Genomic DNA, 55,441 nt, shown 5'->3' with positions numbered 1-55,441 from the left:
CGGGCATGACCGTCCTCGAGCGGAACTGGCGGTGTCGCGGCGGGGAGATCGACATCGTCGCGCAGGACCCGCCGGAGCGCGGGGGCGCGCTGGCGGTGTGCGAGGTGAAGACCCGGCGGGGAGGCGCGTTCCAGCATCCGATGGCGGCGGTGACGCCCGACAAGATCGCGCGGCTGCGGAGGCTGGCGGACTGGTGGTTGAGCGAGCGGTGGCTCGCGGTCCACGGGGAGCCGCCGCCCGGCGGGGTGCGGATCGACATGGTGGGGGTGCTGCTGCCGGAGCGGGGCGGGCCCGAGGTCGAGCATGTGAGGGGGGTGGCGTGATGGCGTTCGCCCGCACGTGCGCGGTGGCCCTGGTCGGCGTCGAGGGGGTGGTGGTCGAGGTCCAGGCCGATCTGGAGCCCGGCGTCGCGACCTTCTCGCTCGTGGGGCTCGTGGACAAGTCCCTGAGCGAGAGCAGGGACCGGGTCAGGGCCGCGGTGATCAACTCCGGGGCCCAGTGGCCGCAGAAGAAGCTGACCGTCGGGCTGAGCCCGGCGGCGGTGCCCAAGACGGGCAGCGGGTTCGACCTGGCGGTGGCGTGCAGCGTGCTGGCCGCCGCCGAGCGGATCGACCCCCGGGTCATCGAGGACGTGATGATGATCGGCGAGTTGGGCCTTGACGGGCGGGTCCGCCCGGTCCGGGGCGTGCTGCCCGCGGTGCTGACCGCGGCCGAGGCCGGGTACCGCCAGGTGGTGGTGCCCGAGCAGACGGCGGCCGAGGCGGCGCTCGTTCCCGATGTGGCGGTCCTCGGGGTGCGCAGCCTGCGGCAGTTGATCGCCGTGCTCGCCGACGAGCCGGTGCCCGACGAGCCCGCGCCCGAGGAAGGGCCAGGGGCGCTCCCGCCCCTCGGCGCGGGCTGGGGGCACCCGCCGCCCGGCGGGCTCTACACGCCGCCAGGCGGGGAGCGGCCGCCCGACCTCGCGGAGGTCTCGGGGCAGCGGCTCGCCCGCCGCGCCCTCGAGGTGGCCGCGGCGGGGCGCCACCATCTGCTGCTCAAGGGGGCGCCGGGGGCGGGGAAGACGATGCTGGCCGAGCGGCTCCCCGGGCTGCTGCCGCCGCTGACGCGGCAGGAGTCGCTCGAGGTCACCGCGGTGCACTCGGTGGGCGGCTCCCTGACGCACGGGCGGCCGCTGATCGACCGCCCGCCGTACTGCGCGCCCCACCACTCGGCCTCGATGGCCGCGTTGGTGGGCGGCGGCACGGGGGTGCCGAGACCAGGGGCGGTGTCGCTGGCGCACCATGGCGTCCTGTTCCTTGACGAGGCCGCCGAGATGAGCGGCCAGGCGCTCGACGCGCTGCGCCAGCCGCTGGAGTCGGGGCAGGTCGTGGTGGCCCGGTCGGCGGGCGTGGTGCGGATGCCCGCCCGGGTGCTGCTCGTCCTCGCGACGAACCCCTGCCCGTGCGGCCGCCACGGCTCCCCGCACGGGGACTGCGACTGCCTGCCGAGCACGGTCCGGCGATACCGCGCCCGGCTCTCCGGGCCGCTGCTCGACCGCGTGGACCTGCGGGTGCCGGTGGATCCGGTGAGCCGGGCCGAGTTGATCTCGATGGCGGGCGGGGAGCCGACGGCCGTGGTGGCGGCCCGGGTGCTCCAGGCGCGGCAGCGGGCCGCCGCGCGCTTCGCCGGGGCTCCCTGGACGACGAACGCCGAGGTGCCGGGCCACGAGTTGCGCACCCGCTGGTCACCGCTGCCCGGCGCGCTGGCCCGGGCCGAGCAGGACATGGACCGCGGGCTGCTCACCGCGCGAGGGCTCGACCGGGTGCTGCGGGTGGCCTGGACGGTGGCGGATCTGGCGGGGCACGACCGGCCCACGTCCGAGGACGTCGACGCCGCCCTGGAGTTGCGCACGGGGGTGCGGCGCGGGGCCGGGGTGGCGGGGAGCCTGCCATGACGGCTTCCCCGGGGCGGGAGAGCGAGACGAGTCGGCTGGCGCGGGCGGCGCTGGCGCGGATCGTCGAGCCAGGGGACGGGCTGACGGGGCGCTGGCTGGCCGAGTCGGGCCCCGAGGAGGTGTGGCGCACGCTGCGCGAGGGCGGGCCCCGGCCGCCCGGGCTGTCGCCCGCGCGCTGGGATGGGCTGCTGGTGCGCACCGAGCGGGCGGCACCGGAGCGCGACCTGGCGTGGATCGCCCGGCTCGGCGGGCGCTTCGTGTGCCCGGGCGACCGTGAGTGGCCGTCCCAGCTGAACGACCTGGGCCACGCGCGCCCTCTGGGCCTCTGGGTGCGGGGAGGATGTTCGCTGCGGCTCGTGGCGGTGCGGTCGGTGGCGCTGGTGGGCGCGCGGAAGTGCACGGACTACGGCAGGCTCGTGGCACTCGAGTTGGGCGCGACTCTCGCGGGCCGCGGGTGGACGGTGGTGTCGGGCGGCGCGGAAGGGGTCGACGGCGCGGCCCACCAGGGCGCCCTGCACGTCGGGGGCGCGACGGTAGGCGTGCTGGCCTGTGGGGTGGATGTGAGCTACCCGGCGTTCCACCACGAGCTGTTGCGGGCGATCGCCGAGCGGGGGCTGCTGGTGGCCGAGCTGCCGCCGGGCGACCACCCCACCCGCGGCCGCTTCGTCCAACGGAATCGCGTGATCGCCGCCCTCACCCGCGGCACCGTGGTGGTCGAGGCGGCCCAGCGCAGCGGCTCGCTGATCACCGCGCGGCACGCCCGACGGCTGGGGCGCCATCTGATGGCCGTGCCGGGCCCGGTGACCTCGGGGCTCTCGGCGGGGACGCACCGGCTGATCCGCGAGGAGGCGACGCCGGTCGGCGACGCGGGCGAAATCGTCGAGTTGGTCGGGGAGATGGGGGAGCTGGCCGCCGAGGGGGGCGGCCCCGCGGTGCCGCGGGACCTGCTGGCCCCGCAGACGGCGCGGGTGCTCGACGCGCTGCCCGCGACGAGCGCGGTCGGCGCGGCGGCGGTGGCCGGGGAGGCGGGGATGGGGGTGGCCGCCGTGGAGGCGCGGCTTCGGGAGCTGAGCACCCTCGGCTTCGTCGAACGGGCGGGCGGGCGTTGGCAGTTGCGCAGGAGGCGGCCCACCGAGGCGAAGCGGCCCCGGCGCCGGGACAGCGCCCGCGCGTAACCCCACGGTGCGCGCAGCGGAACGTATCTGCGCATAGCCGCCGACCTCGACGTGCGCAATGCTACGCCGTGCTCACGCTACGCTCACAGAGTCCCCGTCGCGTTACCCCCCACCCCCACCCGTAATCCCGCAGATCGGCTCAACACAACGCATGCCACAGCACTCCTTGGGGCCTCGGCACGCGGCTCCGGCAGCGCCGGCCGCGGCGGAGGGCGCCACCCCCTCCGCCCCGTCCACCGCGCTCGACGAGCTGTGGCACGCCTACAAGGCCACCGGCGACGAGCGGCTGCGGGAGCAGCTGATCCTCCACTACTCGCCGCTGGTGAAGTATGTGGCGGGCCGGGTGAGCGTGGGGCTGCCGCCCAATGTGGAGCAGGCCGACTTCGTGTCCTCAGGGGTGTTCGGACTGATCGACGCCATCGAGAAGTTCGACCCGGACCGTTCCATCAAGTTCGAGACGTACGCCATCACGCGGATCAGGGGCGCGATGATCGACGAGCTGCGGGCGCTCGACTGGATCCCCCGCTCGGTGCGGCAGAAGGCGCGGGCGATCGAGCGGGCCTACGCCACCCTCGAGGCGTCCCTGCGCCGCACCCCCTCCGAGCCGGAGGTGGCCGCGGAGATGGGGGTGTCCCTGGACGAACTGCACGCGGTCTTCAGTCAGTTGTCGCTGGCGAACGTCGTGGCCCTCGAGGAGCTGCTGCACGCGGGAGGCGAGGGCGGTGACCGGCTGAGCCTGATGGACACCCTGGAGGACACCGCCGCGGACAATCCCGTCGAGGTGGCCGAGGACCGCGAGCTGCGCCGCCTGCTGGCCCGCGCGGTCAACACCCTGCCGGAGCGCGAGAAGACCGTGGTGACCCTCTACTACTACGAGGGGCTGACGCTCGCGGAGATCGGCGAGGTGCTGGGCGTGACGGAGAGCCGGGTGAGCCAGATCCACACCAAGTCGGTGCTCCAGCTGAGGGCCAAGCTCGCCGATGTGACCGGCTGACGCGGCGGCCGGGGACCCCGGTCGGGTCACCGCGCGGGTCACCTTCCGTGGACGGCGGGGCGCACATCCGGGTGAACCGCCCGGCGGCCCGGCCCCCGCGCCCTAAAGTGAGGGCGTGTCCAGGATCCCCACGGCCGAGGCGGCCGAGCGCCGCAGAAAGCGGCACGCCGCCCTGCTGGACGCGGCCGGATCGCTGCTGGCGGAGGGCGGCCCCCGGGCGCTGACCTTTCCCGCGCTCGCCGAGCGCACCGGGCTGGCCGCCTCCGCGGTCCATGAGCACTTCCCCTCGCGCGCGGCCCTGGTCGAGGAGCTGTGCGCGCGGGACCTCCCCCGGGGGCCGCCCGGGTGGCGGCCGCGATGGACGCGGCGCCCACGCCCCGCGCCAAGGCGGAGTCCTTTGTGCGGGTCCAGCTGGCCCTCGCGGTGGACGAGCGGCACCGAGCCGTACTGGCCTGCGCCGCGCGCGAGCTGGACGAGGCGGCCGCGGAGCGCGCCCATGCGGCGCGGGGCGGGCTGCTCGGCATGCTCGTCGACGTGCTCGGACGACTCGGCCACGAGGAGCCGCGCCTGGTCGCGGCGCTGCTCCAGGGCGTGGTCGACGCGGCGGTGCGCCACCTCGGCCGCCCCGGGTCGCCGACCCCCGAGGTGATCGCCGACCTCGCCGTCCGGGTTGCCCTCGACGGGGTCTCCTGCCTCCCCGGGGACGGGCACGCCGGTGGTCGGCAGCAGCCGGGAGGGGCCCCGGCGTAGCAGCCGCTCCGGGAGGAGCGAGAGTGGGTCTCGATAGGTCTCGCCCACCCGCAGCCCCCAGTGCAGACAGGGCTCGGCGCAGTGGAACGGGCCCTCGGCCAGCCTGCCGACGACGTCCCCCGCCGCGACCTCGTCGCCCACGGCGACCGACGCCCGCACCGGCTCGTAGGTGACGCGGGGCGCGGGTCCTCCCTCGGGCCCCGTGGGCAGCTCGATGCTGATCACCCCCCGCCCGGCCACCGACCCGGCGAAGACCACGCGGCCCGCGACGGCCGCGCGGACCTCGGCTCCCGCGCGGGTGATCAGATCGACCCCGCGGTGGCCCGCCGACCAAGGCTGGGGCGGCGGCTCGAAGCCTCGGGCGATCAGGGGGCGGGAGGCGCCCGAGGCGCCGGGGACCGGCCAGGCGGCGGCCTCGGGGGAGACGCCGAACAGGAACGTGCTGAGCAGCGTGGCGACGAGTGTCATGACCCCAGGATGCCTGGCCGTGACCCTCCGTGACGGGCCGCTCGCGAATCTGTGGACAACGCGGGATCTGTGGAAAACCCTGTCCCCCGATCGAGTGACGCCGGTCGATCAGGCGTTCCGGCCGCCGCCGAAGCCCGAGTCCTCGGGAAGGTCCAACTCGCTGCGGTTCAGCTCCTCAATGTTCACGTCCTTGAACGTCAACACCCGCACCTGCTTGACGAACCTCGCCGGTCTGTACATGTCCCAGACCCAGGCATCCGCCATCGAGACCTCGAAGAACACCTCTCCCTGGACCGAGTGAACCTGCATCTCGTAGTCATTGGTGAGGTAGAAGCGCCGCTCGGTCTCGATCACATATGTGAAGAGGCCGACCACATCCCGGTACTCCCGGTAGAGCTTGAGCTCCATCTCGGTCTCGTACTTTTCGAGGTCCTCGGCACTCATGGCGTTACCCCTTCAGCCGTGCGTCCCCTCATTGTGCGTCACCTGAGACATCCGCACGCCGTGGCGGTCCTGACCGGGACCTCAGGCGGGCCACCGTGGGATGGACGGCCCCGACGACGATCAGCACCGCACCCGCGCAGATCACCTGGAACAGCGGCCGGAGCGGCCCCGCGGCCGAGATCCCGCCGGGCTGTTCCGCGAAGCCCGTGGCCCGCCCCAGCTGGCCGAACCGTTCAAGCGGCCACACCACGGCCTCGACCCGCCCCGAGACCGCGTCGGCGGGCACGGTGCCGCCACCCGCCTCGGTCAGCAGGCTGCGGGAGTCGAGCGAGTCCGCCCGGTCGTCCCCCAGCAGGAACAGCTCCCCCTCGGGCACCTCGGTGTCGAAGCCGGTGCTCGACGCGGGGTTCTCGGTGTCCGCCAGATAGGGCTCGTCCACCGGCTCGCCGTTCACCGTGAGCCGGCCGTTCTCGTCGCAGCACGCGACGACGTCGCCCCCCATCCCCACCACGCGCTTGATCATCAGGGACTCGCCCCATGTGGCGTCCTTGAAGACGACCACATCGCCCCTGTGGACCTCGCCGCCGTCGATGCGCTGCGCCAGCACCCGGTCCCCCGCGACCACGGCGGGCGCCATCGAGTCCGTGGGCACGGCATACGGCTGGTACAGGATCGCGGCCAGCACGAAGCCGCCGAGCAGCAGGACACAGCCGACCCCCACCGCGGCTCCGGACAGCACGCGGCCCACTCGCCCCCGCCCCCGTATGGATCCGCTCATCAGGCCCCCCTCCGATCAATGGTCGGAAGGCGACCCTATCCACCCCGGGTGACGGGGTCAGCGCTGCGGGGTCTCCCCCATCTCGGGCCTCGCCTCTGGCCCGGCCTCCGGCGCGCGCCCCGCGGCCCAGGGCGCGGGCTCACCGGCCACGGGCGCGGCCTCCGCCGCCTTCCTCAGCAGCCGCCTGCGGCGCATCAGCACGAGCGGCACCGCCCCGGCCACGCCGAGCGCCGCGGGCGTGGCGGCCATCGCCGCGGCGCCCACCGAGCCGTAGCTGTCGGGGACGGGCAGCGTTCCCCAGCGGTCGATCGGCCACGCGATGACGATGGCGCGCCCGACCACGTCGTCCTCCGAGACGGTGCCGCCGCCCTCGAGGTTCTGGTGGTACCGGGAGTCGAGCGAGTCCTGGCGGTGGTCGCCCATCACCCACAGCCGCCCCTCGGGGATCTCGATGGGGCCGAACGGCCGGTCGCCACAAGGGGTGTTCCCGGGGAAGAGGTACTCGCTCTCGTCCAGCGGCTCGCCGTTGACCTGGACCTCGCCGCCCTCCTCGCACGCGACGGTGTCACCGCCGACGGCGATCACGCGCTTGATCAGGTCCTGGTCCTCGGCCGATGGCATCAGCCCGATGAAGCTCAACGCGCTCTGCACGGCGCCGCCGAGCCCGCCGCCCCCCTCCGGCGCCTCCCCGAGCCAGCCGCCCGGGTCGTGGAAGACCACCACCTCACCGCGCTCGGGCTCGCTGCCGAACCAGGGCGTGAGCTTGTCCACGAGCACGCGGTCACCCTCCTGGAGGGTGTTCTGCATGGAGTTGGAGGGGATGGAGAACGCCTGCATCAGGAACGTCTTGATCACCAGCGCCAGCACGATGGCGATGCCGATCAGGATGGGCAGCTCCTTCCAGAAGGAGCGCTGCTTCACCTCGCGCTTGAGGCGCCTGCCCCGGCGCCCACCCCGGGCGTCCGCGGCGAGCTCCGCCCCGTCGTCGGACGCGGCGTCGGACGGCTCGGGGCCCGGGCCCGCGCGGTCATCGGGGTCGCGGCCCGGGTCGCCCTCCGCCTCGCGGGCGGCGGCGTCACCCGGGATCGGGCCGCCCTCCCGGGGCGCGCGCCCCAGGTCGGCGCCGCGGGGTTCTTCGCCGGGTGCGCCTCCAGGGCCGGGATTCACCGGACGGTCCTCCGGGTCTTCCGCGCCGGACCGGGCACCCACCGCTACGTCCCCCACATTCGCTCCTCACGCTCCGCTCCGGGCCGTCGAGCCTGTCCCGACGTCGCAACAGGCCCACCACTCCCATAACGAGCGGGAGTTCCGCAGGGATCGGGAGTCGCGCCAATTCGTTCTCTTCGCGGGGGCCATTCTCCCCCTGGTACGCCCGGGCGTCGACGGCGCCCTCCGTCGGCGCGGCGTCGGGCACGGAGGAGAACGCGTCCGTGCCGTCCAGCCCTTTCCAGTGCCCGAACGGCCAGGCGATCACCATCGCGCGCCCGACGACCAGGTCCTCGGGGACGGTCCCATGTCCGTCCTCGTCCAGGTGATAACGGGAATCGGCCGAGTTCGACCGGTGATCGCCCATGACGAAGATCCGCCCCTCCGGGACCGTCACGTCGAACTCGATCTGGGACGGCGGATCGCCGGGGTAGAGGTACGGCTCCTCCAGCGGGACGCCGTTCACCATGACCCGGCCCTCCGGGTCGCAGCAGACCACCGTGTCACCGCCGACTCCGATGACCCGCTTGATCAGATCCTGATCGTCCGCGCTCGGCAGCAGACCGATCCAGGTCAGTGCCGATCGGATGTGCCGGATCCCAAAGGGGCCTTGATCGGTGCTCTCCTCCGTGCCGGAGGTCTCGAGCCAGCCGCCCGGGTCCTTGAAGACCACCACCTCGCCGCGCGAGGGCTCCCAGCCGAACCACGGCGTCAGCTTGTCCACGAGCACGCGGTCGTCCACGCGAATCGTTTCCTCCATCGATCCGGAGGGGATGACGAACGCCTGGACCAGAAAGGTCTTGAGCACCAGCGCGATGAGCAGCGCGGTGCCTATGAGGATCGGTATCTCCCTGGTGGTCCTCAGCCGCCTGCGGCGCTTGATCCGCTTGGCCGCCCGCCGTCGGTCGGCGCGCCCCTCCCCCGGGCCGCGCAGCGTCGGGTGCGGCTCGCCCGGATCCGACGGCCCGGCGGCGAGGTCGTCGGGTGGCGAGGGCTCCGGCGCGCGGCGGCGGGACGCCCGCGGCTTGCCGCGCTCACCCATGGGCCGACCGCAGCCAGCCCCAGCGGTCCACCGGCCACCCGATCAACTCGACCCGGCCGATCACCCGGTCCACGGGAACGGTGCCGCCCCCCGGGGAGCCGAGGTACTCCCTGGAGTCCGCCGAGTCGGAACGGTGGTCACCCATCACCCACAACCGTCCCTCGGGCACTCGGATATCAAACGTGACATTCGAAGGCTTGTCCCCTGGATAGAGATACGGCTCGTCCAGCGGCTCGCCGTTGACCTCGATCCGCCCCTGGCTGTCGCAGCAGCGCACGCGGTCCCCGCCGACGCCGATGACCCGCTTCACATAGTCGGTGTCCGAGGACGGGGACAGCCCCACCGCGGCGCCCGCCGTGCGCAGCAGCCCGCCGAGCAGCCCCGGATCCGACTGCTCCGCGGTGAACGATCCGGCTCCGTCGAAGACGATGACGTCCCCCCGCTCGATCTCACCGCCGAAGCGGTACGCCAGCTTGTTGACGACCACGCGGTCGCCGACCTGGAGGGTGCCCTCCATCGATCCGCTGGGGATCAGGAAGGGCTGCATCACAAAGGCGTTGGTGAGCATGGTGAGCACCACCGTGCTCAGCGCCACCACCACCCACAGACGCACCGAGCGCGACCACCGCCGCCACCCCTTCTGGGGTCTTGCGGGGCGATCGCGCTCCTGAGGTTGTGCGTCGGATTCGGTCACGCCGTGATGGTAACCGGGAGACGGGACCGCTCAGTTCTCCCGCTTCTCCTTGATCTTGGCGGCCTTGCCACGGAGGTTCCGCAGGTAGTACAGCTTCGCGCGGCGGACGGCGCCGCGGGTCACGACCTCGATCTTCTCCACCACGGGGGTGTGCACGGGGAACGTGCGCTCCACGCCGACGCCGAAGCTCACCTTGCGCACGGTGAAGGTCTCCCGGATCCCGGAGCCCTGGCGGCGGATCACCACGCCCTTGAACTGCTGCACACGGGAGCGGTTGCCCTCGATGACGCGGACGTGGACGTTGACCGTGTCCCCGGGCCTGAAGGCCGGGATGTTGTCCCGCAGGGAGGCGGAGTCGACACTGTCCAGGAGGTTCATGGCCTGCTGCTCTCCTCGCCGATGCCACAGGTCATCGACGGAAACGATCGTGATACGTGAATGGGACGGAAGCGGCCCGGTCGCACCGGCGGGCGGCGATCCCCCTGTGGCAGGGTCACGCGCCGGACGAGGGCCAGCGCCCTATTGTTCCACGCGGTCCGACGCGCGCCCAAATCGCCCGTCGTCCCCCGGCACCCAGCCCAGCTCCACGAGGGCCGCGCGGTCGTGCTTGTCCAGGGACGCGGGGTCGCAGCGTTCGATCAGATCGGGTCGGTTGTCGCTGGTGCGGCGCAGCGCCTCGTCCCGCCGCCAGCGGGCGATCCGCCCGTGGTGGCCGCTGATCAGCACCTCGGGGACGGCCCGCCCGCGCCACTCCGGCGGCTTGGTGTAGACCGGGCCCTCGAGCAGCCCGGCCATGGCGCCCGGCGCGAACGAGTCGTCGCGGTGCGAGTCGGCGTTCCCCAGCACGCCGGGCAGCAGCCGGGCCACGGCCTCGACCATCACCAGCACCGGGGCCTCGCCCCCGGCCAGCACATAGTCGCCGATGGAGACCTCGCGCACGTCGAACCGGGCGCCGTACTCCTCGATCACGCGCCGGTCGATGCCCTCGTAGCGGGCGGGGGTGAAGATCAGCCACTCCTCCCCCGCGAGCCGCTGCGCGAGATCCTGGGTGAACGGTCGGCCGCTGGGCGTCGGCACGACGATCACCGGCTTCGCGGGGGCGCCCGAGGCCAGCACCGTGTCCAGCGCCTCGCCCCAGGGCTCGGGCTTCATGACCATGCCGGGGCCGCCGCCGTACGGGGTGTCGTCCACCGTGTGGTGCCGGTCATGGGTGAAACGCCGCAGGTCGTGCACGCGCACGTCGAGCAGCCCCGCCGCGCGCGCCTTGCCGACCAGCGAGACGTCGAGCGGCTCCAGGTACTCGGGGAAGATCGTGACGACGTCGAGCCTCATGCGGCGCCGCCGTCCGCGGCACCACCGCCGAGCAGCCCCGGCGGGGGGTTCACCACGAGGCGGCCGCCCGCGAGATCGATCTCGGGGACGATCTCCCCGACGAACGGGATGAGCGCCTCCTCGCCGTCGGGCCGCTCGACCACCAGGAGGTCATGGCCCGGCAGGTGCGCGACGTCGGTGACGGTGCCGACGGCCGCGCCGTCCCCGGTGACCGCGTCGAGCCCGATCAGCTGGTGGTCGTAGAACTCCTCGGGGTCGTCGGGGAGTTCCTCCGGGTCGACGTCGGCGATCAGCAGGGTGTTGCGCAGCGCCTCCGCGGCGGTGCGGTCGCCCACCCCGGCGAAGCGCAGCAGGAGCCGACCGCTGTGCACGCGGCCGCTCTCGATGGTCAACGGGCCCACCGTGGCCGGGTCCGTGGCCAGGACGGCGCCGGGCGCGAGGCGCGTCTCCGGCTCGTCGGTGCGGAGTTCGACGCTGACCTCGCCCTTGATGCCGTGGGCGCGGCCGATGCGGGCGACGACGAGTTCCACTGTGATGGGGTCCTACCGCTCTCGGAGTTCTGCTTCGGGAATTCTGCTCTCGGCACTCTCGGGCGGGCCGACGCGTCGAGGGCCGGGGGCGATGTGCCGCCCCCGGCCCTCGACCGAATGCCGGTGTCGCCTCAGCGAACCTCGTCCGCGTCGACCAGGTCGACGCGGACGCCCTTGCCGCCGAGCGCGCCCACGATCGTGCGCAGCGAGCGCGCGGTGCGGCCGTTGCGGCCGATGACCTTGCCGAGGTCATCGGGGTGGACCCGGACCTCGAGCACCCGACCGCGACGCAGGGTGCGCTGGGCGACCTCCACGTCGTCGGGGTGATCGACGATGCCCTTGACCAGGTGCTCCAGGGCCTCTTCGAGCATTCTCAGCCCTCGGCCGACGCGGCCTGCGGCTCAGCGTCGGTCTTCTTCTCGGCCTTCTTCTTCGGGGTGATGGCCTCACCCCGAGGCTCGCCACCGGACTCCTTGGCCGCGGCCTCGAAGAGCGCGCGCCTGTCCGGCTTGGGCTCGGCCACCTTCATGGGCGGCGGCGCGGGCAGCCCCTTGAACTTCTGCCAGTCACCGGTCACCTTGAGGATGGCCATGACGGGCTCCGTCGGCTGCGCGCCGACGCCGAGCCAGTACTGCACGCGCTCGGAGTCGACCTCGATGCGCGAGGGGTTCTGCACCGGGTGGTACAGCCCCAGCTCCTCGATGGCCCTGCCGTCCCTGCGGGTGCGGGAGTCGGCGACGACGATGCGGTAGTGCGGCGAACGGATCTTGCCCAGTCGCTTCAGCTTGATCTTGACTGCCACGGGTGTGGTGTCTCCTGCGTGTTGACGTGGTGGGCCACGGCGGGGATCCGCGTGGGGCTGCGGTCCCGGGGGGCCCGGTGGACGCGTCAGTCGGAGGAGAGAGGGATCCTGTGCGACTGTCGAGTTCGACTGGCCATTCTGCCATAGGCCGTCAGGAGGACGCCGCCACGGTCAACGTCTCGGCGATCTCGAACGGCTTCTTGCACGCGCCGCAGACAATCGGCGCCTGCGCAAGGACAGATGGGACCACCCGGACATTCCGCCCGCACTCGCAGACCGCCTTCACCCGGACCCCGCCACCGGATGAGCCGTGCCGGGCCGCCGGACCGCGGAAGCTCCGCTTGGTGTCCGTCGCCGCGGCCGCGAGATGCGCCTTGAGCGCCCGCTGGAGCCGCTCGGCCGTGGGCCGGTACCGCCTCCGGGTCTCCGGGCTCATCGTGACCAGCGAGAAGCCACTGCTCGGGTGCGGATCCTCGGCGTGGTCGAGGCCCAACTCCTCGGCGATCGCGAGAAAGCGTCTGTTGTGGTAACGCCCGGCCCGGGAGGTGTCGCGGACACCCCGGGCGGCGGCGATGCCGTGGACGGCCTCGTGCAGCAGCCGTTCGAAGGAGAGCTCGGAGCCGCAGGCGGACGATGACTCCCCGATCAGGGACTCTGGCGTGGCCAAGTCCGGCAGCTCCGAGTGGTGCCGTTGAATGTCGGCCCACGCGTGTGCCAGCTCGGCGGCGAGAACTGGAACTGGTTGTGTCGTGCTCACGTCGTAGCTAACGAGCGAGGCCCCGCAGGTGTTCCGATTCCGGGGCAAGTCCGTGAATTTGCACCTACCCGTCAGTTCGCGGCCATTGGCCCGGGCGAACCACCCGGCGGGAACCCGGCCGATTCGGGCCGAAACCGGCCCGAATCCGGCCGGGACCATCCCTCGATCAGTAGGCGCGGCCCACGATCGCGATCGTGCCGGGGGCGTCGTCCGTCTCAGGCACCGAGCCGTCGTCGGCGACCAGACAGCGCACCGAGACCGCGTCCTGCGCCAGCCTCGCCTCGCCCTCGGCGCCGAGCTCCGCCCACGGCAGTCGCGCCCAGCCGCCCGCCGCCGCGGCCTCGATGGCCTCATCGATGGTCCGCACGTCCGAGGTCCGCTCCTCGCGGCGCTCCCGGGACTGGCGCAGCAGCAGCGCCTGGTCCTCCTCGAGCAGCGCGGGCAGCCGCGCGGCCAGCGCGTCGATCGCGATCGGCTCCTTGCCGCCGGGGATGCGGCGCGCCAGCATCGCGGTGCCATCGGCCAGATCGCGGGGGCCGACCTCGACGCGGACCGGGACGCCCTTGAGCTCCCAGTCCACCGCCCTGCGCCCGAACGGCGTGTCCGTGCGGTCGTCCACCTCGACCCTGATCCCGGCGTCGCGCAGCGCGGCGCCGATCTCGTGGACCTTGGCGAGGACCGCCTCGTCCTCCTTGATGGCCAGCACGACCACCTGCACCGCGGCGAGCCGCGGCGGGACGCGCAGGCCGTTGTCGTCGCCGTGCGACATGATCAGCCCGCCGACCATGCGCGTCGACGAGCCCCATGAGGTCTGCCAGACCAGCTCCCTGCCGCCGTCCTTGGACAGGTAGCGGGTGTCGAATGCCTTGGCGAAGTTCTGGCCGAGCTCGTGGCTCGTGCCCATCTGGAGCGCCTTGCCGTCGCGCATCATCCCCTCGAGCGTGAGGGTGTTGATCGCGCCGGCGAACCGCTCGGCGGGGGACTTGCGCCCGAGCACCACGTCGATGGCCAGGGTGTTGACCATGAAGTCCGCGTACACGTCGCGGTGGATGCGGGCGGCGTAGTCCCGCGCCTCCTCGTACGTGGCGTGGGCGGTGTGGCCCTCCTGCCACAGGAACTCGGTGGTGCGCAGGAAGACGCGGGGGCGCATCTCCCAGCGGACCACGTTCGCCCACTGGTTGATCAGCAGCGGCAGGTCGCGGTAGCTCTGGATCCACTTCGCGAACGAGGCGTTGATGATCATCTCCGAGGTGGGCCGCACCACGGCGGGCTCCTCGAGCTGCTTGCCGCCGCCGTGGGTGACCACCGCGAGCTCGGGGGCGAAGCCCTCGACGTGCTCGGCCTCCTTGGCCAGGTAGGACTGGGGGATGAACAGCGGGAAGTAGGCGTTCCGCGCGCCCGCGGCCTTGATGCGGGCGTCCATCTCCTCCTGCATCCGCTCCCACAGCCCGTACCCGTACGGTCGGATGACCATGGTGCCGCGCACCGGGCCGTTGTCGGCCAGCTCGGCCTTGCTGATCACGTCCTGGTACCAGCGCGGGAAGTCCTCCGCCTGGGAGGTGAGTACGGGAGTCTTGGCCATGGCCGGAATGGTACGGGGCGCGGGCCCCGGAGCGTGAATCGGTATCGCACCGGGGCACTTGGGCCCCGGTGCGCGCCGTCACTTCGGGGGCAGCATGTCCTTGAACTCCTTCGGCAGCTCGAAGTCCGCCGGGTCCTGGCCGTCGAACGCGCCGCCCTCGCCCTGCCGCTGGGCCGCCGCGCGCTCCTCGGCCTGGCGCTTCATCGGGTTCCCTGAACGGCGGGCGCCCTTGGCCTTCTTCTGCTGCTTGCCCTTGCGCCGAGGGCCACCACCCATCCCTGGCATCCCCGGCATGCCCGGCATCCCGGGCATGCCGCCGCCCTGGGCCATGCGGGACATCATCTTGCGGGCCTCGAAGAAGCGCTCCACCAGACCCTTGACCGCGCTGACGTCCACGCCGGAGCCGCGCGCGATGCGGGCGCGCCGCGAGCCGTTGATGATCTTGGGGTCGGCGCGCTCGCCCGGCGTCATGGACTTGATGATGGCCGCGGTGCGGTCCACCTCGCGCTCGTCCAGGTTGTTGATCTGCTCGCGCATCTGCCCCATGCCGGGCATCATCCCGAGCAGCTTGGAGATGGAGCCCATCTTGCGGACCTGCTCCATCTGGGCCAGGAAGTCGTCGAGCGTGAACTCCTTGGGCCCCTTGGCCAGCTTGCTGGCGAGCTTCTCCGCCTCCTGCTGGCTGAACGTCCGCTCCGCCTGCTCGATCAGCGTGAGCACGTCGCCCATGCCGAGGATGCGCGAGGCCATGCGGTCGGGGTGGAACGCGTCGAAGTCGTCGAGCTTCTCGCCGTTGGACGCGAACATGATCTGGCGCCCGGTGACCTGCGCGATCGAGAGCGCCGCGCCGCCGCGGGCGTCGCCGTCGAGCTTGGAGAGCACCACGCCGTCGAAGCCGACGCCGTCGCGGAACGCCTCGGCCGTGGTGACCGCGTCCTGGCCGATCATGGCGTCGACGACGAAGAGGACCTCGTCGGGGCTGACCGCGTCCCTGATGTCGGCGGCCTGGCGCATCATCTCCTCGTCGATGCCCAGGCGTCCCGCGGTGTCGACGATGACGACGTCGTACTGCTTGTCCCTGGCGTGCGCCAGGGAGTCCTCCGCGACCTTGACCGGGTCGCCCACGCCGTTCCCCGGCTCGGGGGCGAAGACGCTGACCCCGGCGCGCTCGCCGACGACCTGGAGCTGGTTGACCGCGTTGGGGCGCTGGAGGTCGCACGCGACGAGGAGCGGGGTGTGGCCCTGCTGCCCCAGCCAGCGGCCGAGCTTGCCCGCGAGGGTCGTCTTGCCCGCGCCCTGGAGTCCGGCGAGCATCACGACGGTCGGCGGCGTCTTGGCGAACCGCAGCCGCCTGGTCTCGCCGCCGAGGATGGCGACGAGCTCCTCGTTGACGATCTTGATGACCTGCTGCGAGGGGTTGAGGGCCTTCGACACCTCGGCGCCGGCGGCCCGTTCCTTCACGCGGGCGATGAACGCGCGGACAACGGGCAGCGCGACGTCCGCCTCGAGCAGGGCGACGCGGATCTCACGCGCCGTGGCGTCGATGTCCGCCTCGCTGAGACGGCCCTTGCCCCTGAGGTTCTTGAACGTCGCCGCAAGGCGGTCGGAGAGAGTGTCGAACACGGCGCTGGCGGTTCCTTACACATCGGGGGTCGGGTCGGCGGTGCCCTCCAGCGTATCCGCCCCGCGCCGCCGCGGTCAGCCCGCGGTGGCGGGGGCCGGTGGGGCACCGGGCGCGAGGGCCGCCTCGATGTCGCGCACGAGCCCGGCCGCCTCCTCCGGCGGGAGGGGGGCGTCGTCGGTGCCGGTGACGTAGAACGCGTCGACCGCGTTGGCGCCCAGGGTGCTGACGTGCGCGCTGCGCACATGGACGCCCGCGGCGTCGAGTGCCCTGCCGATGCGGTGCAGCAGCCCGGGGGCGTCCTGGGCGCGCACCTCGATGACGGTGGCCCGCCGCGAGCCACCGGCGGCGACGGTGACGCGGGGCGGGGGCGCGTTGAGCCTGCGGCGGGGGCGCCGGTAGGCGGCCTCGCGCTCGGCGAGCCTGGTGGCGATGTCGAGGGAGCCTTCCAGGGCGCGGACGAGGTCGGCGCGAAGGCGTTCGGCCTGCGGGAGCGAGCCGTACTCGGCGGCGACCCGCCACTGGAGCAGCAGCACGGGGCCCTGGCCCGCCGGGTCGGCGGTGCGCAGCTCGGCGGAACGCACGGTGAGGCGGTGCAGGGCGAGCACACCCGCGACGGCGGGCAGCACACCGGGGCGCTCGGGGATGGCGACGAACAGCTCGACGCCGACAGGGCGCGGCTCGTCCGACGCGTCGGCGGCGTCGGCGTCCTCGTCGGCCGCGCCCTCCCCGGGGCCGGGGCGCAGGGTGACCACGGGGGCGCCGGTGCGCAGGGCGTCGAGGGCGAGGCGTTCCGCGGTGGCGGCGGAGCGCCCGCGCGGGGCGGGCCTGACCGGCTCGGCGCCGTCGCCGAGGCGGGCCGCGACCCGTTTGACCAGGTCGGCAAGGAGCGAGGCGCGCCAGCTCGACCAGGCGGCGGGACCGGTGGCGAGCGCGTCGGCCTCGGTGAGCGCGTGCAGCAGCTCGAGCGTGCCCGCGCCGCCGACCGCCTCGCTGACCTGGGCGACGGTGGCGGGGTCGTCGAGGTCGCGGCGGGTGGCGGTCTCGATCAGCAGCAGGTGCTGGCGGACCAGGGTGGCCAGCACGTCGACGTCCGTGGGGCCGAAGCCGATCCGGGCGGCCATGTCGCGGGCGATGGTCTCCCCCGCGACGCTGTGGTCGCCGGGCCAGCCCTTGCCGATGTCGTGCAGCAGCGCGGCGACAAGCAGCAGGTCGGGGCGGCCGACGCGGCGGGTGAGGGCGGAGGCGCGCACCGCGGTCTCCACGAGGTGCCGGTCGACGGTCCACCGGTGAACGGCGTTGCGCTGGGGCCGGCAGCGGACCCGTTCCCAGTCGGGCAGCAGCCGCGTGACGAGCCCGGCGGCCTCGAGCGCCTCCCAGACCGGGACGGTGTCGGGCCCGGCGCCGAGCAGGGTGATGAACTGCTCGCGCGCCTCCGCGGGCCACGGCACCGGGAGCCGGACGTCGGCCGCCGCCATCGCGTGCACGGCGGGCAGCGCGAGGGGCAGCCCGTGCTGGGCGGCCGCCGCGGCGGCGCGCAGCGGCAGCACCGGGTCGCGGTCGGGCCTGGCGGAACGGGCGAGCACGACCTCGCCCTCCTGCTCGACGACGCCGTCGGCGAGCGGGGCGCGCTCCTCGGCGGGCGCGCGCCTGATCCCGCGGCTGCCGCCGATGAGCCCGCGCAGCCCGCGGCGGGCGGAGCGGGCGCGCAGCACGCGGCCGACCTCGCGCCAGGTGACGTCGGACGCGTACGAGATGGTGCGGGCCGCCTCGTAGACGCGGCGCAGCAGGGTGTCGGCGTCGAGCAGCCCGAGGGCGCGGGCGACCTGGTCCTGGTCCTCGAGGGCGAGCCGGTCGGTGGCGCGCCCCGTGACCAGGTGGAGGGCGTCGCGCACGTCGAGGAGGACGTTGCGCGCGGCGTCGAGACCCTGGCGCGGGGCGTCGGCGACCCAGGAGGCGGCGACGGCGCGCAGCGCGGTGGCGTCGCGCAGGCCGCCGCGGGCCTCCTTGAGGTCGGGTTCGAGGAGGAACGGCAGCTCGCCGTGGCGCTCGGCCCGTTCCTGGCCGAGCGCGCGCAGCTCGGGGAGGCGGGTGGCGGCGCGGGAGCGCCAGCGGGCGAGCAGCCCGGTGCGCAGCTCCGCGGTGAGGGCCGCGTCGCCCGCGAGGTGCCGGGCGTCGAGGAGGCCGAGGTGGACCTTGAGGTCGTCGGCCGCGGTCTCGTGCGCCTCGGCGAGGCTGCGCACGGAGTGGTCGAGGGCGATGCCGAGGTCCCAGACCGGGTACCAGAGCCGGTCGGCGACGGCGGCGATCTCGGCGCGCGGGGCGCCCCCGTCGTGCAGGAGCAGCAGGTCGAGGTCGCTGCGGGGCGACAGCTCGCCGCGGCCGTAGCCACCGACCGCGACCAGGGCCACCCTGGCGGGCCTGGCGGGGCGCGGGCCGCTGTCGAGCAGGTCGGCGAGCCAGGCGTCGGTCAACCGCGCGAGCTGCGCACGCCGCGGCGGCCCGGTCTGCTCCCCCCGCGTGAGGAGGTGCAGCCGGGCCGCGGCGTAACCACCGCTGGGGCCCGTCGTGTCGCCGGTGGTCGGTGTGGTCTCCGCCGTCATGCGGCCCCAACTCCTGTGGTTGACCAGGGGATCGGACAGGCCCTTCGTTCGCCTTCGCCCCCTACAGGGCGTCGGGGCCGCGCTCGCCGGTACGGACGCGGACGGCCGTCTCGACGGGCAGGCTCCAGACCTTTCCATCGCCGATCTTGCCCGTCCTGGCCGCCTTGACGACGACCTCGATGAGCTGCTCGGCGTCCGAGTCCTCCGCCAGGAGCTCGATGCGGATCTTCGGGACCAGGTCCACGGTGTACTCCGCGCCCCGGTAGACCTCGGTGTGGCCGCGCTGGCGGCCGTAGCCACTGGCCTCCGTGACGGTCAGGCCGTTCACCCCGAACGCCTGGAGGGCGTCCTTCACCTCGTCCAGCCGGTGCGGCTTGATCACCGCGGTGATGAGCTTCATGCGTCCACCTTCTTCTCGCCGGCCGCCGCACCAGCGGGCGCCGACACACTGTTGACGGGCACGGAACCGGTGCCGGTCTGGGTGAAGTCGTACCCGGTCTCGGCGTGGTAAGCCAGGTCGAGCCCGGCGACTTCCTCCTCCTCGGAGGCACGGAAGCCGATGGTGCGCTGGAGCAGCTGGGCGAGGATGTAGGTGACCACGAAGGAGTAGGCGAGCACGGAGAACGCGCCGAGCGCCTGCTTGCCGAACTGCTCCACGCCGCCGATGCCGTCGGTGGCCAGGAAGCCGACGAGCAGCGTGCCGACGAGGCCGCCGACGAGGTGGACGCCGACGACGTCGAGGGAGTCGTCGTAGCCCAGCTTGTACTTGAGGCTGACGGCCCAGGCGCACAGGACGCCGGCGACGACGCCGATGAGCACGGCGCCGAGCGGGGTGACGTGCGCGCCGGAGGGCGTGATGGCGACGAGGCCCGCGATGGCGCCGGACGCGGCGCCCAGGGTGGTGAACGTGCCGTGGCGGACGCGCTCGTAGGCGAGCCAGCCGAGGACGGCGGCGGCCGTGGCGACCTGGGTGTTGAGGGCCATCAGGGCGGCGGTGCCGTTGGGGGACAGCGCGGAGCCGGCGTTGAAGCCGAACCAGCCGAACCACAGCAGGGCGGCGCCCAGCAGGACCATCGGGAGGTTGTGCGGGCGCATCGGCTCCTTCTTGAAGCCCACGCGCTTTCCGATCACCAGGACGGCGGCCAGCGCCCCCGCTCCGGCGTTGATGTGCACCGCGGTGCCGCCGGCGAAGTCGATGACCTCCTGGCCGAACAGCCAGCCGTCGGCGGCCCACACCCAGTGCGCGACCGGGAAGTAGACGACGGTCACCCACAGCGTGATGAACAGCGCCCAGCTGGTGAACTTGACGCGATCGGCGAGCGCGCCGCTCATCAGGGCGGGCGTCAGCACGGCGAACATCAGCTGGAAGACGGCGAAGGCGAGGATGTCCCCGTTCTCCGCGGTGATGTCCTGGAACCCGGCGAAGTCGAGGTTGCCGATGATGCCGCCGTCATCGGCGTCGCTGTAGTTGCTGCCGAAGGCGAGGGTGAACCCGTAGAGCACCCAGAGCACGCTGATGATGCCCAGGGAGATGAAGGACATCATCAACATGTTGAGCGCGCTCTTGACCCGGACCATGCCGCCGTAGAAGAAGGCGAGCCCGGGCGTCATCAACATGACCATTGCGGCACTGATCAGCACAAAAGCGATATCAGCTGCTTCCAACGTGAACGTCTCCTCGGTGTTACGACCCGTGCGGGCAGGATCTTGGGCGGGTCAGGATGCGCCACAGGCTCTCCGAGGGCCGTTTCGGTCGATGGAGTCAATTGTTTCGCGGGGGTGACGATGGCGCACGGAGTGTTACGCCGCAATGAAATCGATCACGCACGGCACGCATCGGCGTTACCGTGTCCGGCACCGTCGCACACGCTCGCGCACCGTCGCGCGCCACCGCGGAACCGGCCGCGGCGACCGCCCGGGGTGACCTGGCGGGGGGAGCCGAGTCGGGCTGTCCGGGGCGGCCGACGCGGCCGGCGTCTGGGGTGTGACGAGGCGGGGGCGAGGGCTTCAGACGGCCCTCCTCGCCTCACTTTCCGGGAGTTCCGCGCTGAGCCGGTGGCTGAGGTCGACCACCTCGGGCACCCGGGCGAAGTCGCGCCGCGCGGTCGTCCAGGTCTTCCGCAGGCGGTTGTTCACCCGTTCGGAGCGGAGCCTCTTGGCGAGGGTCATCGCCTCGCCCGCGCTCGCGGCGCACGCCTCGGCGTCGCGCCCGAGGAGGTGAACGGTGGCCATGCCGATGAGGTTCAGTGCATACGAACGCTGGTGTCCGCCGAAGGGGTCGGCCGCGCACTCGTCGGCGAAGAGGCGCACCGCGCGCTCCATCAACGGCCTGGCCCTGGACAGGTACGTCGGGCTGCGGCCCGCCACATAGGCGAGATCGCGGTAGGAGTGGGCGTTCTCCGCGTGCAGCTCGGCCTCGGAGAAGAAGCGGATCCAGTCCGGCTCCGGCTCCCCCGGCCTGATCTCGGCGAACGTGTCCTCCGCCATCCGCACCGCGCGGTGGCACTTGGGCGGCTGGCCCAGGGTGGCATAGGCCCTGGCCTCGAGCGCGTACAGCATGGCCTGTGTGCGGGCGGTGGCGCGCTCCCTGCTGCCGTACTGCGCCAGGTGGATCAGCTCGAGGGCGTCCTCGCCGCGGCCGAGGTGGATCATCTGGCGGCTCATCTGGGAGAGCACATACGCGCCCAGCGCCCGGTCCTCGGCCTCCTTGGCGGCGTGCAGGGCGAGCACGAAGTACTTCTGCGCGGTGGGCTGGAGGCCGATGTCGTAGCTCATCCAGCCCGCCAGCTCCGACAGCTCGGCGGTGACCCCGAACAGCCGCCTGCGGACCGGCTCGGGCTGGCTCTCCTGGAGCAGGTCCGTCACCTCGTGCAGCTGGCCGACCACGGCCTTGCGCCGCAGCCCGCCCCCGCACTGGGCGTCCCAGCCGCGGAACCGCGCGGTGGTCTCGGCGAGCTGGGCGAGCTCGGGCCCCGAGAGGCCGGTGAGCCTGCGGCCCTCGCGCCCCTGCGGCGGCAGGGCGGCGAGCCGGGCGCCGGGGGCGGCCTCGCTCGCGGGGGTGGGGACCAGCCAGCGCTGCATGGGCTCTATCAGGGCGGGCCCCGCGGACATGGTCAACGAGGTGCCGAGGAAGCCGCGGCGGCCGAGCATCAGGTCGCTGCGGGAGAACTCGCTGATCAGCGAGACCGTCTGCGGCCCGGCCCAGGGCAGGTCGATCCCGGAGACGGCGGCGGAGTGCGGCAGCGAGCGCAGGCCGAGGTCCTCGACGCTGACGACGCAGCCGAAGCGCTCCGAGAACAGCTCGGACAGGATGCGCGGGATCGGCTCACGCGGCTGCTCCCCGTCAAGCCAGCGCCGCACCCGCGAGGTGTCGGTGCTGATGTGGTGCGCCCCGAGATGACGGGCCCGCCGGTTGACCTGCCGGGCCAGCTCGCCCTTGGACCAGCCGCTCCGCCGGAACCACGACCCGAGCCGCTCGTTCGGCTCCCTGGCGGAGGTAGCGCTGCCGCCCACGTTGACGCCCCCAATCACGGTATCCGCGCGCGGCGGCCGGCGAGCGGCTGCTGACACGACGTCTACGAATGCACCGAAAGTAATCCTACGATCACCGGGGTGGCGAGAGGGGGCTCTCAATCGCCACCATTCGCCACCCCCTGACTGCCCACTGATGCCCGCCCCACCGGCTTGACTTGTACGCGCGTGGCACACGATCGGTAGGCCCGAAGCACAAAGGGGGCGCACGATGCCCGTCGCGCTCCCCCGGCGTACGAGGGGCGCCACGTAACCATCGGCCGAGCGCACCCGTTGGAGTGGTATGGGCTTCGGAATCGCGGGAATGCGAGAGCTCCGGCGGCCCGGCCGCACGGGGCGGGCCCTCCTCCCCATCGCCCTGGCGGAGTACACCGGGCTGTGGGGCTGGGACGTTCTGCCGGGGGCGCGGGTGGGGCGCGCGGCCGACGGGCGGACCGCCTGCTCGTGCGGCAGCGCCCGCTGCCCATCGCCCGGCGCCCATCCGCTGGCCCCGGGCCGCCCCATCCCCGGGGGCACCGCGTGGGAGCAGGTGCTGCACCGCTGGGACCGCACGCCCGACGCCACCGTGCTGCTGCCCACCGGGGGCAGCTTCGACGTCCTCGACGTCCCGGCCACGGCCGGGCGAGGGGCGCTGCTCAGGCTGGAGCGCCTCGGCGTCCCGGTGGGCCCTGTCGCGCTGGCGCCGCACGGGCGGGCGTGGTTCCTGGTGGCGCCGGGGGCCGCCGCCGAGCTGCCCGAGCTGCTCTACCGCACGGGCTGGGACGGCGCCCTGCTCGACCTGCGCGCGCTGGGCGCCGGGCACCACATCACCGCGCCCCCGTGCGACCACGGCGGCAGGGGCGCGGTGCGCTGGCTGCGCGCGCCGAGCCTGGAGACGGCCGCGGCGCCCCCGCGCGCCCGGCTGCTCCTGGGCACGCTGGCGTACGCGTGCCATCGCGCCTGGCTCAGCTGAGCAGCGCGTCCACGAAGGTCTCGGGCTCGAACGGCGCGAGGTCGTCGGAGCCCTCGCCCAGGCCCACCAGCTTGACGGGAACGCCGAGCTCGCGCTGGACCGCGACGACGATGCCGCCCTTGGCTGTGCCGTCCAGCTTGGTGAGCGCGATGCCGGTGATGTCCACGACCTCGGCGAACACCCTGGCCTGCACGAGCCCGTTCTGTCCGGTGGTGGCGTCGAGGACGAGCAGCACCTCGTTGACCGGGCCGTGCTTCTCGACCACGCGCTTGACCTTGCCGAGCTCGTCCATGAGCCCGGTCTTGGTGTGCAGCCGACCCGCGGTGTCGATCAGGACCACGTCGGCGCCCGCGGTGATGCCCTCCTTGACGGCGTCGAACGCGACCGACGCGGGGTCGCCGCCCTCGGGGCCCCGCACGGTCCGCGCGCCGACCCGTTGGCCCCACGTCTGGAGCTGGTCCGCGGCGGCGGCGCGGAAGGTGTCGGCGGCGCCGAGCACCACCGAGTGCCCCTCGGCGACCAGGACGCGGGCCAGCTTGCCCGTGGTGGTGGTCTTGCCCGTGCCGTTGACGCCCACGACCATCACGACGGCGGGGCGCTCCTCGCCGTCGGCCGAGACGCCGCCCTCGGTGCGCAGCGCGCGGTCCATGTCGGTGCCGATCTGCGCGAGCAGCTCCTCGCGCAGCAGCTCCCTCAGCCCGTCGGCGTCGCGCGTGCCGAGCACCTGGACCCGCTCGCGCAGCCGCTCGACCAGCTCGGTCGTGGGCCGTGGGCCGACGTCCGCGGTCAGCAGCGTGCTCTCGACCTCCTCCCAGGTCTCCTCGTCGAGCCGCTCCCTGGCCAGCAGGGTGAGCAGGCCCCGGCCGAGCGAGGTCTGGGAACGGGCCAGCCGCGCGCGGAGCCTGACCATCCGCCCCGCCGCGGGCTCCGGGACCTCGAGCTCGGGCGCCTCGGGCTCCGCCGCGGCCGGGGGCAGGGTGACGTCCTCGATGACCCGGCGTTCGCCCTCGGGCGGCGCCGCGGTCTCCGCCTCCTCGCCGACCCGCGGCTCGGCGGGAGGCGCGGTGCGCGTGGTCTCCCGGCCAGAGGGCGGCGCCTGCGTGCGGCGGCCGGTGACGACGAACGCGGCGATCGCGACGATGGCGACCACGGCGATGATGACGGCGAGGATGAGGATGTCCATCGGTTCCCTTGGTGGGCCTGGTGGTGGGGCAACGGGTCCTAACGTACCGCCGCCCTCTCGGCGAAGGGGGCCCCGAGCGCGACGGGGGCGCGGGCCCCGGCCGTGTCATCCCGTCTCCTCGAGGGACTTGCCCCTGGTCTCGGGCACGAGGACCGGCACGAACGGGATCGACAGCAGGGCGAAGCACGTGTGAAGCGCACAGGCGCCCGGACGTTCGGGTGGGAGGGGCTCGGAAAGCTCTGACACCTCAGGCGCGGGGGGCCTCAGGCGGAGAGGCGCTGGCTGATCACCTTGGAGACGCCGTCGCCCTGCATGGACACGCCGTAGAGCGCGTCGGCGACCTCCATGGTCCGCTTCTGGTGCGTGATCACGATCAGCTGGGAGCTGTCCTTGAGCTCCTCCATGATCCGGATCAGCCGCTGGAGGTTGGTGTCGTCGAGCGCGGCCTCGACCTCGTCCATCACATAGAACGGGCTCGGTCTCGCCTTGAAGATCGACACCAGCAGCGCCACGGCCGTCAGCGACCGCTCGCCGCCGGACAGGAGCGAGAGCCGCTTGACCTTCTTGCCCGGCGGCCTGGCCTCCACGTCCACACCCGTGGTGAGCATGTCGTCGGGGTCGGTCAGCATCAGGCGCCCCTCGCCGCCGGGGAAGAGGCGGGAGAAGACGCCCTCGAACTCGCGCGCGGTGTCGTGGTAGGCGGCGGTGAAGACCTCCTCGACCCGGACGTCCACCTCCTTGACGACCTGGAGCAGGTCGGCCCTGGTCTTCTTGAGGTCCTCCAACTGCTCGCTGAGGAACTGGTGCCGCTCCTCGAGGGCCGCGAACTCCTCGAGCGCCAGGGGGTTCACCTTGCCGAGCTGCTTGTACGCGCGCTCCGCCGCCCGCAGCCGCTTCTCCTGCTCGGACCTGACGAAGCACCGGGGCTGGTTGCGCGGGTGGTCGGGGTCGTCGGGAAGCTCCTCGCCCTCGGCGGGCGGCGAGGGCGGCACGGGCTGGTCGGGCCCGTACTCGGTGACCAGGACCTCGGGCTCGACGCCCAGCTCCTCCAGGGCGCGGCCCTCCAACTGCTCGATCCGCAGCCGCTTCTCGGCGCCGAGCACCTCGCCCCTGTGGACCGAGTCGGTGAGCTTGTCCAGCTCCTCCTTGAGCGCGCGCCCGGCGTTCCGCTCGGCGGTCAGGGCCTGTTCGCGCTCGGCCTTGGCGCGTTCGGCCGCCTCCCGCTCGGCCACGGCGCGGGCCAGCGACTCCTCCACATGGGCGAGCAGCTGCCGGGCGCCCGAGGCCACGGCGGAGGCGACCTCCGCCTCGTGGCGCATCCTGGCGCGCCTGCGTTCGGCGCGCGCCTGCGTCTCGCGCTCCGCGCGCGCCGCCCGGTCGAGGCCGTCCGCCCGCCCCGACAGGCCCCTGACCCGCTCCTCGTGGGTGCGGACCTGGAGCCTGGCCTCCATCTCGGTCTGCCGGGCGTTGGCCCCGTCGGCGGCGAGCCGGTCGCGGACGGCGGTGTCGGGCTCCTCCTCGCCGTCGGCCGCCTCCTCGGCGACCGCGAGCCGCTCGGCCAACTCCTCGGCCTTGGCCTGGGCCTGCTCCAGCTCGTCGGCGGCGCGCGCCACGGCGGTCTCGGCGCGCTCGGCCTCTCCGGCGGCGGCGCGGGCCTGGCCCGCCAGGCGCCCGAGGTCCTGCGCCACGCGGGACTTGGCGCGCTCGGCCGCGGTGCGCTTGCGGGCGAGCTCCTCCACCTCGGCGGCGCGCGCCGCGCGCTCCTCGGCGGCGGCCCGCTGGGCGGCGGCCAGCGCGCCGCACCGCTCGGTCAGCTCGGTCAGCTCGGCCGCGGCCTCGTCCACCGACGCCCGCACCTCGAGCAGGCTGGGCGCGCCGGCCGAGCCGCCCTGCGCGAGGTGGGCGGAGAGCAGGTCGCCCTCGGCGGTCACGGCGGTCAGCTCGGGGCGGGTGGCGAGCAGCTCCTGGGCGTCATCGAGCGTGCCGACGACCACGACGCTCCGCAGCAGGCGGCGCACGGCGGGCAGCAGGCTCTCGGGGCCGCTCACCAGCTCGGCGGCGGGGCGCGGCCCGTCGTCCGGGGCGAACTCCTGGCGCGGCGCGGGCCCGTCCGGCGCGCCCCCGAGGAGCAGCGCCGCGCGGCCCGCGTCGTCCTTGCGCAGCAGCCGCAGCGCCTCGGCGGCAGCGGCGGGCCCCTCCACGGCGACGGCGTCGGCCGCCGCGCCGAGCGCCGCGGCCACCGGCACCTCGAACCCCGGGGTGACGGTGAGCAGCTCGGCGGCGGGGCCGAGCACGCCCGAGAGCCGGTCGGCGGCCGCGAGCAGCGCGCCCGTGCCGTCCTTGCGCCGCAGCCCGAGGGCGAGCGCGTCGTGCCGCGCCGAGACGGCGGCCCGCTCCCGCTCGGCGGCCGTGGCGGCCTCGCGGGCGGCGGAGTGCGCCGACCCGGCGGCGGCGAGCGCCGCCTTGGCCGCCTCGTGCTCCTCGCCCAACTCGCTGTCGCCCGCGTCGAGTCCCTCGACCTCGGCGCGCAGCTCCTCGTACTCCGCCTGGGCCGTTGCGGCGCGCTCGCGGGCCTCGTCGCGGGTGTCGGCCAGCCGGTCGATCTGGCTCTGGGCGGAAGCGGCCCTGCTGCGGGCCGCGTTGGCCTGGCCGTGCAGCCTGGCCAGGCCCTCGCGCCGGTCGGCCAGGGCGCGCGCGACGTCCTTGAGGCGGCGCTCCTCCTCGGCCAGCCGCCGCTCCAGCTCGGCGCGGTGCTCGACGGTGTCGTCGAGGGCGCGGCTCGCGGCCTCGAGAGCCGCCGTCAGCTCGGCCTCCTGCTCCCTGATCCGCGCGGCCTCGCGCTCCATGTCCTCGGGGTCGCGCCCGCGCCGCTCCTCGGGCGCCTGCGCGCGGGCGCTGGTGACGCGCGCGTCGGCGAGGCTGACGGTGCCGCGGACGCGTTCGGCCAGTTGTGAGAGCTCGTACCAGGTCGCCTGGGTGCGCTGAACGCGCGGAGTGAGCATCCGCACCTCCTGCTCGAGCTCCGCCTCCCGGCGCAGGGCGTCCCTCAAACGCGCCTCCGCCGCTTCTTTGCGCTCCTTCAGGGCCGCCTCGTCGGCGACTTCGGCGCGCAGGGCGGCACGCTGCGTGACCAGGTCGTCGGCAAGCAGCCGCAGCCTGGCGTCCCTCAGGTCGGCCTGGATCACCGCGGCGCGGCGGGCGACGGCGGCCTGACGGCCCAACGGCTTGAGCTGGCGGCGCAGCTCGTCGGTGAGGTCCTGGACGCGGGCGAGGTTGACCTGCATCGCGTCCAGCTTCCGCAGCGCCTTCTCCTTGCGCTTGCGATGCTTGAGAACGCCGGCCGCCTCCTCGATGAACGCCCGGCGCCCCGTGGGGTCGGCGTGCAGCACGGAGTCGAGCTGCCCCTGGCCCACGATGACGTGCATCTCGCGGCCGATGCCCGAGTCGGACAGCAGCTCCTGGACGTCGAGCAGGCGGCAGGTGTCGCCGTTGATCTGGTACTCGCTGCCGCCGTTGCGGAACATCGTCCGCGTGATCGTGACCTCGGCGTACTCGATGGGCAGGGCGCCGTCGGCGTTGTCGATCGTCAGGGAGACCTCGGCGCGGCCGAGGGGCGGGCGGCCCGTGGTGCCCGCGAAGATGACATCCTCCATCTTGCCGCCGCGCAGCGACTTGGCACCCTGTTCCCCCATGACCCAGGAGAGCGCGTCCACCACATTGGACTTGCCCGAGCCATTGGGCCCGACCACGCACGTGATGCCCGGCTCGAAGCGCAGCGTCGTGGCCGAGGCGAAGGACTTGAACCCGCGCAGGGTCAGGCTCTTGAGGTGCACGCCGTGCGACTTTACCCGCCGCACTTCCGCGATTCGCCGTTTCGACGCCTGGAATGCAGGGCACATCAGTCAGTGAGCCACACGGACGGCACCGCCCGGTGCCAGGGAGCCCAGACATGACGAAGGGACGCCGAAGCGTCCCTCGCATGAAATACGCAAGCGGTGCCTACGTGGCCTGGACCCTCGCCATTGAGGTCAGGTCAGGGCGGGCTCCGCCTTGGGCACGTCGATGCCGTCGAGCACCGAGTCGCCGTGCCGAGTGGCGGCGGCCAACGCGTCGTTCTCCGCCTGGACCCGGAGCAGCTGGGTCTCCAGGTCCTGAACGCGCTGCTGAAGCCGTCGCATCTCGGCGAGGACTCGGGGGTCGGAGCCGCCGATGTGACCGAGAAGCGCCTTTGCCATGATGGATGGTCCTCCACACTGAGTGACCGACCGAAGCCGTTGGTGGGTCGTGAGGGATTGATCCCGCGACGTCTGCTCTGCTGTGTTTGCGGGCCACATAGCTGAGATGCGCGGGACTTTCAGCGTCTCACCAAAAAGTGGGACGGTCAACACGATCACACCGCGTATCGCCCGAGCGCCACGCCTGCCGAAGATCGGCTTTGGCGGGGCTTCAGCGGGGCGCGCAAAGGCCCCGCGACAGTGGCTGTGTGGGGAGCCTGGCACGTGAGAGCGGGGATGGCAAGAAGAATCCGGGACTTTCCGCGACCGGATCGCGGGCCCGTCAACGGATGGCGAAGTCCTCGTAGCCGCCGCGCGGTGTGTCCCATATCTCGGTGACGCCGGAGACCGCGCCGGGCGTGTCGCCGTCCCGCAGCCAGGACAGCAGCCGCTCGCACCGCTCCCTGCCGCCCTCGGCGACCACCTGGACCCGCCCGTCGGCGAGGTTCGAGGCGAATCCGCACAGCTCACCGATGGCCAACGCCCGGGCTCTCGTGTGCCAGCGGAAGCCGACGCCCTGCACCCGGCCGCGCACCCACGCGGTCAGGCGGACGGTCTCCGACGGGTCGGGGGCGGAGGGGCGCGAGGCACACATGTGACGCACGCTATCCCCTCATTCACGTCCTGAGCACTGGCGCGGACGCCGTGATGCCGTACAGTCACGCGTTGAAGAATCACCCGTTCGGGTGATTTGTGATCTTCGAGCTGACGAGGACGGTGCTGCCGATGGGACGCCATCGTCGACGCCGGAGGCGTGCGCGTACCGGGCTGATCGGCGCCTCCGCGGCCCTGACCGTGGGAGCCGTCGCCATGGGAACCGGCCTGCTGCCGGGGGCGGGTGACGGGATCACCGGAGCGTTCCGCTCGCAGGACTCGCCCTCACCGAGCGGCCGTCCCACCCTCCCCGGCACGACCGCCCCCGACCTCGAGCCCGACTCGGGTCAAGGGACCCGGTCGCCCGACGAGGAGACCACCGAGCCGACCGAGGAGACCACGGCCGAGGCGACGCCGGACGAGCCGACCGATGAGCCGAGCAGCGAGGCGCCCCAGGAGCGCCCTTCCACGCCGCCACCCTCGCCCGAGCCCTCCACCGAGGAGCCACCGCCGCCCCCGGAGACCACCGCCCCGGCGGAGGACCCCGAGCCCGGCGGCGACGCCGGGCAGCAGGCGGCCGAGGCCGTGCTCGCGCTGGTCAACGAGGAGCGCGCGAACGCCGGATGCCGCCCCCTCACCCTGGACGCCGCGCTCACCAACCTGGCCATCGCGCACAGCAGGGACATGGCCGAACGCGGCTACTTCGACCACACCGACCCCGACGGGCGCACCCCGTGGGACCGGGCCGCGGCGGCGGGCGTCTCCCACCTCGGCGGCGAGAACATAGCCCGCGGCCAGCCGGACGCCCGCGCGGTGATGGACGCCTGGATGGCGAGCGAGGGCCACCGCGCCAACATCCTCAACTGCGACTACACCACCCTGGGCGTCGGCGCGCACTTCGCCGACGGCGGCCCCTGGTGGACGCAGAACTTCGGGTTCTGAGGGCCCGGGGCGGCAACGGACCCGGGGCGGCAACGCCCCTCAGCGCGGCGGGCGTTGGCAGCGCGGGCAGAAGTAACTCGACCGGTTCGTCCAGGGACGCCTGCGCACCGGGGTGCCGCAGCGGCGACACGGCTCGTCCTCCCGGCCGTAGACGTCGAGGGAGCGTTCGAAGTAGCCGGACTGCCCGTTGACGTTGACATAGAGGCTGTCGAAGCTCGTGCCGCCGACGGCGAGCGCGGCCGTCATCACCTCGCGGATGTGGGTGACGAGATCGGCGGTCCTGGCGCGGGTGAAGGTCGCGGTGGGCCGCTCGTAGTGCAGGCGGCCGCGCCACAGCGCCTCGTCGGCGTAGATGTTGCCGACCCCGCTGATCAGCGACTGGTCGAGGAGCGCGCGCTTGATCGTGGTCACCCGGCGGCGCAGCGCCGCGTGGAACGCGTCCTCGTCGAACGCCGGGTCGAGCGGGTCGCGGGCGATGTGCGCCATCACGTCGGGCAGCCCGTCCGCGCCCACCGGGTGCAGCGAGAGGCCGCCGAACGTCCGCTGGTCCACGAACCGCAGCTCGCCCCCGGCCACGTCGTCGAACGTGATCCTGACCCGCAGGTGCTTCTCGTCGGGCACCCCGCCCCGCTTGACCAGGAGCTGACCGCTCATCCCCAGGTGCGCGAGCAGCGCGAGCCCGGGGCCGAGCGGCAGCCACAGATACTTCCCGCGGCGGCGCGGCGCCGCGATCCTGGCGCCGAGCAGCCGGGCCTCGAAGTCCTCGGCGCCCGCCGTGTGACGGCGGACGGCGCGCGGGTGCAGCACCTCGGCGCCCGCGACGGTCCGCCCGCTGATCCACCGGTCGAGCCCGCGCCTGACGACCTCGACCTCGGGCAGCTCAGGCACCGGTCTCCCCACCGGTCGCGCCGTCGATCGCGGCCCTGATGGAGCGCCAGGCGTTCTCCGCCGCCTGCTGCTCCGCCTCCTTCTTGCTGCGGCCGGTGCCGGTGCCGTAGGTCTCGCCACCCACACGGGCCGCAGCGGTGAAGGTCTTCTCGTGGTCCGGGCCGTCCTCGGTGATCACATACTCGGGAACGCCGAGGCTCTCGGCCGCGCTCAACTCCTGGAGGCTGGTCTTCCAGTCGAGCCCGGCGCCCAGGTTGGAGGAACGCTCGATCACCGGGTCGAACAGGCGGTGGACCAGCTCGTCCGCCGCGTCGAGGCCCTGGTCGAGGTAGACGGCGCCGATGACCGCCTCCAGCGTGTCGGCGAGGATCGACGCCTTGTTCCTGCCGCCGGTCCCCTCCTCGCCCCGCCCCAGCCTGACGAACGCGCCGAGACCGAGGCCGCGGGCGACCTCGGCGAGCGTCCTGGCCTGGACGACGGCCGCGCGCAGCTTGGCCAGCTGCCCCTCGGGCAGATCAGGGTTGGCGCGGTAGAGGGTGTCGGTGACGACCAGGCCGAGCACCGAGTCCCCCAGGAACTCCAGCCGCTCGTTGGTGGGCAGCCCACCGTTCTCGTAGGCATAGCTGCGGTGGGTGAGCGCACGTACCAGAAGGGCGGGCTCAAGCTGGTAGCCGAGCCGCCCTTCCAGAATCGCGAGGGACGAGGCTGTGTCCGCCGACGCCTGGGGTTGCGACCTCCTGGCGTGTGACATGAAGCCTGTCACCCGCCGATCAGACCTCGAGGACCTGGCGGCGGTTGTACGTGCCGCAGTTACCGCACGCGGTGTGCTGGAGCCTCGGCTCCTGGCAACGCTCACAGCGCACGAGGGTGGGGACCGCAGCCTTCCACTGCGACCGGCGGTGGCGCGTGTTGCTGCGCGACATCTTCCGCTTCGGAACAGCCACGGCTACTTCTCCTGTGGATCGTCCCCGCTCCCGCGGGGTGCCTGGTACATCTCTTGCAGCGCCGCCCAACGGATGTCGACGGCCTGGTCGTGGTGGTGGTCGGGGTCCCGCGCCAGCGCCGCCCCGCACTCGGGGCACAGACCTGGGCAGTCCTCCCGGCACACCGGCTGCGAGGGCAGTGAGAGCACCACCGCGTCCCGCAGCACGGGCTCGAGGTCGAACAGGTCGCCCTGGAGGAGCAGCGACTCCTCGTCCCCCTCGTCCTCGGCCGGCTCCGCCTGACGGCGGCCCCGGTCGTCGGAGTCGGGGTAGGAGAACATCTCCTGGAAGTCCGCGGCGACCTCGTCGACCAGCGGCTCGAGACACCTTACGCACTCCCCCTCGACCGGCGCACGGACGGTGCCGGTGACCAGCACACCCTCCATGACCGACTCGAGGCGAAGCTCCACCTCCAACGGCGCCCCCGCCGGCACGCCGACCACCTCCGCGATGCCGAGGCCCTCGGGGGCCTTGACCGTGCGAGAGACCCGTGTGAGCGCGCCCGCACGTCGCCCCAGCTCACGTGTGTCGAACACGAGAGGGGCTCGGTGATCCAGCGGGGCGTTCAGGGCGATCTGCTTTCTCGCGATGGCGGGCGATGTGCTAGCTGCGGGGAGCCGCGCTCCGCGGCCCTCTCGGGGAGGAGCCGGGCGGGCAGCCGCGAGCACGCGTCATGCCGCGACCGAAGGTTCAGCATACTTCACGGGCCGCCGGGGCACCCAATCGGCGGGGGTCACTGCTGGCCCTGCTGGTAGCGGCGCAGCTGCTCCGCGTCGATCATCCCCGTGTCGAAGAGGCTCGTCTCGTCCAGCACACCGGAGCCGCCCTGCGGCTGCTGGGGCTGGCCCTGGCCCTGGTAGCCGTAGGCGGACTGGGCGGCGTACGGGTCCTGCTGGGGGTAGGAGCCCGCGTAGCCGTCGCCGCCGTAGCCGGCGTAGGTCTCCTGGCCGTACGCGTCCTGCTGCCCGTAGCCGTCCTGGCCGCCGTAGCCGCCGGTGGCCGCGGCGGGCTGGAGGCCGTAGCCCTCACGCGCCGAGTCGTAGCCGTCGGCGGCGGGCGGGGCCTGGGGCTGGGGGACGCCGAGGTAGTCGTACGTGTCCTGCTCGGGGCCGTCGAAGTACTCGCCCTGGCGTCGGCCGCCCGCCGCGTCGGCCGCCTCCTGGGCGGCGACGTGCTCGGCCAGCTCGTCCACGGGCTGGTGGCCCGTGAGCTTCTGGCGGCCGCGGCCCACCGCCTCGAGGGTCTTGGTGAGCACAGCCTCGATCGCGCCGAACTGGGCGTCCACATACGCGTCCGCCTGCTGGAGCAGCTCGGCCGGGTCGCCGCGGTCGGGGCCGAGGAGCTTGGTCCTGCCGCGGTCCACCGAGGCGATCGTCTTGCCGAGGACCACCTCGAAGTTGGCCAGCTTGGAGTCGACGTAGTCCTCGGCCTCCGCGCGCACCTCGGCCGCCTCCTGGCGCGCCTCGGCGAGGATCCTGGCCGCCTCCGCCTGCGCGCGCTGGACGACCTCGGTGGACTCGACCAGGGTGCCGCGCTCGGCGTGCGCCGCCTCGACGATCCGGCGGGCCTCCTGCTGGGCCTCGGCCACCACCTGCTGCCGGTCGCCCAGGACCTCCCTGGCCTCGGCCAGGGAGCCGGGCAGCGCCTCACGCACCTCGTCGAGCCGCGCGAGGAGGTCCGAGCGGTTGATGACGCACGACGCCGACATCGGCATGCCCTTGGCGCCCTGCACCGCCGCGACGATCTCGTCGAGTTTCTGCTGTACGTCCACGAGGCGAAGGGTACGGCCAACCGGGCACCGAGGGGGACCCGTTCACGCCGATGGCCGGTGTGACGCTCGGCTCCCCGCCGCGCCCGCCGGAATCCCCCGGCGCGGCCCTGGGCCGCCTCAGTCCTTGGCCAGCCGGTCGATCAGGGCGCGCAGCACCGGCTCGGGGACCAGGTGGGAGACGTCGCCGCCCCACGTGGCCACCTCCTTGACCAGGCTGGAGGAGAGGAAGCTGTAGACGGGGTTGGTCGGGATGAAGAGGGTCTCGACGCCGGAGAGGCCGTTGTTCATCTGGGCCATCTGGAGCTCGTAGTCGAAGTCGCTGACCGCGCGCAGGCCCTTGACGATGGCCGGGATGTCGCGCTCCTTGCAGTAGTCGACGAGGAGGCCGTGGAACGCCTCCACGACGACGTTCCCGTATTCGGCCGTGCACTCCTCGATCAGGGCGATGCGCTCCTCGACCGTGAAGAGGCCACGCTTGGACTTGTTGATCATCACCGCGACATGGACGGTGTCGTAGAGCTTCGAGGCGCGGGCGACGATGTCCAGATGCCCATTGGTAATGGGATCGAACGACCCCGGACAGACTGCGCGGCGCAACGCTCTCTCCTCGTTCATCCGGCCGGTCACGGCCGCTCGTTGACAGGGGGGACGGTGGATCGGGCGTACCACAGCGTTCCCTCGCCGTAGCGGCGTGAACGCAGCGGCAGGAAACCCACCGGCCAGGGGAAGGCACCCCCGCGGGTGCTCCGTTCCACGGTGGCGAGAGCGTCGGCGGCGAGCCACCCTTTGCGACCGAGTGTGAGAAGGATCTCCCCAAGATCGTCGTCGCCCGTGGCGTAGGGCGGATCCAGGAAGACCAGGTCGTACGGGGCGCCTTGGGGCGGCTCGGCGGCCACCTGCTCGGCGCGCGCGGTGCGCAGCTCGGTGCCGGGGAGGCCGAGGGCGCGGATGTTCTCCCTGATGGTCCTGGCGGCCCTGGGGTCGGACTCGGCGAGCAGGGCGTGCGCGGCGCCCCGGGACAGCGCCTCGAGCCCGACGGCGCCCGAGCCGCCGTAGAGGTCGAGGACCCTGGCCCCCTCGAGCGGGCCCCGGAGCGCCGTCCATGTGGAGAAGAGCCCCTCCCGCGCCCGGTCAGAGGTCGGCCGGGTGCCCCTGCCCGGGGGGACGGCGAGCCGCCTGCCGCCCGCCGTCCCGGCGATCACGCGGGTCATGGGCCTCACCACGCTCGTCCGTCAGCTGTCATGACCCACGCTATACGGGCCGCCTCCCGCCGACGCGCCGAGGTGCGGCGGCGGGGAGACGGCACCGCGCGGGCTCAGCCGTCGGCGCTCACCCGTCGACCGCGTCATCGGCCGAGCCGACCAGCGCGGGCGAGGCGTACCGCGACCACGACAGGCAGCCGTCCGGCGGGCAGTGCTCGGGGCGGCGCGGGTCGTGGCCCAGCTCCCTGAGCTTGGTGCGGACCGAGTCGGGGGTGCGGCCGAAGCGGGCGGCTATCCGGGCGATGGTCTCCCCGGAGTGGAAACGGCGCGTCAGGTCCTCCTCGTGGGCCGGGATCCAGGGGGCGCCATGGCCGGGGAACAGCTCCCGCAGGATGTCCCGGTCGGGGATCGGCTCCGCCACGTCGGCGGCCAGGGCGAGCGCGCGCAGGCCCCTGTTGAGCGCGATGCGCAGCGTGGGGACGTCGGCGAGCGGCATGGTCAGCGAGCCGGAGGCCAGGGGCGCCCCCGGGAGCGCCTCGCGCCAGCCGGTGAGGGTCAGGGTCACGGTGATGTCGTCGTCGCTGGCCAACTCGACGCGGAAGACCTTGTCGCCGAGCGGCAGTTCATTGGTGTGCCGGAATGCCATGCGAAGCAACCCCCATGGGTCCAACTGCGAACAACCCCGGATGGATTGCCGCAGACAGGTTCTATTCTCCCAGGGGGCACTGACAATTGACGGTCCGTCAGCCCTTGTCGAGGAACTCCTCGCGCTCCGCGTCGAGCAGCGCCTCCAGCGCGGTGCGCAGGTCGGGCGAGCCGGTCAGCCCGGGGTCGGCGGCCACCAGGGCGGCGGCCTCGGCGCGGGCCTCGACGATGACGTCCTCGTCCTCGATGACGGTCAGCATCCGCAGGCTGCTGCGCCCGCCGGACTGGGCCTGGCCCAGGACGTCGCCCTCGCGGCGCTGCTCCAGGTCGATACGGGAGAGCGCGAACCCGTCCGTCGTCGCGGCCACCGCCGCGAGCCGCTCGCGGGCCGGGCTCGTCTCCTCGGCCTCGCTGACCAGCAGGCAGAGCCCGGGGGCAGCGCCGCGCCCCACGCGGCCGCGCAGCTGGTGGAGCTGGGAGACGCCGAAGCGGTCGGCGTCCATGATCACCATGACCGTGGCGTTGGGGACGTCGACGCCGACCTCGATCACGGTCGTGGCCACCAGCACGTCCACCCGCCCCGCGGCGAAGCGGCGCATCACGTCGTCCTTGGCGTCCGGCGCGAGGCGGCCGTGCAGCACCTCGGTGCGCAGCCCGGCCAGCGGCCCGGAGGCCAGCTCGGCCGCCACGTCGAGCACGGCGAGCGGCGGGCGCCGCTCCTCCCCCTCAGGTCCTTCCTCCTTCTCGGCCGCGCCCTCGGTGGCGTCGCCCTCGCCGATGCGGGGGCAGACCACATACGCCTGGTGGCCGTTCTCCGCCTCCTCCCTGACCCGCTCCCACGCGCGGGCCAGGAAGTGCGGCTTGTCGCGGGCCGGGACGACATGGCTGGCGATGGGCGAGCGCCCCCGCGGCAGCTCGTCGAGCACCGATGTCTCCAGGTCGCCGAAGACCGTCATGGCGACCGTGCGCGGGATGGGCGTCGCGGTCATCACCAGCAGGTGCGGGGGGCGTTCGCCCTTGGCGCGCAGCGCGTCCCGCTGCTCCACGCCGAACCTGTGCTGCTCGTCCACCACGACGAGGCCCAGGTCGTGGAAGCCGACGACGTCCTCGATGAGCGCGTGGGTGCCGATGACGATCCCGGCCTCCCCCGTGGCCGCGTCGAGCAGCGCCAGGCGCCGGGCCTGGGCGCCCATCGAGCCGGTCAGCAGCGCGACCTTGGTGCCGCGGTCGGCGCCGCCGAGCATCCCCGCCTCGGCGAGGTCGCCCATCATCTCGGTGATCGAGCGGTGGTGCTGCTGGGCGAGCACCTCGGTGGGCGCGAGCAGCGCCGACTGCCCGCCCGAGTCGGCGACGGCCAGCATCGCGCGCAGCGCCACCAGCGTCTTGCCGCTGCCGACCTCGCCCTGGAGCAGCCGGTGCATGGGGTGGTCGGCGGCGAGGTCGGCGAAGATCTCCTCGGTGACCCGCCGCTGCCCCTCGGTGAGCGTGAACGGCAGCCGCTCGTCGAACGCCGTCAGCAGCCCGTCGCCCGCGGGCCTCCGCGGCACGGCGGGCAGCTGGGCGGTGGCCGCGCGGCGCCTGGCCAGCGCGACCTGGAGGACGAACGCCTCGTCCCACTTGAGCCTGGCCCTGGCCTCGGCGATGTCCCGCCTGGTGCGCGGCCGGTGGACCTTCTCGAACGCCTCGGGCAGCGGGAGCAGCCCGCGCCCGCTCCGCAGGGCGGCGGGCAGCGGGTCGACCAGGCCCTCCCAGCCGACGGCCTCGAGCGAGTCGAGGACGACGCCCACCGACTTGGCGATGCGCCAGGACTCCAGCTGCTTGCACGCGGGGTAGAGCGGCAGGGGGCGGCCTGCGAAGTCGGCGACCGCGTCGTCCCCCGCCTCCTCGTCGAGCAGCTCGTAGGCGGGGTGGGAGAGCTGGAGCTTCCGGTTGAAGAGGGAGACCTTGCCCGCGAACATCCCGCGCCGCCCCGGCACCAGCTCACGCTGGTGGTGGTGGACCGCGCGGCGGCCGAAGAAGACCAGCTGGAGGCGGCCGCTGCCGTCGGTGAGGGTGACCTCGAGGCGCAGCCCCTTGCCCCGGTTGAACGTGAGGGCCCGGGTGTCGGCGATCTCGGCCACGACCGTCACATGCTCGTCGAGCGGCAGCTCGGACAGCCGGGTCAGCTCCCCGCGCTCGGCGTAGCGCCTGGGGTAGTGGTGCAGGAGGTCGCCGACCGTGTGCAGGTCGAGGTGGGCGGCCATCACCTTGGCGGTGGTGCCGCCGACGACCTTGGCGAGGGGCTCGTGCAGTGCGGTCACGTGGCCCATTGCACACCATGCCGCCGACAGCCGCGGCGTTCCCCCGCGCGGTCCGGCTACTCGACGCCGATCAGCAGGGGGGCGCCCTGGCGGCCCTCGTAGACCACGGTGTCCACGCCGTAGTGCGCGCCGCGGACCCGGTCCTCGAGGGCGGCGGCGAGGCCGTGCGGCGCCTCGGCGCCCAGGACGAGGGTGACCAGCTCGCCGCCCGCGGCCAGCATCCGCTCCAGCACCTGGCCCGCCACGTCGCCGAGGTCCTCGCCGATGACGGCGACGTCGCCGTCGATCAGGCCGAGGACGTCCCCGGCCTGGCAGATGCCCGCGGTGGTCCAGGACTGCCGTTCGGCGACGGCGAGCTCGCCGAACCGCGTCGCGCCCGCGGCGGCCGTCATGGCCACGACGTCCTCGTCGAAACGGCGCTCGGGCGCGTGCACGGCGAGCGCCGCGATGCCCTGCATGGGCGAGCGGGTGGGCACGACGGCGACGCGCGTCCCGTCGGAGCGGGCCCGTTCCGCGGCGGCGGCGGCCGCGTGCCACAGCGCGTGGTCGTTGGGCAGCAGGACGACCTCGCCGGCGCCGGTGCCGAGGATCGCCCCGGCGAGCTCGCCCGCGCCGGGGGGCTCGTCGGCCCTGACGGTGAGCGCGGTGGCGCCCGCGTCGGCGCAGAGCCCGGCGAGGCCGTCGCCCGGCAGCACCGCGACGACGGCGCGGGGGCCGCGCGGCGGCCTCGGCGCGACGGCCGTGGCCAGCGCGCTGATGCCGATCCGGTGCGGCCGTCCGGCCTCGATGCCCGCCTCGACGGCGGCGCCGGGCTGCGCGGTGTGGATGTGGATGTGCCACAGCCCCTCGCCGCCGACCACGACGAGGGAGTCGCCCAACGCGTCGAGCCGCCGCCGCAGCGCGGCCACGGCGTCGTCGTCCGCGTCGAGCAGGTAGATGACCTCGAACCCCCGCGGCTCGGTGGCGGCGGGCGCCGGGCAGACGGCGGCGGGGTGCCGTTCGCCCGCGCCGCCCTCCGCGGGGGAGCGCGCCAGCCGGTCGCGTATGGAGGCGTCGGGCGCGCGGCCCGAGACGGCCGCGTCCAGCGCGTCGAGGACGGCGACGAGTCCGCTGCCGCCCGCGTCCACCACCCCGGCCTCCGCGAGCACCGGCAGCTGGCCCGGGGTCGCGGCCAGCGCGGCCCTCGCGCCCGCGCACGCGCCGGCGAGCACCTCGTCGACGCGGTCCCCGGCCCGTTCCGCCGCGTCGGCCGCCGCGGTCGCGACGGTGAGCATGGTGCCGTCGACGGGGTGGGCGACGGCGTCGTGGGCGGAGCGCGCGGCGCGGCGCAGGGCGCGGCGCAGGGCCTCGGGCCCCGCGGGCTCGGGCTCGGCGGCCAGCACCTCGGCCATGCCGCGCAGGAGTTGGGCGAGGATCGTGCCGGAGTTGCCGCGGGCGCCGATGAGGGCGCCATGGGCCATGGCGCGCACCGCCTGGGCCAGGGTGGGCCGCGCGGTGTCCGCGGCCTCGACGGCCTGGGCGGCGGACTCGACGGTGAGGTAGAGGTTGGTGCCGGTGTCGCCGTCGGCCACGGGGTAGACGTTGATGGCGTCGATGTCCTCGCGGGCGCTGCCCAGGACGTCCAGGGCGATCCGGCACCAGCGCCGGACCGCTGCGGCGTCGAGCGGCTGCGGCACGGGCGGACCTCCGGGGCGCGGGTGGTGGCGGCGCCTCGCAGCTTATGCCCTCATCGCACGGGGGGAGCGATTTCCCCGGGCGGGAAGGGGCGGGGTATGCTGCCCCGGTTGCCTGGTGTCGTCGCTCGACGCGCCCGGCGCTCGCCCCGAGGCCCAGTGACCGGCCCCTGTGACCGGCACCACGTCCTCGGGGACCTCGACGTAACGAATCCGTCGTCCCCATCCAGTGCGGGGCGACCCGTCTTTGGAGTGACCCGTGGCTGCCAACTGCGATGTCTGCGGCAAGGGACCGGGCTTCGGCAACCGTATCTCCCACTCGCACCGCCGCACCCCCCGCCGTTGGAACCCCAACATCCAGCGGGTGCGTGCCGTGGTGAACGGGACGCCGAAGCGCTTGAACGTCTGCACCTCGTGCATCAAGGCGGGCAAGGTCGCGCGCTAGGGCGCGCCCGCCCCTCGGCTGCTCCGGCCGGTCCACCCTCTCGGTGGGCCGGCTTTCTGCATGTGCGCCCGCGCGCCCTGTCGTTCATGTCGTGGGTCGTTCACGCCGTGGTCGTTCACGCCGTGCGCGTGCGGTGGCCGTGGTCGACCGGGCCTATGCCCTTGCCCAGCGGAAAGCCCGCGGCGATCGCGGCGGTGACGTACTCCTTGGCCGCCGCCACCGCGTCGGGCACGGTGTCGCCGATGGCCAGGCGGCTGGCGATCGCCGAGGCGAGCGTGCAGCCGGTGCCGTGCGTATGGCGGTTGGGGTGGCGCGGGGCGCGCAGCCAGTGCCGTTCGGTGCCGTCGGTGAGCAGGTCGACGGCGTCGCCCCGGAGATGGCCGCCCTTGACCAGGACCCAGCGCGGGCCGTACGCGAGCAGCGCGTCGGCGGCGCGCGGCAGGTCGGCCTCCGACTCCACGGCGACGCCGGTGAGCTGGGCGGTCTCGGGGAGGTTGGGCGTGACGACGGTGGCGGCGGGGAGCAGCCGGGCGCGCACCACGTCGAGCGCGTCGGGGGCGAGCAGCGGGTCGCCGTGCTTGGAGACTCCGACCGGGTCGACCACCACGGGCGCCGCGGTGCTGGCCAGCAGGTCGGCGACCGTTCCGGCCAGCGCGGCGGACGCGAGCATGCCCGTCTTGACCGCCTGCACGCCGATGTCGTCCACGACGCTGCGGTACTGCGCGACGACCGCGTCGGTCGGCAGCTCCCACGCGCCCTGCACGCCGAGGGAGTTCTGCGCGGTGACGGCGGTCACGACGCTCATGCCGTGGGTGCCGAGCGCCAGCATGGTCTTGAGATCGGCCTGGATGCCCGCCCCGCCGCCCGAGTCGGAGCCCGCGACGGTGAGCACGCGTGGAGGTGCCTGCATGGGCACGACGGTACAGCGGCGGCGTTCGGTGCCCGTGCGGCGTTCAGTGCCCGTGCGGGCCGCCGAAGTGGTCCCAGCCACCGGCCTTGTCCCACGCGGCGCCGTCCACGGTGACCGGCGGGGTGGTGCGCCCGCGGGCCGGGAGGACCTCGCCGATGACGCGCCAGCGGGCGGGCAGCTTGGTCTCCGGGTGGAACGTCGCGACCAGCGCGTGGTCCTCTCCCCCGGTCAGCACCCAGTGCAGCGGGTCGACGCCGACGGCCTGCCCGATGTCGGACATCTGGGCCGGGACGTCGAGCGCGGCGGACGCGATGTCGATGCGGACGTTGCTCGCGTCGGCGATGTGGCCCAGGTCGGCGACCAGTCCGTCGCTCACGTCGGTCATGGCGGTGGCGCCGAGCGCGGCGGCGGCCGGGCCCGCGACATACGGGGGTTCGGGGCGGCGGTGCGCCTCGACGAACGCGCGGGGGGAGCGGAAGCCGCGCGAGAGGACCGCGTGCCCCGCGGCCGACCAGCCGAGCCAGCCGGTGACCGCGACGGTGTCGCCGGGGCGGGCGCCGCTCCTGGTCACCGCGTCGCGGCCGCCGAGGTCGCCGAGCGCCGTGATGGAGACGGTGATGAGGTCGCCGCGCACCACGTCGCCCCCTGCCACGCCCGCGCCCGCGACCCGGCACTCGTCGCGGATGCCGTCCATCAGCTCGAGGGGCCAGGTGGCGGGCAGCTCGGCGGGGACGACCAGGCCGACGAGCACGGCGGTCGGAACGGCGCCCATGGCCGCGACGTCGGCGAGGTTCTGGGCGGCGGCCTTGCGGCCGACGTCGTAGGCCGTGGACCAGTCGCGGCGGAAGTGCCGTCCCTCGAGCAGGATGTCGGTGCTCGCGACCACCCGGCGGTCGGGGGCCGCGATCACCGCAGCGTCGTCCCCCGGGCCGAGCCGCACCGCGGGTGTGCCGGTGATCCGGGCGGTCAACTCCCGGATCAGCCCGAACTCCCCGAGCTCCCCCACGCTGCCCTTCACTGCGCTCTCCTCGTGTTCGTTCACCGGCTCCCCGGCGGACCCGCCGTGTCCAGCAGTGGCCCGACGTCTCCCCGGTGCAGGTCGTGACGCGCTACGGTAGCGCCCCCGCTCCTCGTAGCCGCTCCGGAGGACCCGTGGTACAGGCGTACATCCTGATCCAGACCGAGGTGGGCAAGGCGTCCACTGTGGCCGATGTCATCTCGAAGATCCCCGGCGTCCTCACCGCCGAGGATGTCACGGGCCCCTACGACGTGATCGTGCGCGCCGAGGCGGGGACCGTGGACGAGCTCGGCCGCCTCGTGGTCGCCGAGGTGCAGCGCGTGGCGGGGATCACCCGCACCCTGACCTGCCCGGTCGTCCATCTGTGACACCTCGTATGCTCGCCGGGTGGCCCCCACCGTACGCCGAGCCCTGCCCGCCGCCTCCGCCCTGCTCGCCCTGGCCGCCTGCGCCTCCGCGGGCGCGGACGCGCCGGATGTCGCGGTGCCCGCGCCGACCGGGGACGCCGCGGAGGCGTGCCGGGAGCTGAGCGCCGACCTCCCGGAGCGGGTGGACGGCGCGGAGCGCGGGGAGCTGCCCGAGTCCACCCCGTTCGCCATGGTGTGGGGCGATCCGGCCATCGTGCTGCGCTGCGGCGTCGAGAGCCCCGGTCCTCTGACTCCCGGCAGCGACGCCTACGACCCGGTGAGCGCCGAGATCGTCGGCGTCAACGAGGTCTCCTGGCTGCTGGAGCGGCAGGACGGCGGGGTGCGGTTCACGACGACGGAGCGCACGGTGTTCGTCGAGATGACCGTCCCCGACGCGTACGCGCCCGAGGTCAACCCCCTGCTCGACGTCGCCGCCGCGATCGACGCGCACATACCGCCTGATCCGCTGTACGCGGAGGACGCGGGGGACGCCGACGGCGGCGACCCGCACGCCGGGCACGGCGGATAGCGACCGACGGGGGGCCGGGGCAGACGGGTCAGCGCAGCCCGGTGGAACGGCGCAGGGCGGCCTGGAGGAGGCGGTCGACCAACTCGGGATAGCTCACGCCGCTCGCCTCCCACATGCGCGGGAACATCGAGATGGGCGTGAAGCCCGGCATGGTGTTGATCTCGTTGATGACGAACTCGCCGTCGTCCTGGAGGAAGAAGTCCGCGCGCACCAGGCCCTCGCACGACGCGGCCTCGAACGCCAGGACGGCCAGCGTCCTGACGCGTTCGGTCTGCTCCTCGGTGAGCGGCGCGGGGACGATGCCCTCGGCCGAGTCGATGTACTTGGCCTCGAAGTCGTAGAAGTCGTGGGCGGAGACCGGGGGGATCTCGGCGGGAACGCTGGCGCGCGGCCCGTCGTCGAACTCCAGGACGCCGCACTCGATCTCGCGCCCGCTGAGCTGCGCCTCCACGATGACCTTGGGGTCGAGGTCCCTGGCCTCCTCGATCGCGGCGTCCAGGCCATCGGGGCCCGTGACGCGCGAGATGCCCATGGAGGAGCCGGCCCTCGCGGGCTTCACGAAGAGGGGCCAGCCCACTTCGCGCGCGAAGTCCAGGACGCGCGCGCGGGCGGCGGCCGCGTCCCGCTCCCACTCGCGGGGGCGGATCGCGAGATAGGGGCCCACCGGCAGGTTGAAGGAGCTGAAGACCCGCTTCATGTACTCCTTGTCCATGCCGATCGCCGACGACAGCACGCCCGAGCCCGCATAGGGCACCCCCGACAGCTCGAGCAGCCCCTGGAGGGTGCCGTCCTCGCCGTACGGGCCGTGCAGCAGCGGCAGGACGACGTCCACCTCGCCCAGGTCCTTGGGCACGGAGCCCACCTCGGCGTAGACGACGTCGCTGCGCCCAGGCTCGACCGGGAGCACCACCGCGCCGGTGCCGGGCTCGGCGATCTGCGCGACGCTGGGGAGCTGACGTTCCGTGAACACCATGCGCTCCGGGTCGTCCGCCGTCAGCGCCCAGCGGCCGTCGGCGGTGATGCCGATCGGGAGCACGTCGTAACGGGTCCGGTCGATGGCGCGCAGCACGGCTCCGGCGGTGACCACGGAGACGGCGTGCTCGGAGCTGCGGCCGCCGAAGACGACGGCGACACGGGGCTTGGGGCGCTGAGAAGTGGGCTCGGTGCTCATAACCCCCTGAGGCTACCTAACGTAGTGGCCGCAGTCAGCGGTGCTCCGCCTTGGCGGTTCGCGCCATCAGTTCCTTGACCGCCACGCGGGGCGGCAGTCCGCCGTGCACGATGCCGACCACGGTCTCCGTCAGCGGCATGTCGACGTCGTGACGGCGCGCCAGATCGAGCACGGAGCGGCAGGACTTGACGCCCTCGGCGGTCTGGCGCGTGACCGCGATGGTCTCCTCGAGGGTCATGCCGCGGCCGAGGTTGGTGCCGAACGTGTTGTTGCGGGACAGCGGGGAGCTGCACGTGGCGACCAGGTCGCCCATCCCTGCCAGGCCCGCGAACGTCTGCGCGTCGGCGCCCATCGCGAGCCCGAGGCGGGTGGTCTCGGCCAGGCCGCGGGTGATGAGCGACGCCTTGGTGTTGTCGCCGAGCCCCATGCCGTCGGCGATGCCGACGGCGAGCGCGATGACGTTCTTCACGGCGCCGCCGAGCTCGCAGCCCACCACGTCGGTGTTGGTGTACGGGCGGAAGTACGCGGTGTGGCAGGCCGCCTGGAGCCGCTGGGCCACCGACTCGTCGGCGCACGCCACCACGGAGGCGGCGGGCTGGCGTTCGGCGACCTCGGGGGCGAGGTTGGGTCCAGAGAGGACCGCGACGCGGTCGGGGCCGACGCCCGCGACCTCCTCGATGACCTCGCTCATGCGCTTGGCCGTGCCCAGCTCGATGCCCTTCATCAGGGAGACAAGCACGGTGTCGTCCGGCAGCAGCGGTACCCAGCCGCCCAGATTGTCGCGCAGCGTCTGGGAGGGCACCGCGAGCACGGTGAACTCCGCGCCGCGCGCCGCCTCGGCGGGGTCGGTGGTCGCCCGGACGGCGGGCGGGAGCGTGACACCGGGCAGGTAGTCGGGGTTGACGTGCGTGGTGTTGACGGCCTCGGCGATCCCGGGGCGCCGGGCCCAGAGCATCACATCGCAGCCTGCGTCGGCGAGGACCATGGCGAAGGTGGTCCCCCATGAGCCGGTTCCGTAGACGGCGACACGTGTCACTCCGCTCTCTCCTCCTCGGGCGCGCTGCTTTCCTGTCCGCGCCGCTCGGGCGACGCGCTCCGGTGAACATAGCGCTCCAGCGGCGGGCGTTCGCGCCGCACCTCGGCCAGCAGCTCGGTGATGGCGTCCATGATCACCACCGTGACGTCGCGCAGGAGCTCGGGGGTGGGCTCCCTGTCGTAGAACTCACCGAGGTCGACGGGCGGTCCGGCGACCACGGTCAGCGTCTTGCGGGGCAGCAGCCTGATCCTCTTCCGGCGGGCGTAGGGCGGCATCGCCTCGTGCGCGCCCCACTGGGCCACCGGGATCACCGGGGCGCGCGTGAGAAGCGCCACCCTGGCGGCGCCGGTCTTGCCCTCCATGGGCCACAGCTCGGGGTCGCGGGTGAGGGTGCCCTCGGGGTAGAACGCCACACACTCGCCGCGGTGCACGGCGTCCACGGCGGCGCGGAAGGCGTCGGCGGCGTCGGTGGTGTTGCGGTAGACGGGGATCTGGCCGGTCCCGCGCATGAAGCGGCCCACGGCCCCGTCGTTGAACAGGCTGACCTTGGCGAGGAATCTCGGGACGCGTCCGGTGTTGTACTGGAAGTGCGCGTACGACAGCGGGTCGAGATACGAGTTGTGATTCACCGCGGTGATGAATCCCCCCTCGGCGGGAATATGCCCCATTCCCCGCCAGTCTCGCCGGAAGAACACCAGCAGCGGCGGTTTTACCAGAATTGCGGCCAATCGGTACCAGAAGCCGATTCTGCGGCGAGCCACTCGGACACCATCTCCTCTTGCACTGCTCCGGCGCCCTGTGCTGCCGACAGCCGCACAAGTGTTGCCGTGGGGCGCGGGGCTGTCCAGCGGAGGGTCTCGCCGCCTGCGTGGTCCCTTTGCACCCTAATGCGCGGCGTCCGCGGCGGCACCGGACGGCCGGAGATGGCGTGCGGATCGGCCGCGCGGCCGCGGCGGAACCGACGAGCGAGGACGGGAGAATGGCCCGATGCGTGACTCCGGATGGTCGCTGATCGTGCCCGTGAAGCCGCTGGGGCGCGCCAAGAGCCGCCTCGCCGCGGTGGCGGGGGACGCCCTGCGGCCCTCTCTCGCGCTGGCCTTCGCCGAGGACACCGTGGCAGCGGCGCTCGCGTGCGCGGCGGTGCGCGAGGTGGTCGTGGTGACCGATGACGCGCTCGCCGCGGACCGACTGGCGCTGCTGGGCGCGCGGATCGTGCCCGACTCCCCGGGGCAGGGCCTGAACGCCGCGCTCGCACACGGGGCCGAGGCGGTGCGGGGGCGCGTCCCCCGCGCCGCGGTGGCGGCGCTCAACGCCGACCTGCCCGCGCTGCGCCCCGCCGAACTCGCCCGGGTGCTGGGGGATGCGGACGGGCACGCGCGTTCGTTCCTCGCGGACGCGGCGGGCGTGGGGACCACGCTGCTCGCCGCGGCGCCGGGGACCGCGCTCGCCCCGGCGTTCGGCGGGGCCTCGCGCGCGCGGCATCTCGCCTCGGGGGCGGTGGAGCTGACGCCGCGCGACGTGGACAGCGTGCGGCGCGACGTGGACACGGGGGACGATCTGCGGGAGGCGCTGGCGCTCGGGGTGGGGCCGCGAACGGCCGTGAGCGCCAGGCCGCTCACAGCGTTTGCAGCGTCAGGAAGGTGACGCGGCGGGAGTCGCCGTCGCCGGCGACCTCGATGCGGACGCGCTGGCCTGGGCGCAGCAGCCGCAGGCCGCCGGCGTCGAACGCGCCCGCGCCGAAGTCCAGGGGAGTTCCGTCGTCCAGCAGAACGCTGCCGGAGCGGGTGCGGGGGTCGAAGGTGAACGCGGTGGCCTGCATGCGGCGAGCCTAGCGGCCGACGGGCAACGGCGGGACGGGAGCGGGAACGACCGCGGGCCGGGCTCCTGGTGAGGAGTCCGGCCCGCTCGATGACCTGGTCACCTGCGGCGAGACGTGGCCTTCTTGGCGGTGGTCGTGCGGGACGGCGCCCGCTTGGCAGGGGCCTTCTTGGCGGTGGCCTTCTTGGCCGGGGCCTTCTTCGCGGTGGCCTTCTTGGCCGACGACTTCTTGGCCGTGGCCTTCTTCGCCGGCGCCTTCTTCGCGGTCGCCTTCTTCGCCGTGGCCTTCTTGGCGGTCGTCTTCTTCGCCGCCGCCTTCTTGGTGGTGGCCTTCTTGGTGGTCGTGCCGCCCGAAAGGCTGCCCTTGGGGGCCTTCTTCACCGCCACGTCGTTCTTCGGCAGCTTCTTGGTGCCCGCGACCAGGTCCTTGAAGCCCTGACCGGCGCGGAAGCGGGGCACGGAGGTCTTCCTGACCCGCACCCGCTCGCCGGTCTGGGGGTTCCGCGCGTAGCGAGCCGGCCGGTCCACCTTCTCGAACGAGCCGAAGCCGGTCACCGAGACCCGCTCCCCCGCGACCACCGCGCGGATGATGGCGTCGAGCACGATATCGACGGCGTCCGCCGCCTGCTGACGGCCGCCGACCTTGTCGGCAATCGCTTCTACGAGTTGCGCCTTGTTCACGTCTTCCCCTTCGCAGACCTTGCTGGAACGAATGTGTTCAAGCTTTTTCGCACGTTAGGCAGATATATTCCGCAAATCAAACGCGAAACGGGCGAATCACCCTTGTGTCGCAACGAACTCGACCATCACGGAGATCCGTCACGGTCGCCGCTCTGGCCCCCGACCGGCAGCCGCCCCGCGTCAACGTCCTCCATCAGCCGGTCCAGACGGCGGGCGGCGCCAGGCAGGTCGTGCTTGGTGGCCGCGGTGATGATCAGCAGCTTCCGGGTGAGGGCCTGCCGTACGTCCTCAGGCACTTGCAGGGCTCGCACCGTCCGGTGCGCGTCCCTCAGTCGAGCGGCCACGCGGTCGTAGAGTTCGAGTTGACCGTCGCGTTCCATGCGGCCGATTGTGCCACCTTGGGACTGGTATCGCCCCCTAAGCCCCCCAACGCCCGTGTCGTGATGGGGTGTCAGCACAGATGCCCCCACCGGCGAGCCGGTGGGGGCATCTGATGACAGAGGGTCAACTGACCTGTGTCGTAAGGGGCTTGTGGGTCGGGCGACGCGTCTCGAACTCCGCGATCGCGTCCTCGTTCTTGAGGGTGATGCTGATGTCGTCGAGTCCTTCGAGCAGTCGCCAGCGGGCGTTCTCGTCGAGCTCGAAGGGCGCCGTGACGTCCTCGGCGCGGACTTCGCGCGCGACGAGGTCGACCGTGATCTCGACATCGGGGTCGGCCTCGACGCGCTGCCACAGCTCCTCGACCGTCTCCTGCGGGAGCATGACGGTCAGCAGGCCGTTCTTCAGGGAGTTGCCGCGGAAGATGTCGGCGAAGCGCGGGGAGATGACGGCCTTGAAGCCGTAGTTCTGCAAGGCCCACACGGCGTGCTCGCGGGATGAGCCGGTGCCGAAGTCGGGGCCCGCGATCAGCACGGTGGCGCCGCGGTGCGCGGGGCGGTTGAGCGCGAACTCCGGGTCCTTGCGCCACGCCTCGAACAGGCCGTCCTCGAAGCCGTCCCTGGTGACCTTCTTGAGCCAGTGGGCCGGGATGATCTGGTCGGTGTCGACGTTGGAGCGGCGCAGCGGAACGGCCCGCCCCGTGTGCGTGGTGAAGGCTTCCATGACTCAGACCTCCGCGGGGGTCGGAACGGCGGCCAGGTCGGCCGGGGACGCGAGGCGGCCGGTGACCGCGCTCGCGGCGGCGACCTGAGGCGAGACCAGGTGCGTGCGGCCGCCCTTGCCCTGCCTGCCCTCGAAGTTGCGGTTGGACGTGGACGCGCAGCGCTCCCCGGGGGAGAGCTGGTCGGGGTTCATCCCGAGACACATCGAGCAGCCCGCGTGACGCCACTCGGCGCCCGCGGCGGTGAACACCTTGTCCAGGCCCTCGGCCACCGCCTGGAGCGCGACGCGGACCGAGCCCGGCACCACGAGCATCCGCACGCCGTCGGCGACGCGGCGGCCGTCGAGCACGGCGGCGGCCGAGCGCAGGTCCTCGATCCGGCCGTTGGTGCACGAGCCGACGAAGACGGTGTCGATCGCGATGTCGCGCAGCCTGCGCCCCGGCTCCAGACCCATGTACTCCAGGGCCTTCTCGGCGGCGAGCCGCTCGCTCGGGTCGGCGTACGACGCGGGGTCGGGCACCGCGGCGGACAGCGGCGCGCCCTGGCCTGGGTTGGTGCCCCACGTGACGAACGGCGCGAGCTCGGCGGCGTCGATGACCACCTCGTGGTCGAAGACGGCGTCGTCGTCGGTGCGCAGCGTCCTCCAGTACGCCACGGCCTCGTCCCACTCCGCGCCCTCAGGGGCGTGCGGGCGGCCCTTCAGATACGCGAACGTCGTCTCGTCAGGGGCGACCATCCCGGCCCGGGCACCGGCCTCGATCGACATGTTGCACATGGTCATCCGGGCCTCCATCGAGAGCTTCTCGACGGCCTCGCCGCGGTATTCGATCACATAGCCCTGGCCGCCGCCGGTGCCGATCCGCGCGATGATCGCCAGGATCAGGTCCTTGGCCGTGACGCCGTCGGGCAGCTCGCCGAGCACCGTGACCGCCATCGTGCGGAACGGCGCCATGGGCAGCGTCTGGGTGGCCAGCACGTGCTCGACCTGGCTGGTGCCGATGCCGAACGCCAGCGCGCCGAACGCCCCGTGGGTCGAGGTGTGGCTGTCCCCGCAGACCACGGTGGTGCCCGGCTGGGTCAGGCCGAGCTGCGGGCCCACCACGTGCACCACGCCCTGCTCGTCGTCGCCGAGGGAGTGCAGCCGGACGCCGAACTCCGCGCAGTTCTTTCGCAGGGTCTCCAACTGCGTGCGCGAGACGGGGTCGGCGATCGGCTTGTCGATGTCCAGCGTCGGGGTGTTGTGGTCCTCGGTGGCGATGGTGAGGTCCGTGCGCCGCACGGTGCGCCCGCTCTTGCGCAGCCCGTCGAACGCCTGCGGACTGGTCACCTCGTGCACCAGGTGGAGATCGATGTACAGCAGATCGGGCTCGCCCTCGGCCCGCCGGACGACATGGTCGTCCCAGACTTTCTCCGCCAGTGTCCGTCCCATCGCATTTCCTTCCGGCTTCGCCGCTGGTGATGTGGCCGCCATCCGCTCCCCTCGCACCGGACGGTGGCCGGGCCGCGCGCGGACCCGTGACCCAGCCTGACGGCTTCCCCACCACATTGAACTTGCGTTTCACAGTGTGAGACGCGAATATCGTTGCATGGACAACTCTAGCGGCGACTCCAGTGGCGTGGGGGTACTCGACAAGGCGGCCCTGGTACTGGGGGCTCTGGAGTCAGGGCCGGCCACGCTGGCCGGGCTGGTCGGGGCGACAGGCCTGGCGCGGCCCACGGCGCACCGCATGGCGGTGGCGCTCGAGTACCACCGGCTGCTGGCCCGGGACATGCAGGGGAGGTTCGTGCTGGGGCCGCGCCTGGCCGAGCTGGCCGCCGCGGCGGGCGAGGACCGCCTGCTGGCCGCGGCGGGTCCCGTGCTCACCCAGCTACGCGACGTGACGGGCGAGAGCGCCCAGCTCTACCGGCGCCAGGGGGACATGAGGATCTGCGTGGCCGCCGCGGAGCGGCTCTCGGGGCTGCGGGACACCGTGCCGGTGGGCTCGACGCTGCCGATGAAGGCCGGGTCGGCCGCCCAGATCCTGCTGGCCTGGGAGGAGCCCGAGCGGCTGCACCACGGCCTCCAGGGCGCCCGCTTCACCGCCACCGCGCTCTCGGGCGTCAGGCGGCGCGGCTGGGCCCAGTCGATCGGCGAGCGCGAGCCGGGCGTGGCCTCCGTCTCGGCCCCCGTGCGCGGCCCGTCCAACCGCGTGGTGGCCGCCGTCTCCGTCTCCGGGCCGATCGAGCGGCTCACGCGCCACCCGGGCCGGATGCACGCCCAGGCGCTGCTCGACGCCGCCGCGCGCCTCACCGAGGCCCTCAAGCGGAACGGCTGACCCCGGGGCGCTTCGCGAGCCGGTCGGCGGCGCGCTCGCCCCTGCGCCCCACCGGCACCACCTCGGTGGCCGCGGCCAGGCCGAACGCCGGCATGTTCGTGTAGACCGCCTCGTGCGCCCCCGCGGGGACCACATAGGTCTCGTGCCAGGTCCCCACCGCTCTGCCGCCCTCCCGCACCCGGCGGTTGAAAGCGGCCCACGCGGGACTGTGCGCCTTGTCGGAGGCCGAGGCGTACGCGTGCAACGCCTCGGGGGACGACCAGTACTGCACGAGGTACGCCAGCCTGGGCCCTCCCCACAGCAGCCGGTATCCCAGCATCCCGCTGTCCTCGTCCCGCGACTGCTCGCGCAGCATCCGCGGCATCGCCGTGAAGACCGGCCACCACTGCCGGATCCTCACAAAGCTGTTCAACCGCATGCCGATCAGGAAGACGGTCACCTCCCGGTCCCACGCCGCCGTCATCCGCCCCTCGATGATCTTCGCCGCCACTGTCGACCTCCGTGCGTCCATGGGCACTTCACCTTGGATAGTGCCGCTATCCATGATTGGATAGTGCCACTCTCCAATGACAAACGCAAGGGGGTCGGCCGACCATGCGGCTGGCGGAGCTGAGCAGGCGCAGCGGCGTCTCACCCGCGACGATCAAGTACTACCTGCGGGAGGGGCTGCTGCCCGCGGGCGCGCGCGTGAGCGCCACCCAGGCCGAGTACGACGAGGAGCACCTGAGGAGACTGCGCCTGGTACGGGCGTTGGTACAGGTCGGCCGCGTCCCCGTGGCCACCGCGCGGCGCGTGCTCGCGGCCGTCGACGACGAGTCGGCAGGCCAGTTCGACCGGCTCGGCGAGGTGGTCACGGCCCTGCCGCACGGCCCCGCGCCGGACGATGACGACCACGCGACCGCCAGGGCGAGGGAGACGGCCGACGAGGTCCAGCGCCGCCTGGGGTGGCGGGCCGTCCCCGGGAATCCCGCGCACCAGGCGCTGGTGGCCGCGCTCGCGGCGCTCGTGCGGCTCGGCTACCCGGCCTCGGTCGAGGATGTGATGCCCTACGGCCGGGTCGCCGCGGACATCGCCGAGCACGAGCTCGCGGTGATCGACGAGTTCGAGGCGTCCACGACACAGCTCGAGGCGGCCGTGGCGCTCACCGTGCTGTACGAGCCGGTCCTGCTCAACCTCCGGCGGCTGGCCCAGGCGAACGAGGCGGGCCGGGTGTTCAGGATCGACGCGGAGGCCGGGGACTGAGGCCGGGGACTGAGGGCGAGAGCGCCCGACGCCCCCATGGCAAAGGGCCCCTCGCCGAGGCGGGGGCCCTGCTGACCTGCGTCCGATCGTGTACCCCCGACCGGATTCGAACCGGCGCTACTGCCTTGAGAGGGCAGCGTGCTAGGCCGCTACACAACGGGGGCTTGCCAAGATCCACTTGTGGATCCGTACCCCCGACCGGATTCGAACCGGCGCTACTGCCTTGAGAGGGCAGCGTGCTAGGCCGCTACACAACGGGGGCTCGATCTACTGAAAGACCGTGCTGGGGTACCAGGACTCGAACCTAGACTAACTGAACCAGAATCAGTCGTGCTGCCAATTACACCATACCCCACCAAAACGCAACCCCAGGAGGGGTATCGCTCAGGTGATCACCCGGCGGCTCGGAGTGGCTCTCCGGTGTCCCGCCTCGGCGACGGGCCAAACAATACCCGATCGAGAACGGTGCCCCAAAACGAGATCCGCGCCGGGCCGCCGGGCCGTCCTCACGCCCCCAGCCGCGCAAGCGCCGCGTCGACGCGGGACAAGGTGCGTTCCCGGCCCAGGACTTCCAGGGACTCGAAGAGCGGCAGGCCCACCGTGCGGCCCGTCACGGCGACCCGGACGGGGGCCTGGGCCTTGCCGAGCTTCAGGCCGTGCGCCTCGCCCGCCGCGAGCACCGCCGCCTTCAGCGGCTCCGCCGCCCACTCCGCCACGTCCGCGAGCCCGGCCCGCGCGGTGGCGAGCAGCGCCTCGGCGCCCGGCTTCATCGCCTTGTTCCAGGACGCCTCGTCGTCGACGGGCTCGTCGAGGAACAGGAAGTCGACGTTGTCCGTGATGTCGGAGAGCACCGTGACCCGCGTCTGGGCCAGCGGCGCGAGCGCCGCGAAGGCCGCCGGGTCGTACGCCTCCGGCTTCCAGGGCGCGTGCGGGGCGCGCAGCCAGGGCTGGCACGCCTCGACGAACGCGTCGACGGACAGCCGCTCGCGGATGTGGGTGGCGTTGATCGCCTCGGCCTTCTTGAGGTCGAAGCGCGCGGGGTTGGCGTTGACCGCGGCGATGTCGAACGCCTCGACCATCTCGTCGAGCGAGAAGATGTCCCGGTCCTCGGCGATCGACCAGCCGAGCAGCGCAAGGTAGTTGAGCAGGCCCTCGGGCAGGAAGCCGCGCTCGCGGTACAGGTTGAGCGAGGACTCGGGGTCGCGCTTGGAGAGCTTCTTGGTGCCCTCGCCCAGCACATACGGCAGATGACCGAACGCCGGGACCGCGCCGTCGCCGACGCCGATGTCGGCGAGCGCGCGGTAGAGGGCGATCTGGCGGGGCGTCGAGGAGAGCAGGTCCTCGCCGCGCAGCACGTGCGTGATGCCCATCAGCGCGTCGTCGACCGGGTTCACCAGGGTGTAGAGCGGCGCTCCCGTGGAGCGGACGATGCCGTAGTCGGGAACGTTCTCCGGCGCGAACGTCAGCTCGCCGCGCACCAGATCGGTGAACGCGATCGGCTCGTCCGGCATCCGGAAGCGGACGACGAACGTCCGCCCCTCGGCCTCGTGCGCGGCGATCTGCGCCTCCGACAGCGTGCGGCAGGTGCCCGCGTACCCCGACGGGCGTCCGGACCGCCTGGCGGCCTCCCTTGCGGCCTCGAGCTCCTCCTGGGTGCAGTAGCACCGGTACGCGTGGCCCGCCGCGAGCAGCCTCGCGGCGACGTCGGCGTAGATGTCCGTCCGCAGCGACTGCCGGTACGGCGCGAACGGCCCGCCGACCTCAGGGCCCTCGTCCCAGCTCAGGCCGAGCCAGCGCATGGAGTCGAGCAGCGCCTGGTAGGACTCCTCGGAGTCGCGGGCCACATCGGTGTCCTCGATGCGGAAGACCATGGTGCCGCCGTGGTGGCGGGCGTACGCCCAGTTGAACAGGGCGGTGCGCACCAGGCCGACATGGGGGTTGCCGGTCGGCGAGGGGCAGAAACGGACGCGGACGGGAGAGGGGCTAGTCACGCTTGACTACCTTGTTGGTGAGAGTGCCGATGCCTTCGATGGTGACGGCGACCCGGTCGCCGACGTGCAGCGGGCCGACGCCCGCCGGGGTGCCCGTGAGGATGACGTCCTGGGGCAGCAGTGTCATCGACTCGGTGATGTGCACGATCAGGTCCTCCACGGAGCGCACCATCTCGCCGGTGCGGCCGAGCTGCCGCTGCTCGCCGTTGACCGTGCACATGATGGCGAGGTCCGAGGGGTCGAGGTCGGTCTCGATCCAGGGGCCGAGCGGGCACGAGGTGTCGAACCCCTTGGCGCGCGCCCACTGGCCCTCGCGGCGCTGGACGTCGCGCGCGGTCACGTCGTTGGCGCACGTGTAGCCGAGGATGACCTCGCGCGCCCGCTCGCGTGGCACGTCGCGGCACAGGCGGCCGATGACGACGGCCAGCTCGGCCTCGTGGTGGACGTCCGACGAGATCCTGGGGTAGACGATGTCGTCGCCCTGGCCGATCACGGAGGTGGAGGGCTTGAAGAACGTCACGGGGACGTCGGGGACTTCGTTGCCCAGCTCCCTGGCGTGCTCGGTGTAGTTCCGGCCGATGGCCACGACCTTGCTCGGCAGCACGGGCGGCAGCAGCCGCACCTTGCTCAGCGGGACGCGGCGGCCCGAGCGCTCGAACTCGGCGAAGGGGTGGCCCCTGATGATGTCGAGGACGGGCTCCTCGCCCTCGGACGGCGCGGCTTCGAGCACGCCGAAGCCGACGGTCCCGTCGATGGAGAATCTGGCGATGCGCACGGCCACAGCCTAGGCGTATGAGCGTGGCCTTCCGGAATCCGGGCGGTGCCGGGTCCGGAAGGCCGTTCGCGGAGGGCTCAGCGCAGGCGGGCCATCAGGGCGTGCTCGACCAGGGTGATCAGGGTGCTCTTGGCCTCCTGGCGCTGGCGCGCGTCGGTCGTGATGATCGGGGCGTCGGGCCCGATCTGCAACGCCTCGCGCACCTCCTCGGGCGAGTACGGCTGGTGGCCGTCGAAGCCGTTGAGCGCGATCACGAACGGCAGACCGCTGTTCTCGAAGTAGTCCACCGCCGGAAAACAGTCCGCCAGACGCCGCGTGTCCACCAGCACGACAGCACCGATGGCACCACGGACC

General features: G+C 73.3%; 57 protein-coding genes, 3 tRNA genes and 2 pseudogenes (1 of these 62 cut by a window edge). 13 read left to right on the top strand and 49 right to left on the bottom strand.

The window, feature by feature from the left end; all coding sequences use genetic code 11:
- From D7318_RS20840 to D7318_RS32930, 5 genes and pseudogenes are all read left to right on the top strand, one after another.
- On the top strand, positions 1 to 323 hold the 3' portion of the coding sequence (locus tag D7318_RS20840) for a YraN family protein (protein ID WP_120698642.1). It extends 64 nt beyond the left edge of the window; 323 of the gene's 387 nt are visible here — the last part of the coding sequence; the start codon falls outside the window, past its left edge; its stop codon occupies positions 321 to 323.
- Positions 323 to 1,933, top strand: a complete 1,611-nt coding sequence (locus D7318_RS20835) for a YifB family Mg chelatase-like AAA ATPase (RefSeq protein WP_120698641.1) — start codon at positions 323 to 325, stop codon at positions 1,931 to 1,933. The genes D7318_RS20840 and D7318_RS20835 overlap by 1 nt, the downstream gene beginning before the upstream one ends.
- A complete protein-coding gene (gene dprA, locus D7318_RS20830; protein WP_120698640.1) occupies positions 1,930 to 3,108 on the top strand; it encodes a DNA-processing protein DprA in 1,179 nt (392 codons plus the stop codon). Before D7318_RS20835 ends, dprA begins: the two co-directional genes overlap by 4 nt.
- A gap of 151 nt (positions 3,109 to 3,259) precedes the next feature.
- Entirely contained in the window at positions 3,260 to 4,102 is an 843-nt protein-coding gene (gene whiG, locus D7318_RS20825; RefSeq protein WP_120698639.1) for an RNA polymerase sigma factor WhiG, read from the top strand.
- Between the two features lie 115 nt (positions 4,103 to 4,217).
- Positions 4,218 to 4,852, top strand: a pseudogene (locus D7318_RS32930) (TetR/AcrR family transcriptional regulator).
- An 84-nt stretch (positions 4,853 to 4,936) separates the two neighbouring features.
- Here the strand turns inward: D7318_RS32930 and D7318_RS32925 are convergent.
- From D7318_RS32925 to nsdA, 18 genes and pseudogenes are all read right to left on the bottom strand, one after another.
- Positions 4,937 to 5,320: pseudogene (locus D7318_RS32925) on the bottom strand (peptidoglycan DD-metalloendopeptidase family protein); the annotation flags it as partial.
- A 108-nt stretch (positions 5,321 to 5,428) separates the two neighbouring features.
- The gene (locus D7318_RS20815; protein ID WP_113689892.1) at positions 5,429 to 5,764 is read right to left on the bottom strand and encodes a DUF2469 domain-containing protein; all 336 of its coding nucleotides are present in this window, start codon (positions 5,762 to 5,764) and stop codon (positions 5,429 to 5,431) included.
- Positions 5,765 to 5,792: 28 nt separating this feature from the next.
- A complete protein-coding gene (gene lepB / locus D7318_RS20810; protein ID WP_120698637.1) occupies positions 5,793 to 6,542 on the bottom strand; it encodes a signal peptidase I in 750 nt (249 codons plus the stop codon).
- 57 nt (positions 6,543 to 6,599) lie between these two features.
- Positions 6,600 to 7,709, bottom strand: a complete 1,110-nt coding sequence (gene lepB / locus D7318_RS20805) for a signal peptidase I (protein WP_230423937.1) — start codon at positions 7,707 to 7,709, stop codon at positions 6,600 to 6,602.
- Complete coding sequence (gene lepB / locus D7318_RS20800; protein WP_120698636.1) at positions 7,618 to 8,790, bottom strand: signal peptidase I; 1,173 nt, start codon at positions 8,788 to 8,790, stop codon at positions 7,618 to 7,620. Before lepB (D7318_RS20800) ends, lepB (D7318_RS20805) begins: the two co-directional genes overlap by 92 nt.
- Positions 8,783 to 9,484, bottom strand: a complete 702-nt coding sequence (gene lepB / locus D7318_RS20795) for a signal peptidase I (RefSeq protein ID WP_120698635.1) — start codon at positions 9,482 to 9,484, stop codon at positions 8,783 to 8,785. Before lepB (D7318_RS20795) ends, lepB (D7318_RS20800) begins: the two co-directional genes overlap by 8 nt.
- A gap of 30 nt (positions 9,485 to 9,514) precedes the next feature.
- Positions 9,515 to 9,862 (bottom strand): 50S ribosomal protein L19, encoded by a 348-nt coding sequence (gene rplS, locus D7318_RS20790; protein ID WP_120698634.1) that lies wholly within the window; start codon positions 9,860 to 9,862, stop codon positions 9,515 to 9,517.
- A 141-nt stretch (positions 9,863 to 10,003) separates the two neighbouring features.
- On the bottom strand, positions 10,004 to 10,816 hold the full coding sequence (gene trmD, locus D7318_RS20785; protein ID WP_120698633.1) for a tRNA (guanosine(37)-N1)-methyltransferase TrmD: 813 nt from the start codon (positions 10,814 to 10,816) through the stop codon (positions 10,004 to 10,006).
- Positions 10,813 to 11,346, bottom strand: a complete 534-nt coding sequence (rimM, locus tag D7318_RS20780) for a ribosome maturation factor RimM (protein ID WP_120698632.1) — start codon at positions 11,344 to 11,346, stop codon at positions 10,813 to 10,815. Before rimM ends, trmD begins: the two co-directional genes overlap by 4 nt.
- Positions 11,347 to 11,477: 131 nt before the next feature.
- Positions 11,478 to 11,717 carry an RNA-binding protein gene (locus tag D7318_RS20775; RefSeq protein ID WP_120698631.1) on the bottom strand — a complete coding sequence of 80 codons (240 nt, stop codon included), beginning with the start codon at positions 11,715 to 11,717 and terminating at the stop codon, positions 11,478 to 11,480.
- Positions 11,718 to 11,719: 2 nt separating this feature from the next.
- The gene (gene rpsP / locus D7318_RS20770) at positions 11,720 to 12,148 is read right to left on the bottom strand and encodes a 30S ribosomal protein S16 (protein ID WP_120698630.1); all 429 of its coding nucleotides are present in this window, start codon (positions 12,146 to 12,148) and stop codon (positions 11,720 to 11,722) included.
- A gap of 151 nt (positions 12,149 to 12,299) precedes the next feature.
- On the bottom strand, positions 12,300 to 12,905 hold the full coding sequence (locus tag D7318_RS20765; RefSeq protein WP_120698716.1) for a hypothetical protein: 606 nt from the start codon (positions 12,903 to 12,905) through the stop codon (positions 12,300 to 12,302).
- A 166-nt stretch (positions 12,906 to 13,071) separates the two neighbouring features.
- A complete protein-coding gene (proS, locus tag D7318_RS20760; protein ID WP_120698629.1) occupies positions 13,072 to 14,487 on the bottom strand; it encodes a proline--tRNA ligase in 1,416 nt (471 codons plus the stop codon).
- A 78-nt stretch (positions 14,488 to 14,565) separates the two neighbouring features.
- Entirely contained in the window at positions 14,566 to 16,110 is a 1,545-nt protein-coding gene (gene ffh / locus D7318_RS20755; RefSeq protein WP_120698628.1) for a signal recognition particle protein, read from the bottom strand.
- Positions 16,111 to 16,185: 75 nt separating this feature from the next.
- On the bottom strand, positions 16,186 to 18,711 hold the full coding sequence (locus tag D7318_RS20750) for a [protein-PII] uridylyltransferase (protein ID WP_120698627.1): 2,526 nt from the start codon (positions 18,709 to 18,711) through the stop codon (positions 16,186 to 16,188).
- A gap of 61 nt (positions 18,712 to 18,772) precedes the next feature.
- Entirely contained in the window at positions 18,773 to 19,111 is a 339-nt protein-coding gene (locus tag D7318_RS20745) for a P-II family nitrogen regulator (RefSeq protein ID WP_120698626.1), read from the bottom strand.
- The gene (locus D7318_RS20740) at positions 19,108 to 20,322 is read right to left on the bottom strand and encodes an ammonium transporter (protein WP_230423936.1); all 1,215 of its coding nucleotides are present in this window, start codon (positions 20,320 to 20,322) and stop codon (positions 19,108 to 19,110) included. The genes D7318_RS20745 and D7318_RS20740 overlap by 4 nt, the downstream gene beginning before the upstream one ends.
- A gap of 396 nt (positions 20,323 to 20,718) precedes the next feature.
- A complete protein-coding gene (gene nsdA / locus D7318_RS20735; protein WP_120698624.1) occupies positions 20,719 to 22,224 on the bottom strand; it encodes a transcriptional repressor NsdA in 1,506 nt (501 codons plus the stop codon).
- Positions 22,225 to 22,525: 301 nt separating this feature from the next.
- On the opposite strand from nsdA, the gene D7318_RS20730 reads away from it, so the two are divergent.
- Positions 22,526 to 23,194: a bifunctional DNA primase/polymerase gene (locus tag D7318_RS20730; protein WP_120698623.1), complete on the top strand. Its 669-nt coding sequence runs from the start codon at positions 22,526 to 22,528 to the stop codon at positions 23,192 to 23,194.
- Here the strand turns inward: D7318_RS20730 and ftsY are convergent.
- The 4 genes from ftsY to D7318_RS20710 form a co-directional block, all read right to left on the bottom strand.
- Positions 23,187 to 24,377 (bottom strand): signal recognition particle-docking protein FtsY, encoded by a 1,191-nt coding sequence (ftsY, locus tag D7318_RS20725; protein ID WP_120698622.1) that lies wholly within the window; start codon positions 24,375 to 24,377, stop codon positions 23,187 to 23,189. The genes D7318_RS20730 and ftsY overlap by 8 nt on opposite strands.
- Positions 24,378 to 24,640: 263 nt before the next feature.
- Positions 24,641 to 28,210, bottom strand: a complete 3,570-nt coding sequence (gene smc / locus D7318_RS20720; RefSeq protein ID WP_120698621.1) for a chromosome segregation protein SMC — start codon at positions 28,208 to 28,210, stop codon at positions 24,641 to 24,643.
- Positions 28,211 to 28,405: 195 nt separating this feature from the next.
- Complete coding sequence (locus D7318_RS20715; protein ID WP_113689874.1) at positions 28,406 to 28,612, bottom strand: hypothetical protein; 207 nt, start codon at positions 28,610 to 28,612, stop codon at positions 28,406 to 28,408.
- Positions 28,613 to 28,934: 322 nt separating this feature from the next.
- Complete coding sequence (locus D7318_RS20710) at positions 28,935 to 29,246, bottom strand: acylphosphatase (RefSeq protein ID WP_120698620.1); 312 nt, start codon at positions 29,244 to 29,246, stop codon at positions 28,935 to 28,937.
- 215 nt (positions 29,247 to 29,461) lie between these two features.
- Between D7318_RS20710 and D7318_RS20705 the strand changes: the two genes are divergently transcribed.
- The gene (locus tag D7318_RS20705) at positions 29,462 to 30,187 is read left to right on the top strand and encodes a CAP domain-containing protein (RefSeq protein ID WP_230423935.1); all 726 of its coding nucleotides are present in this window, start codon (positions 29,462 to 29,464) and stop codon (positions 30,185 to 30,187) included.
- 39 nt (positions 30,188 to 30,226) lie between these two features.
- Here D7318_RS20705 and mutM read toward each other — a convergent pair whose 3' ends face one another.
- From mutM to D7318_RS20655, 10 genes are all read right to left on the bottom strand, one after another.
- Positions 30,227 to 31,075, bottom strand: a complete 849-nt coding sequence (mutM, locus tag D7318_RS20700; RefSeq protein ID WP_120698619.1) for a bifunctional DNA-formamidopyrimidine glycosylase/DNA-(apurinic or apyrimidinic site) lyase — start codon at positions 31,073 to 31,075, stop codon at positions 30,227 to 30,229.
- Complete coding sequence (gene rnc / locus D7318_RS20695; protein WP_120698618.1) at positions 31,068 to 31,826, bottom strand: ribonuclease III; 759 nt, start codon at positions 31,824 to 31,826, stop codon at positions 31,068 to 31,070. Before rnc ends, mutM begins: the two co-directional genes overlap by 8 nt.
- Before the next feature lie 19 nt (positions 31,827 to 31,845).
- Positions 31,846 to 32,019 carry a 50S ribosomal protein L32 gene (gene rpmF / locus D7318_RS20690; RefSeq protein WP_049568059.1) on the bottom strand — a complete coding sequence of 58 codons (174 nt, stop codon included), beginning with the start codon at positions 32,017 to 32,019 and terminating at the stop codon, positions 31,846 to 31,848.
- A gap of 2 nt (positions 32,020 to 32,021) precedes the next feature.
- Positions 32,022 to 32,633 (bottom strand): YceD family protein, encoded by a 612-nt coding sequence (locus D7318_RS20685; RefSeq protein WP_120698714.1) that lies wholly within the window; start codon positions 32,631 to 32,633, stop codon positions 32,022 to 32,024.
- Positions 32,634 to 32,791: 158 nt separating this feature from the next.
- On the bottom strand, positions 32,792 to 33,829 hold the full coding sequence (locus D7318_RS20680) for an ATP synthase F0 subunit B (RefSeq protein ID WP_120698617.1): 1,038 nt from the start codon (positions 33,827 to 33,829) through the stop codon (positions 32,792 to 32,794).
- A gap of 117 nt (positions 33,830 to 33,946) precedes the next feature.
- Positions 33,947 to 34,426 (bottom strand): pantetheine-phosphate adenylyltransferase, encoded by a 480-nt coding sequence (gene coaD, locus D7318_RS20675; RefSeq protein ID WP_220729727.1) that lies wholly within the window; start codon positions 34,424 to 34,426, stop codon positions 33,947 to 33,949.
- Positions 34,427 to 34,452: 26 nt separating this feature from the next.
- Complete coding sequence (gene rsmD / locus D7318_RS20670; protein ID WP_120698615.1) at positions 34,453 to 35,040, bottom strand: 16S rRNA (guanine(966)-N(2))-methyltransferase RsmD; 588 nt, start codon at positions 35,038 to 35,040, stop codon at positions 34,453 to 34,455.
- 118 nt (positions 35,041 to 35,158) lie between these two features.
- Positions 35,159 to 35,677 (bottom strand): hypothetical protein, encoded by a 519-nt coding sequence (locus D7318_RS20665; RefSeq protein WP_120698614.1) that lies wholly within the window; start codon positions 35,675 to 35,677, stop codon positions 35,159 to 35,161.
- 97 nt (positions 35,678 to 35,774) lie between these two features.
- A complete protein-coding gene (recG, locus tag D7318_RS20660; RefSeq protein WP_183091533.1) occupies positions 35,775 to 37,985 on the bottom strand; it encodes an ATP-dependent DNA helicase RecG in 2,211 nt (736 codons plus the stop codon).
- A 47-nt stretch (positions 37,986 to 38,032) separates the two neighbouring features.
- Positions 38,033 to 39,652, bottom strand: a complete 1,620-nt coding sequence (locus D7318_RS20655; protein WP_120698613.1) for a DAK2 domain-containing protein — start codon at positions 39,650 to 39,652, stop codon at positions 38,033 to 38,035.
- 256 nt (positions 39,653 to 39,908) lie between these two features.
- Between D7318_RS20655 and rpmB the strand changes: the two genes are divergently transcribed.
- Positions 39,909 to 40,094: a 50S ribosomal protein L28 gene (rpmB, locus tag D7318_RS20650; protein ID WP_113689864.1), complete on the top strand. Its 186-nt coding sequence runs from the start codon at positions 39,909 to 39,911 to the stop codon at positions 40,092 to 40,094.
- Between the two features lie 115 nt (positions 40,095 to 40,209).
- Here rpmB and thiD read toward each other — a convergent pair whose 3' ends face one another.
- Entirely contained in the window at positions 40,210 to 41,004 is a 795-nt protein-coding gene (gene thiD / locus D7318_RS20645; RefSeq protein WP_120698612.1) for a bifunctional hydroxymethylpyrimidine kinase/phosphomethylpyrimidine kinase, read from the bottom strand.
- A 43-nt stretch (positions 41,005 to 41,047) separates the two neighbouring features.
- A complete protein-coding gene (locus D7318_RS20640) occupies positions 41,048 to 42,022 on the bottom strand; it encodes a thiamine-phosphate kinase (RefSeq protein ID WP_120698611.1) in 975 nt (324 codons plus the stop codon).
- A gap of 134 nt (positions 42,023 to 42,156) precedes the next feature.
- Between D7318_RS20640 and D7318_RS20635 the strand changes: the two genes are divergently transcribed.
- Positions 42,157 to 42,390, top strand: a complete 234-nt coding sequence (locus D7318_RS20635; protein ID WP_113689861.1) for an Lrp/AsnC ligand binding domain-containing protein — start codon at positions 42,157 to 42,159, stop codon at positions 42,388 to 42,390.
- Positions 42,391 to 42,409: 19 nt separating this feature from the next.
- Positions 42,410 to 42,958, top strand: a complete 549-nt coding sequence (locus tag D7318_RS20630) for a DUF3515 domain-containing protein (RefSeq protein ID WP_120698610.1) — start codon at positions 42,410 to 42,412, stop codon at positions 42,956 to 42,958.
- A gap of 28 nt (positions 42,959 to 42,986) precedes the next feature.
- Here the strand turns inward: D7318_RS20630 and D7318_RS20625 are convergent, their stop codons facing one another.
- From D7318_RS20625 to D7318_RS20615, 3 genes are read right to left on the bottom strand one after another with little or no spacing between them, the layout of a single operon-like run.
- Positions 42,987 to 44,129 (bottom strand): D-alanine--D-alanine ligase family protein, encoded by a 1,143-nt coding sequence (locus D7318_RS20625; protein WP_120698609.1) that lies wholly within the window; start codon positions 44,127 to 44,129, stop codon positions 42,987 to 42,989.
- Between the two features lie 34 nt (positions 44,130 to 44,163).
- Positions 44,164 to 45,165, bottom strand: a complete 1,002-nt coding sequence (locus D7318_RS20620) for an NAD(P)H-dependent glycerol-3-phosphate dehydrogenase (protein WP_120698608.1) — start codon at positions 45,163 to 45,165, stop codon at positions 44,164 to 44,166.
- Positions 45,162 to 45,926, bottom strand: a complete 765-nt coding sequence (locus tag D7318_RS20615) for a lysophospholipid acyltransferase family protein (protein WP_120698607.1) — start codon at positions 45,924 to 45,926, stop codon at positions 45,162 to 45,164. The genes D7318_RS20620 and D7318_RS20615 overlap by 4 nt, the downstream gene beginning before the upstream one ends.
- Before the next feature lie 226 nt (positions 45,927 to 46,152).
- On the opposite strand from D7318_RS20615, the gene cofC reads away from it, so the two are divergent.
- Positions 46,153 to 46,809, top strand: a complete 657-nt coding sequence (cofC, locus tag D7318_RS20610; protein WP_120698606.1) for a 2-phospho-L-lactate guanylyltransferase — start codon at positions 46,153 to 46,155, stop codon at positions 46,807 to 46,809.
- On the opposite strand, the gene D7318_RS20605 is transcribed toward cofC, so the two are convergent.
- The 5 genes from D7318_RS20605 to leuC form a co-directional block, all read right to left on the bottom strand.
- A complete protein-coding gene (locus D7318_RS20605; RefSeq protein WP_120698605.1) occupies positions 46,781 to 46,984 on the bottom strand; it encodes a hypothetical protein in 204 nt (67 codons plus the stop codon). The genes cofC and D7318_RS20605 overlap by 29 nt on opposite strands.
- Positions 46,985 to 47,082: 98 nt before the next feature.
- A complete protein-coding gene (locus D7318_RS20600) occupies positions 47,083 to 47,664 on the bottom strand; it encodes an HU family DNA-binding protein (RefSeq protein WP_120698604.1) in 582 nt (193 codons plus the stop codon).
- Positions 47,665 to 47,789: 125 nt separating this feature from the next.
- Complete coding sequence (locus D7318_RS20595) at positions 47,790 to 48,044, bottom strand: SCO5555 family protein (RefSeq protein ID WP_113689853.1); 255 nt, start codon at positions 48,042 to 48,044, stop codon at positions 47,790 to 47,792.
- A gap of 124 nt (positions 48,045 to 48,168) precedes the next feature.
- Positions 48,169 to 48,765, bottom strand: a complete 597-nt coding sequence (leuD, locus tag D7318_RS20590) for a 3-isopropylmalate dehydratase small subunit (protein WP_120698603.1) — start codon at positions 48,763 to 48,765, stop codon at positions 48,169 to 48,171.
- 3 nt (positions 48,766 to 48,768) lie between these two features.
- A complete protein-coding gene (gene leuC / locus D7318_RS20585; protein ID WP_120698602.1) occupies positions 48,769 to 50,193 on the bottom strand; it encodes a 3-isopropylmalate dehydratase large subunit in 1,425 nt (474 codons plus the stop codon).
- Positions 50,194 to 50,350: 157 nt separating this feature from the next.
- On the opposite strand from leuC, the gene D7318_RS20580 reads away from it, so the two are divergent.
- Entirely contained in the window at positions 50,351 to 51,079 is a 729-nt protein-coding gene (locus D7318_RS20580) for an IclR family transcriptional regulator (protein ID WP_120698601.1), read from the top strand.
- Here the strand turns inward: D7318_RS20580 and D7318_RS20575 are convergent.
- Positions 51,063 to 51,590 carry a DUF4188 domain-containing protein gene (locus D7318_RS20575; protein ID WP_230423933.1) on the bottom strand — a complete coding sequence of 176 codons (528 nt, stop codon included), beginning with the start codon at positions 51,588 to 51,590 and terminating at the stop codon, positions 51,063 to 51,065. The two genes, D7318_RS20580 and D7318_RS20575, sit on opposite strands and share 17 nt — an antisense overlap.
- Positions 51,591 to 51,673: 83 nt before the next feature.
- Here D7318_RS20575 and D7318_RS20570 point away from each other — a divergent pair, with 83 nt between their 5' ends.
- Positions 51,674 to 52,321 carry a MerR family transcriptional regulator gene (locus D7318_RS20570; protein ID WP_120698600.1) on the top strand — a complete coding sequence of 216 codons (648 nt, stop codon included), beginning with the start codon at positions 51,674 to 51,676 and terminating at the stop codon, positions 52,319 to 52,321.
- 91 nt (positions 52,322 to 52,412) lie between these two features.
- On the opposite strand, the gene D7318_RS20565 is transcribed toward D7318_RS20570, so the two are convergent.
- From D7318_RS20565 to D7318_RS20540, 6 genes are all read right to left on the bottom strand, one after another.
- Positions 52,413 to 52,485 (bottom strand) — tRNA-Glu (locus tag D7318_RS20565).
- A 25-nt stretch (positions 52,486 to 52,510) separates the two neighbouring features.
- Positions 52,511 to 52,583, bottom strand: a tRNA-Glu gene (locus D7318_RS20560).
- Between the two features lie 21 nt (positions 52,584 to 52,604).
- Positions 52,605 to 52,676 (bottom strand) — tRNA-Gln (locus D7318_RS20555).
- Positions 52,677 to 52,827: 151 nt separating this feature from the next.
- On the bottom strand, positions 52,828 to 54,312 hold the full coding sequence (gltX, locus tag D7318_RS20550) for a glutamate--tRNA ligase (RefSeq protein WP_120698599.1): 1,485 nt from the start codon (positions 54,310 to 54,312) through the stop codon (positions 52,828 to 52,830).
- Positions 54,305 to 55,087 (bottom strand): fumarylacetoacetate hydrolase family protein, encoded by a 783-nt coding sequence (locus D7318_RS20545; RefSeq protein WP_120698711.1) that lies wholly within the window; start codon positions 55,085 to 55,087, stop codon positions 54,305 to 54,307. The genes gltX and D7318_RS20545 overlap by 8 nt, the downstream gene beginning before the upstream one ends.
- A 77-nt stretch (positions 55,088 to 55,164) precedes the next feature.
- The coding region (locus D7318_RS20540) for a GTP-binding protein (RefSeq protein WP_183091532.1) at positions 55,165 to 55,441 on the bottom strand (277 nt) is incomplete at its 5' end.

The organism is Streptomyces radicis (genome assembly GCF_003626575.1).
GTDB classification, from domain to species: Bacteria; Actinomycetota; Actinomycetes; order Streptomycetales; family Streptomycetaceae; genus Streptomyces; species Streptomyces radicis.
The sequence above is the reverse complement of the archived record's forward strand: the minus strand, read 5'-3'. Positions and strand labels throughout refer to the sequence as shown.

What these genes read in the sequence shown, in the direction of transcription:
- rnc (WP_120698618.1), bottom strand. Translation starts at nt 31,826, where the DNA reads ATGTCACACGCCAGGAGGTCGCAACCCCAGGCGTCGGCGGACACAGCC.
- D7318_RS20815 (WP_113689892.1), bottom strand. Translation starts at nt 5,764, where the DNA reads ATGAGTGCCGAGGACCTCGAAAAGTACGAGACCGAGATGGAGCTCAAG.
- D7318_RS20775 (WP_120698631.1), bottom strand. Translation starts at nt 11,717, where the DNA reads ATGCTCGAAGAGGCCCTGGAGCACCTGGTCAAGGGCATCGTCGATCAC.
- D7318_RS20715 (WP_113689874.1), bottom strand. Translation starts at nt 28,612, where the DNA reads ATGGCAAAGGCGCTTCTCGGTCACATCGGCGGCTCCGACCCCCGAGTC.
- rplS (WP_120698634.1), bottom strand. Translation starts at nt 9,862, where the DNA reads ATGAACCTCCTGGACAGTGTCGACTCCGCCTCCCTGCGGGACAACATC.
- recG (WP_183091533.1), bottom strand. Translation starts at nt 37,985, where the DNA reads ATGGGCCACGTGACCGCACTGCACGAGCCCCTCGCCAAGGTCGTCGGC.
- D7318_RS20750 (WP_120698627.1), bottom strand. Translation starts at nt 18,711, where the DNA reads ATGACGGCGGAGACCACACCGACCACCGGCGACACGACGGGCCCCAGC.
- D7318_RS20595 (WP_113689853.1), bottom strand. Translation starts at nt 48,044, where the DNA reads ATGGAACGCGACGGTCAACTCGAACTCTACGACCGCGTGGCCGCTCGA.
- D7318_RS20570 (WP_120698600.1), top strand. Translation starts at nt 51,674, where the DNA reads ATGCGGCTGGCGGAGCTGAGCAGGCGCAGCGGCGTCTCACCCGCGACG.
- lepB (WP_120698636.1), bottom strand. Translation starts at nt 8,790, where the DNA reads ATGGGTGAGCGCGGCAAGCCGCGGGCGTCCCGCCGCCGCGCGCCGGAG.
- whiG (WP_120698639.1), top strand. Translation starts at nt 3,260, where the DNA reads ATGCCACAGCACTCCTTGGGGCCTCGGCACGCGGCTCCGGCAGCGCCG.
- trmD (WP_120698633.1), bottom strand. Translation starts at nt 10,816, where the DNA reads ATGAGGCTCGACGTCGTCACGATCTTCCCCGAGTACCTGGAGCCGCTC.
- D7318_RS20665 (WP_120698614.1), bottom strand. Translation starts at nt 35,677, where the DNA reads ATGGCATTCCGGCACACCAATGAACTGCCGCTCGGCGACAAGGTCTTC.
- ftsY (WP_120698622.1), bottom strand. Translation starts at nt 24,377, where the DNA reads ATGGACATCCTCATCCTCGCCGTCATCATCGCCGTGGTCGCCATCGTC.
- D7318_RS20605 (WP_120698605.1), bottom strand. Translation starts at nt 46,984, where the DNA reads ATGCAGGCCACCGCGTTCACCTTCGACCCCCGCACCCGCTCCGGCAGC.
- leuC (WP_120698602.1), bottom strand. Translation starts at nt 50,193, where the DNA reads ATGGGACGGACACTGGCGGAGAAAGTCTGGGACGACCATGTCGTCCGG.
- D7318_RS20835 (WP_120698641.1), top strand. Translation starts at nt 323, where the DNA reads ATGGCGTTCGCCCGCACGTGCGCGGTGGCCCTGGTCGGCGTCGAGGGG.
- D7318_RS20575 (WP_230423933.1), bottom strand. Translation starts at nt 51,590, where the DNA reads ATGGACGCACGGAGGTCGACAGTGGCGGCGAAGATCATCGAGGGGCGG.
- D7318_RS20580 (WP_120698601.1), top strand. Translation starts at nt 50,351, where the DNA reads ATGGACAACTCTAGCGGCGACTCCAGTGGCGTGGGGGTACTCGACAAG.
- D7318_RS20625 (WP_120698609.1), bottom strand. Translation starts at nt 44,129, where the DNA reads ATGAGCACCGAGCCCACTTCTCAGCGCCCCAAGCCCCGTGTCGCCGTC.
- thiD (WP_120698612.1), bottom strand. Translation starts at nt 41,004, where the DNA reads ATGCAGGCACCTCCACGCGTGCTCACCGTCGCGGGCTCCGACTCGGGC.
- leuD (WP_120698603.1), bottom strand. Translation starts at nt 48,765, where the DNA reads ATGGAAGCCTTCACCACGCACACGGGGCGGGCCGTTCCGCTGCGCCGC.
- lepB (WP_120698637.1), bottom strand. Translation starts at nt 6,542, where the DNA reads ATGAGCGGATCCATACGGGGGCGGGGGCGAGTGGGCCGCGTGCTGTCC.
- D7318_RS20745 (WP_120698626.1), bottom strand. Translation starts at nt 19,111, where the DNA reads ATGAAGCTCATCACCGCGGTGATCAAGCCGCACCGGCTGGACGAGGTG.
- D7318_RS20730 (WP_120698623.1), top strand. Translation starts at nt 22,526, where the DNA reads ATGGGCTTCGGAATCGCGGGAATGCGAGAGCTCCGGCGGCCCGGCCGC.
- dprA (WP_120698640.1), top strand. Translation starts at nt 1,930, where the DNA reads ATGACGGCTTCCCCGGGGCGGGAGAGCGAGACGAGTCGGCTGGCGCGG.
- cofC (WP_120698606.1), top strand. Translation starts at nt 46,153, where the DNA reads ATGCGTGACTCCGGATGGTCGCTGATCGTGCCCGTGAAGCCGCTGGGG.
- rsmD (WP_120698615.1), bottom strand. Translation starts at nt 35,040, where the DNA reads ATGACCCGCGTGATCGCCGGGACGGCGGGCGGCAGGCGGCTCGCCGTC.
- proS (WP_120698629.1), bottom strand. Translation starts at nt 14,487, where the DNA reads ATGGCCAAGACTCCCGTACTCACCTCCCAGGCGGAGGACTTCCCGCGC.
- D7318_RS20740 (WP_230423936.1), bottom strand. Translation starts at nt 20,322, where the DNA reads ATGACGCCCGGGCTCGCCTTCTTCTACGGCGGCATGGTCCGGGTCAAG.
- D7318_RS20705 (WP_230423935.1), top strand. Translation starts at nt 29,462, where the DNA reads ATGGGAACCGGCCTGCTGCCGGGGGCGGGTGACGGGATCACCGGAGCG.
- D7318_RS20710 (WP_120698620.1), bottom strand. Translation starts at nt 29,246, where the DNA reads ATGTGTGCCTCGCGCCCCTCCGCCCCCGACCCGTCGGAGACCGTCCGC.